The sequence below is a fragment of the Ruegeria sp. YTSC004 genome (assembly GCF_059609805.1).
The window spans coordinates 230686-285853 of sequence record NZ_JBXWMJ010000006.1; the positions used below are offsets into that span (position 1 = coordinate 230686).

Below are 55168 nucleotides of genomic sequence, written 5' to 3' on the forward strand. Positions count from 1 at the left end.
CCGTGCGTGGTATTGCCACCCCGCATGTCCCGTTTCGCGACGGTCAGAACTGGCAGGAGTGGGCCGCATGAACGTACAGATCGCAGACCGCGTCCAGCGCAGTTTCAGTCGCAGTTTCCGCAGCTACCACAGATCAGCGAGCCAGCAGGCCAAAATCGCGGATCGGCTGGTCCATGAGATGCGGGCCGGCGGCGGGCCGGACCGTTTCCCGGCCGGTTTGGAATTTGGGTGTGGTACCGGCCACCTCACGCATCGGGTGTGTAGCGCATTCGACATTGGTCAGTTGACGGTCAATGACCTGTCGCCCGAAGCGGCTGAGACCGCAACAGCGGTCGGCGCGGACTTTTTGTGTGGTGATGCCAAAACTGTTGAATGGCCATCTCAACCCAATTTGGTCATTTCCGCATCCATGATCCAATGGCTGTTTGATCCCGCAGCCTTCTTGCAAAAGGCGGCCAACGCATTGGCTCCTGGAGGGTGGTTGGCGGTTTCAGGCTTTGGACCAGAACAGTACCGGGAGCTGGTGAAAGTCGGCTCCACAGCCAAAGCGCCGGGCCTGTGCCGATCTGAAGATTTGGCCGCGGCGGTCGAAGGCCAGTTAGAGATTATCAGTTGCGGCGAAATTCTCTCTGCATTGCGCTTTGATACGCCCCGAGACGTTCTCAATCACCTTCGAAGAACTGGGGTCAACGGGCGCGCGCAGAAGGTCTGGACCAAAACCAGTCTTGCCCAATTCTCGGAACAATATATCCGACACTTTGGCGATGATGATGGCGTGCCCCTGACCTATAACCCAACTTGGATCGTGGCCCGCAAACATAGCTGAGTGCTGTTACCAATCAATGCGCTCATAGGCTTCGGTCTGGATACACGAGATCTCAGAGCCCGGGTTGGTCACTACCGCTTCGGCCATAACATCGCCGCCGGTTTCCGCGTCACTTTGCGCAAAATCCAAGTGCCACGGCGCGGGCGGTTCAACCAGTGTTGTTGCAGCAAGCGTTTCGGACAGATCAGGGGCAAGGTCTTTTGCGATTTCATCTGTTTGCCCGACGTCCAGAGCAAAGGAAGTCACTGAAGTCAATTGCGCCCCGTTAAATCCGGTGTCCGTCACCAAGATTTCCCCTTCGATTGCGCCTTGAAATCCTGGGGGCGGGGAAATCTCAAGAAAGTCGAGATCCCAGCCAGATAGATCCGCAGAGCCGCCATCTGTCATCAGTGAATCCTCACCGCTGATCAGCAAAGTATTTGGTGGCAGCCCTTCTAAAGATACAGCAGCCTGATCACTTGCTTGGTCCATCTCGATTGCGACTTCGATCGTCCCGTTTTCGCTGACATATGGGTCTGGGTCAGCTTGCAAAAGCTCGCGCCCCGTTGTGTCCGGCCCGTCCCATTCCAATTTCAATCCTGCACGACCGTAATTCTCAAAATACCGAACTTCGATATCATAAGTGCCGGGTTCCAGGTCGATTTTTCCGGACCGCGTTCGGAACCCATGCAGACCATCATTGTCCACGATCCTAACGCCGTTGACGAAGAGTGCTACGCCATCGTCCGCACCGGCAAAAAAAGTGTAGGAGCCGCCTTCTTCTATTGTGATTTTACCTTCGAGTTTTGCCCCAAACGTATCCCTTGAACCGCCTTCCCAGAATGAGTTGCGACTGTTATCAAAATTGATTTCAGGCACAAATTCCTGTTGCGTCGGGTCAGCGGACCAGTCGATGTCGTCCAGCTTTGACAACCTGTTGTCCATGTCAAAATAACTTGCGCGGAACCCGCCCACAATTTTGGCATCTGGTGAGGGCAGGTCAGCCTGAGTTACTTCGAAAGTCAGGTATTGTACGCCGTCGTGACTGCTGTTTTCACTGGTCGGCGTAGAATGATGCAGGGCTGCTTCGACTGTTCCCGCAAATTCTGGCGGCGGTGTTATGGTGATCATCTCACCTTGCCAGCCTTCCATCTCTGCGATCCCGTCCACATTTGCCGCGAATGCGATTCCGCCAGCCTCGACAATTGTTCCAGTCGGCAGACCTGTCAGTTCGAACGTGGTTTCATCGGTCACGCTGAGCGTTCCCATATCCACACCAATGGCAAGTGGCACGCCCGAAACGGTTTGGGCCGCGGACACGTCTGGGGCTGTAACCACCTCACGTTCGTCAAGACCTGGGCCCTCCCATTCAAGCTTCAGTCCAGCCCGGCCGCAATTTTCGAAGTATCGGATTTCGATCGAATGTGTTCCCGGTTCAAGCTCAATTTCACCTGTTCGAGTTCGAAACCCGTGCAGCCCGTCATTTTCAACGACCTGTTGGCCGTTGATTACCAACATCGCCCCATCATCGGCGCCCAGAAAGAAAGTGAATGTTCCGCCTTGCTCAACTTCGATGCTGCCATTGATCTGGACGCCGAACGTGTCTTTCGCGCCTCCATCCCAAAATGTGTCGTGACCGTTAGCGTAGTTGATTTCGGACGTAACCTCTTCATGGGTCGGTTCTGCGGTCCAGTTGATGTCTTCCAGTTTGGAAAGACGATGATCAACGTCGAAATATTTGGCGTGAAACCCTGACGAAAACGTCATCTCGTCCGTATCCGCCACATTGACAGTAAAGCTTTCGGAGTGACGCAACCCGCCTGCGTCGATCACCGTGACATCAACGGTGACCGAGGATGCCTCTTCATAGTCCAACGCAACACCGGGTTTCAGACGCAGTTGACCACCGATGACTTCGAACCGGTCATCCGAGATTTCGAACCTATGGGTGTCGTCCTGATCCGGATCCTCAAAACTGAGCTGCCCGACAACGGCCCCATCAACATTTTCGGCTACGGTCAGCTCTGCGGCGGTCAGTGTGATGTTATCAACCAAGGCACCGTAGGTATCATTCTGTCCCTCAGGTTCGCGCAGTTCCAGCGTGTCTTGTCCGGTCCCAACGACCTGCAGCTGGAACGTTTCCCAATCTGCGGATTGCGGGTCCAGCTCCGCCACCAGATTGCCGTTCCAATAGACCTCGACCGTATCGGTTCCACCTGCTAGACGCTCACGCAGGTCAACGCCCAGATCATAGAGTTGACCATCCTCTGTCTGGACGACCTGGGAAATACTGTCGATGCCCCGACCATGATCCATCTCGAGCAGCTGATCGCCATCGGATGCACTCGTACCGCCTAAATGATCCCAGATTTCCATCCCATGCGCGTCTTGCCAGGACCCGCTTTCATCCGAGCCAAAGCCTTTCCACCTGCCTTTATCCAAGTCAAATTCTTCGAAACTGCCATTCTGAATGAGGTTTTCATAGGTATTGTCCAGCACAAGACGTATCGGACCCTCGTTCACATCCTGAACGTCTACTGTGAAACGCTCGGTCAGGGTGGACCCGCCAGCATCCGTGACGATGACGTCGACCTCTATCTGCGCCGCTTCTTCATGATCCAGCGCAATGCCGGGCTTTAGCTGTAACTTGCCGTCAACGATGTCAAAACGGTCGTCTGAGATGTCAATGCTGTGCGTGTCCGACGCATCCAGGTCCACAATGGAGATGTTCCCGATCACTGCGCCACTGGCGTTCTCGGCGACAGAAGTGTTATCCAGCACAAGGCTTGTCGGACCCTCGTTCACATCCTGAACGTCCACGATGAAACGCTCGGTCAGGTTGGCCCCGCCAGAGTCTGTGACTGTGACGTCGACCTCAATCTGTGCCGCTTCCTCATGGTCCAGAACAATGCCAGGCTTTAGCTGCAACTTGCCGTCAACGATGTCCAAACGGTCGTCTGAGATGTCAATGTTGTGCGTGTCCGATGCATCCGGGTCCACGATGGAAATGTTTCCGATCACCGCGCCATTGGCGTTCTCCGCAACAGATGTGTTCTCCAGAGTGGCCTCTTGTGGCGGGTTGTTTTCGGTCTGTGTGTCGGTTGAAACTGCCGGCGCTGCATCCAGATTGGGTACGCTTGGCGGCTCTGGACGAGAGGCCGGACCGCTTACATGGGTTTTTGCCACACCTTCGGTTGTTTGGGGCGTTGAAATTGCAGCACGGAATGTTTCCATTCCGGCGGCGCTTTCGTCAATTTCCGTCGCCTCTGCCTTGGGGTTCTGTGCAATTGACCCAGCCGACGAGCTCGTTGAATGCAAAGTGTGGGCGACAGGATCAGCGTTTGTGACGTTGCCGGATTGTTGTGCATGCACGGTGCGTGGGTTCAACTCTTCCGGGGCACCTTCGCTCCGAGTGCTAGGTTCCATTGTCCCAGAGAACTGTTGGCCTGTGTGTAACGAACTGCGCGTCGGATCTTCGCTTGGCCCGACAACATTGCGGGAAAGATGAGAGGCGATCTCGTGTTGTTCGTCCATATCCGCCTGTGCGGACCTTGTGTGAAAATTCAGGTCGTTCTCTTGTTTACCCATCGCACAATTCCCCAAACAACAACTGATTCACCGAATTTGGTAACACGTGTCCGTCGATATTTGGTAACTAAGCGTTTAAATTTAAAGGTAAATCCTAGGCAAGATGCGCCGGGGAATTTACGGGTCTTAAACGGAAACCGACCACTCCTGCTGAAATGACCAAGGGGGTGGAAAGCATCATGGAACCGCGTGGATTTGTTGGTCGCATTTCGGCTCCTCACTTTGATATCCCGCTTTGGGTTGCCTCTCTGACTATGAATGTTCTGTCGCTTTTGACGCCGATTTCCATCTTGCTGATATTCGATCGGGTTATCCCATTTCAGTCTACAGACACGCTGCGCGTATTGACGGTGGCACTGGTGATCGGTGCCGGTATGGAGCTGATGCTGAGACAGTGCCGTGCCGTCCTTTTGACAACCACGGCTGAGGGGGCAGCGGTCTGGAATTACCGCCGCTTTATGACCAAAGTTCTGAACGCGAATTCTTTGGCTTTCTCGCGCGAACCCGCCAGTAATTATGTGGAACGCTACGCAGCTATCGGCCAGTTGCGGGACTACCATTCGGGGCAAGGGCAAACACTCTCGATTGATCTGCCCTTTACGGTCTTGTTTGCGATTTTGATCGGATTGATCGGGGGGTGGCTGATTTTGGTGCCATTGGGCGCGGCCTGCGTTGTGATCATCTTCGCAGCGGTCATGAAGCGGGGGCAGTGGGCTCTGTTCAAGCACCGCAAGTCCTTAGACACACACCGATACGCGTTCTTGTCCGAGATTTTGTCGAACATGCCCACGGTCAAGGCAAACCGGATGGAGCCACAAATGGCCCGCCGCTTTGAATTGCTTGAAGATCAGACCGTCGATATCAGCAAAAAGCTGATCCATTTCTCGAGCTTCGCACAAAGCTTTGGAGCCATTTTCTCGCAGATGACTGTTGCCGCGATGGGGCTGCTGGGGGCCTACTTGGTGATCATCAACCTGATCGGTATCGCCGAATTGGCTGCCTGCATGCTGTTGAATGGCCGAATTATCCAGCCTTTGACCAAACTCATGGCGATGTGGGTTCAGTCGGAAAACTCTGCCATTTCACAAGCACGATTGAACGAAATGGAACAGCTTGAAATCGGGCAAAGTGCAGGGCTTTCCTGCGATCACTTGGGTCAGATCAAGGTGTCCGGTTTGTCCATGCGCCGTTTAAAAGGAAAGGGGAGAGCTTTCTTGCCCCTCAACTTTCAGGTGGAGCAAGGGCATGGCGTTTTGATTGAGCCCGAAGAAAGCTGGATGGTCGCAGCTTTGTTTGACGCAATGACGGGGCAGCGAGAGCCAGATAAGGGTAGATTGTTCATTGGCGGCTTGCGGGCATCACAGTTGATCGGGTGGCGCGGGCAGGACGCGCTGGTTGCGCTCGAAGCCGAGCCCGCGATCCTGTCGGGAACACTGCTTGAAAACATCAGCGCTTTTGGTGACGCAGAGACCGTTGATCGCGCCAAGCAAGTTGCCCTCGCCCTTGGGCTAGAGAAACGCATTCACCGTTTGCCCATGGGTTATGCAACCCAGCTTAACACCGGAACCGGGTTTGAGGCCGACCCGGTGAACCGGCATCTCATTGCATTGACACGGGCCTTGGCGCTGCGGCCGCGGGTGCTTTTGATGAATGAACCAACAGCGGTTCTAGATACAACGGAACGCCAAGCTTTGGCGGATTACCTCCAATCCGTGTCACCGCGGCCCACGATATTTGTTGCAAGCCCGGACCCTCGGATGAGGAAGATAACGGACAAGTGCGTTCGCTTAAGTTCTTCAAACGCCCTAGATCTGGCGGCATGGGCGGTGGACGCAGATCTTGAACGCACTGCCGCGGAAGCCTGGAAAAAGGGTGCTGCATGACCGTAATGAACACTCAGATTGCAAGCGGGATGCTATTTAGACTGCTTTCGGCGGGTGGGTGGCGCAATAGTGAAGACCGGCTGCTTGAGGCGTTTCCGCACGTGCTGGATCGGCTCCACCCGGTTGACATTTTCGAGACGTTGGAAAACCTCCATATCCCCTACACGCAGATCAGATGTCGTGAACGTGAGATCACGGATCACGAATGCCCGGCATTGATAATACCGGACAATGGTGCCTGCTACCTTGCGTTGGATCGGATAGGTGGCACGCTGCAAATCAGCGAAGATCTGAACCCAGATCTGAACCACCTCAAGCCCGGCCGCCGATGGTGCACCGTCATCCGGATCGACCGCTTCACGCATCACCAGACAGACAGGCGGTTCACATCTGTCCGCTCGGCATTCGCAGAATTAGGCCCGATGTTGCCCTGGCTGCTGATCGCCTCGTTGTTGTCCAACGTTCTGGGGCTTATGGCGCCATTGCTGATCATGGGCATCTATGAGCGGGTCATCCCGTCGGGTTCTGTTAGTTTGCTGGTTTCGCTGATGATCGGTGTGGTGATTGTGGGTGCGTCAGACCTGTGCTTCCGCCATGCGCGCACGCGGGCGTTGGCATATGTTGGCTGGCGTGGAGAGCGTCAGTTGATGATTGCGCTGTTTCGCAAACTGATGTCACTGCCGCTGAGCCAGCTCGGGAAAACGGATGTAAACCAACAGCTATCGCGTTTTCGCCAATTCGAATCGTTGCGCGATGCATTTACCGGGCAGGTCATGACGACCCTTCTGGATCTGCCATTCGTGGTGATTTCCTTTGCGGTCCTTGCATATCTCGCACCGCAGGTCGCGCTGCTGACGCTCGGCTTGGCGGTCTTTCTTGTCTTGCTTGGCGCAATCATCATCCCACATCAAAAACGGTTGGATCAAAAAACGACAGAGGCCGCCGCCGCTAGCCAGTCGGGCGTTCAGGACGCTATTCTTCACCAGCGGGCCATTGCAAATCTGGGGATGCAAAACCAATGGTTGGACCGCTGCATGCCGCTTGCAGAGCGCGCAGAAGCGGCCGCGCGCCGCAGCCGTCAGTTTCAGGCGCTTGCGCAATCATTGGTTCAATCCGTTACGGCACTTGCGACGATGGGGGCCATCATCTTGTGTGCGCATGGCGCGTTGCGCGGTGATATCAGCTTTGGCGCGTTGATCGCCTCGATTGCGTTGGTGTCCAAAATTCTGGCGCCGATTCAGTCTCTGTATTCCAGCTTCCCCCAGATCCTTTCCTTCCGAAGCAGTCGAAATCAGGCGGATCGTGTCCTTAGTCTTGGCGTGGAGATCGAGGTGGGGCTGGAACAAACGCATCAAAAAACATTAAGCGGCGCGATTGCGTTTTCTTCGGTCACGTACCGGCCGGACCCTTTGAACGCGCCTGTCCTTTCGCAAGCCAGTTTCAACTGTGATCCGGGCGAAGTGGTGCTGGTCATGGGCAGCGATGCGGCCGGTCGCACAGCGGTGCTGGATCTGATCGACGGCCTTTACGCGCCTCTGGCAGGTACGATTGAACATGACGGCATCGACATTCGTCAAATTGCTAGGGACGAATTGCGTAAATCCATAACCTACGCCACTTACGACATGTCGATGTTCTACGGCACCGTCGCCCAGAATTTTCGATTGGCCTCGCCGTCTCTCAATGATGACAATATTATAGCTGCTTTGACTGATATGGATTTGCTGGATGACCAAGGTCTTCTGCCAGACGGCATCGACACTCGTTTGACCGACAGTGACCTGGCGCAGATGCCATCGGCAACCTTAAAGTCGCTGGTTCTTGCACGCAGCATGGCGCGCCCTTCTTCGGTCTATCTGTTTTCCGAGCCAACCAACGGCCTGTCTGATCATCGACGGATGTGTTTCAGAAACTGGATTCGCGCGCAGCAAGGGCGCAGGACTGTGATAATCGCAACGGCGGATCGCTCATTCATGCAGATCGCCGACCGTTTCATCTTTCTGAATGGCGACAAGGTTGTCGTGAACAGCGCTGGTGATGCGGGGCGCAAGAGACTTCAGGCCGTATTGAAAACGCTTGGGAGGGCACAGTGAAATCAGGTCCAAAGAAACGTGACACGTCCGGTCCAATGCAACGTGCAAATTGGAGGCGCCGAATGCGGCGGCCTAGATTTGCGGCCTTCCTCTCGCTTGCGGTTTCGGCCATGGTTGGATGCTTGGTGGTTCTGGCAGGGCAAACTACTGTTCCCCAGGTAACCCGCGCCCCAGGGACGATCCTGCCAGTTGGCGCGTATCCACAAATCGAAACGATGCCTGGCGGCATTGTCCGGGCTGTTCATGTCCGCGATGGCCAGTTGGTTGAGGCGGGGGATTTACTGGTTGAACTGCATCACCCGGATCTGACGCGGGAAAGAGACGTCACGTCGGGCCAGCTTGCTGCGGTTCAGCGAGACTTGGCCACAGCGTCCGCTGTACTGGCGGTATTGGATCGCGAAGCTGTGCCTGACAAGGCGGAAATTGATGCGCTCAAAGGCAAGGGCCTGATTTCTGCAGCGGCAAGGTTGGACCTTTATGCTGAAGGCCAACGCATTCAGCTGGCCACGATCAAGCAGCAAGAGGGGACATTGGATATCCTGACACGGGCCACGCAGTTCGCTCAGGCCCGCGTTCGAAAGAAAGAGGAGATTCTGGAGAGATATGCGCAGCTGCGGACGCAGGGTCTAAAATCCCTGAGCGATTTCCTTGAGGAAGAGGATGAAGTGGACGCGGTTCGCGCGGCTGCATCGGACGCCCGGGTGCGCCTTGCCGAAGCCCAGAGCGCATTGATGCTGGCCCGTGCAGCCAAAGTTGAAGAAACCCTGGCGTTGCGAGATGAGGTGCTAACTCGATGGGCCGAACTTGAGCAAAAGCGCGTGGAGTTGGAGATATCGCTGGACGTCGTAAACTCAAAATTGTCGGCACTGCGTATTTCTGCCCCAGCACGTGGAATTATTCAGGCGATAACATATCCTAACCCAGGGGAAGTCATCGCGCCGGGCGAAGTGATTTTTGAGATTTTGCCGACCCGTCGCGCTTTGGTCGTAGAAGCACGTATCGCAAATTCCGAGGTCGGCCATGTTGAGTTGGAACAGCCGGTTTCAGTAAGCGTAGACACATTCGATGCCCGACGTTTCGGTAAGGTCGAAGGACGCCTGCAATCCATCTATCCTGTGCCTCTGACGGATGAACAAACCGGTGAAACCTATTTCAGGGCCTCGTTTAAACTGACCGAAGCCAAGGTTGGCACGGGCCCGTGGGAGCGTCCGCTTCAAGCTGGGATGACCGTTGTTGCGGAAATGACGACCGGCGAACAGACCCTGCTTTCCTACCTGTTAAAGCCGGTGCAGATGACGATGGAACGCGCATTCAGAGAGCGTTAGCTTGCAGATGTAAGACCTTGTAATCATGTAGTAATTCCTGTTTATCGAAACGATCAGTACAGCAAATTGAGCATAAGGAGTGACACAACAAGAAACAGTATGGTCATGACCCCACCTGAGCGTACAAAGTCCATAACTTTGTACCCTGCAGGACCCATGATCAGGGCGTTTACCTGATGGGTTGGGATTATGAAGCTGTTCGATGTTGATATGGCAACTGTCAGGGCAAATACAGCCGGATTTCCGCCTGCTGCCACTGCAATTGAAACGGCCAATGGCACTAGCAGAACGGTGGCGCCGACATTGGACATCACCAACGAAAACGCCGTAGCCAGAACCGCAACGCCTGCCTGAAGGGACCAGGTCGGCCATCCATCCAGAATGATCATGATTTGCTGCGCGATCCACGCTGCCGTGCCGGTATTCTGAACGGCCTGACCTAATGGAATAAGACATGCGAGCAGAAAGACTGTATTCCACCCAACGGCCCGGTAGGCTTCGTCAACGCTCAGCACTCGAGACAACATCATTCCCGCGGCTCCCGTCAAAAGGCAGAGAGAGAGCCGAATGTCGGTGAACAGGATCATCGACAGGGAAATGGCAAAAAACGCCAGCGCCCAACCGACCTTTTGCGGGCGAAGCTCGTCTTGGGGGAAGTCGGTGGTCACCACCACAAAATCGGGGTCGCGCTTGATCCGCATCAGGTTGTCCCAGCGGGTATGGGCGACCAACATGTCGCCTGCGTGAAACTCCTCAAGTCCGATTTGAGTAGACTCGTGCGTTTCGGATTCAACATGGCTGAGCGTTTCCTCGCCGCGATGGATGGCAAGCAACGACATGCCGTATGTCTTGCGGAACAATAGCTCGCGTGGGCATTTCCCGATCAGCTTGCTGTCGGGTGTTATGACAACTTCAGCGATGCCTGCGTTGGTTGGTGCGAATTCTTCGACAAAGATGTCCAACGTCGGCAGGACGGTCAGCCCGTACTTCTGCGCGAACTCCTCTACGACCCAGCGCCTGCCGATGATCGCCAATCGGCAAGGCGCGGCAATTTCGGCCGTCAGGACCTGAACCATTGAGGTTTTTCCACGATAGAATGTCGAAATGATGTACAGGTGATTTTCGTGGTTTATGTCGGCCAAAATCTGCCCGACCAAAGGGCTTTCGGCTGGAACGATTACTTCGAAAACATCGGCTTTCAGGCCGTAGACACGTTGCAGATACTCTTGCGTTCCCTGTCCGGTCCCGGTGTTTTCCGATCCCTCATCACCCGGCAAAACCCACCGACCCAGCAGCAGAAAGTAGGCGATGCCGGTCAGGATCAGAACAATCCCTATCGGCGTCACAGAGAAAAGGCCGAACTGCTCCATTTTCTGACCTTCGGGCAGGCCGTTGTTGGCCGACTGGATCAGGTCGTTCAGCAGGATAAGAGGCGAAGATCCGACCATCGTCATTGTGCCACCAAGGATGGCGCAGAACCCCATGGGCATCAGCAAGCGCGACAATGGGATGCCTGATCGGGAAGATATTCGGCTGACGACCGGAAGAAACAGCGCGGCGGCTCCAACGTTCTGCATGAACGAGGAAATGACCCCTACGGTGCCCGAAATAATCGGCAGCACGCGTTTCTCGGACGTTCCGCCATATTTCAGAATAACAGCGGCGACTTTGTTCATTATGCCGGTCTTGTCGAGCCCCGCGCCAACGATCATGACTGCTATAATGGAAATCACCGCATTGGATGCAAATCCATCAAACAGGTGCGGCACGTCAGCTAGTTTTTCGAGCCCGGGCGCGTAACTGAGGAGGCCGATAATGACCAGAACAAGTATGGCAGAAAGGTCAATCCTGACGATTTCGGATACAAAGAGAAATACGGTGAAGGCAAGAAGGGCGCAAACGACACCCATCTCAAAATTGAAGGCCACCTGTTCCACAATCGTCACCAGGAATTTGTTCTTACATTAAAAAAACATCTAACCCATCAATGTTGGATTGTCATGATGTTTCAAAACCGCAAGCTTGAGCGAAACAAAATTACTACCACTGCCAAAACGTCATGTTTCGAACCGGCGCGTGGGGGCCCTTTGATTGCTTGTCAGGCTGGGGCCTTCACGCCTCTCAAATCATCGGGGTCAGCCACGCCCGCGGTAAGGCGGAACACCCTGATCCGGGATCCAGACGCCTTCGGGCATTGGGCCAGTTTGCCAGAACACGTCGATCGGAATGCCCCCGCGCGGATACCAATAGCCTCCGATACGCAGCCACCTTGGCTCCAGAAACTCTTGCAGCCGGCGGGCAATCGAGATGGTGCAATCTTCGTGAAAGGCGCCATGATTGCGGAACGAGCCCAGAAACAACTTGAGCGCTTTGCTTTCCACCAACCATTGATCGGGTACGTAATCTATCACCAGATGGGCAAAATCCGGCTGGCCTGTCATCGGGCAAAGCGAGGTGAACTCGGGCGCGGTAAAGCGCACGTTGTAATCCACATCAGCCTGTGGGTTCTGCACGCGTTCCAGAACCGCCTCTTCCGGGCTGGCTGGCATTTTGGTGTCTCCGCCCAACTGGGTGAGGTTGCTGTAGATACTATCGGTCATGTTATCTCTCCTGCGGTCAGACGCCGCGTTTGTTGCCCCAGATCAGCACGTGTAGCTGGGGCAGAATGCGAGGCGCGAACCAACCGGCATTCAAAGTCTTGTCGATCAGCCATTCCATACGGCTGGTGGCATTGGTCAGATTAACCGGGCTGGCCGGATCGGTTTCCGGGTTGCCGGGTTGAAGATAAAGTGGAAGGTCCGGATACCGGTCGGCAACGCTGCGCGCCCAGTTAAAATCCGTGTCGTCAAAGATCACGATCTTGAGGACAGCTTGCGCAGGGCGCACGTTGAGGCAGGCGTCAAACGCCGTCCAATCCATATCCTCGCCACTGCTGGGCGGTTTCGGGCTGAGAACCAGCATAGCGAGGTCGGCAAACCACGGCTTTGCGATTGACCCTTGGGTTTCGCACGCAAAGGTATAGCCTTCCGCTTTGCCTTGCTGGATCAAAGGGCCAAAATCCTGAATGGCAGGATTGCCGCCAGACAGGGAAACAGTCAGAGGCCGCCCGCCTGACAAACGCTGAACTTCGGACCAGACGGCCAGCGTGTCCATTACCGCCCAATCGTGGCGATAGGCGCTGTCGACGGCGTGCAGACTGTCGCACCAACTGCACCGGAAATCGCATCCGCCCGAGCGTACAAATACCGTCGGCTGACCGATCAGCGCGCCTTCGCCCTGTACCGTGGGGCCGAATATTTCAGATATTCTAAGGGTCATGGGCGATACTCGGCCCATGTCTTGGGCGTTTCGGACACTTTCACCGCAGCGGTTTCGGGCCAGCGGGCCGCGCACCAGTCAAAGAAATGGCGCGCAAGGTTTTCAGCGGTCGACACGACGTTCAGCACATTGTTCAGGTGCCGGTGGTCGAATTCATCGTCGATATAGGTCTTGAGCGGTTTCAGCTCGTGGTAATCCCGCACGAACCCATCAGTATTCAAATCGCGCCCGGCCAATTCGACCACGACAATATAGTTATGGCCGTGCATCCGGGCACATTGGTGATCATCGGGCAAGTGGGTCAGCTGATGTGAGGCGGAAAAGTGGAACTCCTTAGTAATCCGGTACATCAGACACTTGCTCCTGCGATGGAAGATTTCCAGAACTCGGCGTCGTCGTACTTGGTTGGGTCCGGCACTCCGGCCAGCTCGAACGCCTCGCGCCGTGCAACGCATGTTCCGCATCGGCCACAATGTAAGTCGCCGCCCTTGTAGCAGGACCACGTCTGATCGAACGGGGTGTCCACGCGCGCGCCCTCGCGGACAATATCGGCTTTGCTGCGGTGCACGAATGGCACATGCAGCACTACATCCGCGTAGCCGTCCAACGCGGCGCGCTGCATGGTGTCAAACGCATCTGTGAATGCCGGGCGGCAATCGGGATAGATGAAATGGTCGCCGCCATGCACAGCAGCAGCCACCGCATCATCCCCCTGCGCTGCTGCAACACCATAAGCGATGGTCAGCATGATCGCATTGCGGTTGGGGACAACCGTGACCTTCATCGTCTCTTCTGCGTAATGCCCGTCGGGCACGTCCACGTCGTCGGTTAAGGCCGAGCCCGTCAGCGACGCCCCGACAGAACGCAGGTCAATAACGTGATGGGGCACGTCCAGCCTCTGCGCGCAGAGGGCAGCGAAGGTCAGTTCTTTGGTGTGGCGTTGGCCATAGTCGAAAGACACAAGCCGCGAGAGGTTTCCCTCCGCGGCCAGCACATGGGCAAGCGACACGGAATCCAGTCCGCCGGAGCAGACCAATGTAGTTTTCATTTTTTCAGTCCTTGTTTTGATAACCGGGTAGGCTGCGACCGGCGGGCGGGACGCTTACGGTCTTTTTCCGGTAAGCGCAATGCACGAATTGGTGGGCAAAAGAGACCTTAGGCCTGACTGCCGCGCCCTTTAGGGATTGGGAAAGCGCGGCGGCACAAGTCCAGCTTGAAACCAACTGACCAATGTCACAATGGAGAAGACGGGCAAACCGGTAGCGCGCTGAATATCTGCCGCGTATGGGCACATATTCGTGCATTCCAGCACAATCGCGCCGAGGTCAGGGTTTTCGGATTGCAAGGCAAGGGCGGCTTCAATGTTATCGGCACGGGCCTTATCGACATCCAGGCTAAGTTCGTTCCCCAGTATCGCACGGGTAAACTCGCGCCCACCTTCGGTGGAACCGATGGGTGTGTCATCTGGTACCTGAGCACAGCGCAGATGATCACGGGTCAAAGTGGAGGCGGAAATGGTCAGAACTCCCGTGCGTTTTCCGGCCGGAAGGATACCGTTCACCATCTGCACCTGCATCAAAGATGAGGTCACAACCGGAACCGGCACAGCCTCGGATAGCTCTTTCTGAAACAGGGACAGAAACCCGCAATTGGTGGTAATGCCATCCGCGCCGTCCTTGACCAGTTCTCGCGCGGCATCAATGAATGCGCCCAACATGCCATCAGCCCGGTGTCGAACGACTAGGTCCGGCGAGGCATCCCGAACAATGCGATAGAGCACCGGAAAAGGCCATGTCAGCGCATTTCCCATATCACCGGGGATGCGTGGGAATTGGGCGTCCAGCATCAGTATGCCCACCGACGCTCCGTAAATGGATTTACCACCTTGGGCGATCATCCGTGCGCCTCCTCGATAATGCGGGCCGAGATGTCTTCGAACCCTTCCATGTAGATGCTGGATATCCCGTGGCGCACGGCGTCCTGCACCTGATCCATTCGCTTAGAAATATGGGTACCCAACACACGCGCGGCCTCATCCGCGTCGCGATCCAGCAAGGCCTGCATGACCTGTTTATGTTCGTCTTTCGAGCGTTGAACCCGATCCAAGCTCATGGAAACCCAGCGGATGTATCGGATGCGTTCGTTGATCCGGGTCAGGGTTTGCACCAGTTCGTTGTTGCCAGACAGTTTGGCGATGCCCAGATGAAAGGCCTCGTCCCTGCTGACGGCTTCTTCGACGGTCAGGCCGGTGATGTCGATGCCGGTCGCGTAAAGCTCATTGCGAAGTGATTGAAGGTCTGCGTCTGACGCTTTTTCGCAGGCACTGCGCGCTGCGGCGGATTCGATGATTTGGCGTAGTTCGAACAGGTCGAACACACTTTGCGCATCCAGCGGGCGACAGAAAAACCCCTGACCGGGGCGAAAATCAAACAGGCGTTCCGCCACTAGCCTATTCAGCGCTTCGCGCAGGGGGGTTCGGCTGACACCCAATTCTTTCGATAGTGCCACTTCATTCAATCGATCACCCGGCCGCAGGCGAAACGAGACGGCCATCGCCTTTACCTGTTCATAGATGTCGTCAACGCGTGGACCCGCCATAAGTACTGCCTTTTTCGTTTTCCAAGGCGTGCCACAGGTCGTTCTTGAAATCAATATACAAAACTGTATACAGTTCTGTGTGCAGTTCAGAATCAAGGGAACCGAGCCATGACAGGGACGAACTATCTGACGGGAGCCGAAGCAATGGTGCGCATGCTGGAAGCACACGGCGTGAAACACATGTTCGGCCTGTGTGGTGATACAACGCTGCCTTTCTATGATGCATTGGCGCGTATGGATCATGGTATTCAGCACATTCTGACCCGGGATGAGCGTCACGCGGCCTATATGGCGGATGGATACGCTCGCGTCACTGGCAAGCCGGGCGTCTGCGAAGGCCCGTCCGGAGGCGGGGCGACCTACATACTGCCGGGGGTGATCGAGGCCAGCGAAAGCTCGGTTCCCATTCTGGCGATCACCTCTGACGTGGCGACGACCAGCCGCGGAAAATACCCGTTGACTGAGTTAGATCAGGCTGCGCTGTTCAAGCCGTTGGCAAAGTGGAATGCGTCTCTGGACGACGCCTCGCGTTTACCTGCGATGGTGCGGGCTGCGTTTCGGGCCATGACGACCGGAACGCCGGGCGCCACACATCTGGCGCTGCCCTTTGATACTCAGAAAGGTCCGGTGGACGAAGCTGAGGTTTGGGCAGATGCACGCCACCGCAGCTATCCCGCTGAACGGGCTGGACCGGATCTGGATGCCATTGAAGCGGCCGCGGATATCCTGGCCAAAGCCAAATCAGCAGTTATCGTTTGCGGCGGCGGGCCGGTTCTGTCCGGGGCCGAAGAGGCATTGCACCGTGTTGCCAACCTGTTGGATATCCCAGTTGCCACAACAGTTTCCGGTCAGGGCTCCATTGCCGAAACGGACCCGCTGGCCTTGGGAGTCGTTGGGTCAAACGGTGGTGTTCCGGCCACGCGCGCCGTTGTGGATCAGGCAGATGTCGTTGTGTTTGTCGGATGCCGCGCGGGATCTGTCACGACCGAACGCTGGCGCAGCCCCGGGCGGGATGCCACCATCATCCATATAGACAGCGACCCGATGGTGATCGGCGCAAATTATCAGACCGAAGTCGCCATTTGTGCCGATGCCCGTTTGGCGCTTGAGGCCTTGGCGCGATCGCTTGAGACGCGGCACGATCTGCCAGGTTTTGGTGGAGCGGCCCAAGCCCGTGCCGCCTGGGAGGCCAAGTTGCAAGCGTTCGCTCCGCTCGCGGCAAGTCGCGAAACTCCGATCCGGCCCGAAGCCGTTATGGCGGCTCTTGCAGACATTCTGGACGATGATGCGATTGTCGTCGCCGATCCGGGCACCCCATGCCCCTACTTCAGCGCCCATTACCGCTGGCGCAAACCGGGGCGGCACTTCATCACCAACCGGGCGCATGGCGCGCTAGGGTATTCATTGGGTGCCGCCATGGGGGCGCATGTGGGTAGGCCATCGGTCAAGACACTGTCCGTTATGGGGGATGGGTCGTTTGGATTCACTTGCGGTGAGTTTGAAACGATGGTGCGGCACAAGATGCCGATTACCTCGATCGTATTCTCGAACTCGGTATTTGGCTGGATCAAAGCGGGTCAGGATGCAGGCTTTGGGCAGCGTTACTACAACGTCGACTTCAATCGGACCGATCACGCCGCTGTTGCTTCGGCGTTTGGGGTCAAATCGTGGACGGTGAAGGACCCGGACGATTTGCGCAAAGTGTTGAAGCAGGCTGTCGAGCATGATGGCCCAACGCTGGTCGACATTCACTCACAACAGCTTCACGAAGCTGCTGCACCGGTGTCGGAATGGGTGGCATAGGACGCGATGGACGGGGTCAGTTGGGCCAGAAACTCTTGCGCAATCATCGATAAAGGGCGTCCTTTGGCGGTGATTATTGCAAGATCCAGCGTGACTGCTGGTGTGAAAGGGCGGGTTTGATATCCGCCCTCTTCATCGAAGGTCACTGTGAACGGATCAATCATCGCGACGCCCATACCCTGTTTGACAAAGCTCAGCAGGTTTTCCGACAAATGCGTGTGTATTCGCGTCTGCCAGGTACGCTCTGCAGTCTTAAAAATGTCACGGGTTCTGCGATGGGTTTGGTGTTCGGGGCCCATGACGATGAACGGCTCATTCTCCAACAGCTCTGGTGTCAGAACGTCATGGGTCGCCAAATGGCTACCCTCGGGGAACGTGGCCATCGTTTCAAATTGGAAGACCTGAAAGTTCAGCGTGTCATGGAGTATTGGCATCTCGACGATGCCGATCTCGAACAAGCCCGAGGTTACCCACTCCTGTATTTTCGAAGAATACTGGGATTGGAAGCTGACGGATAGATTGGGGCGTGACCTGGCAAAGCGTGCTATCTCTCGCGGCATGAAACCGAACGACAGCAAATGGGGTGCCGCGACCTGCAACTGCCCGGGATGCTTGTTCTGCAGGTCCGATACGGCCTGCGCGACATGGTCCAGCCCGCGGACCACGGTATCGACCTCTCGATACAAAAGCTCTGCCTCTGGCGTCGGCAAAAGACGTCCTTTGTTGCGTTCGAACAAGGGCAATCGAGCCTCACGTTCCAACTGAGCCAATAGATTGCTGATACCCGGTTGCGAGATTCCCAGAACCGACGCGGCCCCAGTTACGGTACCCGTTTCCATAATGGCGTGGAACGCCTGCAACTGACGAAAGCGCAGAGACATAGCCTACCCTATCATTTCTTATGATGGACTTATGAAAACATAGTATTTGAAATGATATGCCGGTCAAGGCAGGCTTCCGCCTATCGCTGGGGAGGACGAATGGGCGATCTGACACAACAAATCATAGGTTTCGACCTGTGGCATCTTGAACTGCCCGTCACATCTCGCCGGGACCACGGTATCGGATCTGTCGAAGGTGTGTGCGAGGTCGTTGTCCTGCGCCTGACGTCCGAGGATGGCAGCCAGGGATATGGCGAAGCCTCACCCTGGTCAGTGTTCACGGGAACGCCCGAGGCGACCTATGCCGCCCTGAATCGCTACCTCCGCCCGTTGGTGGTGGGGGCCAGAGTTGCTGACAGAGCGGCGATCATGGCGCGTGCTGCATATGCGGTTGCGCATTGCACCGAGGCTAAAGCGGCACTGGAAGCTGCTCTACTTGATTTGACGGGCAGGATCAGCGCCGTTCCTGTCTGGGCCCTGTTGGGAGGGAAATGCCGCGACGCGATCCCGCTCAGCTGCTCTATCGCCAATCCCGATTTTGCGCAGGATATCGAATTGCTGGGCCGTTTGCAGGACGACGGCGTGAGGATCGTGAAGTTCAAGACTGGGTTCAAGGATCATGCTTTTGATATCATGCGCCTTGAGTATTTGGCGAAGCATTACCCACAGTTCTCAGTGCGTGTTGATTACAATCAAGGCCTGTCAATCGAGGACGCTCCGGCGCAGGTGCGGGATGTGGCATCGTTCAATCCCGATTTCATCGAACAACCGGTACGCGCACATCACTACGGCATGATGGCGAAGCTGCGGCAAATGACGGATGTGCCGCTACTCGCTGATGAAAGCGTCTTTGGCCCCGAGGACATGGAACGAGCTGCAAGCGAAGGGATCTGCGACGGTGTCTCGGTCAAAATCATGAAATCCGGAGGATTGACGCGCGGGCAAACGGTCGCTCGCATGGCCGCCGCACACGGCCTGAGTGCTTATGGCGGAGATATGTTCGAGGCTGGTCTGGCACATCTGGCAGGCACTCACATGATCGCCGCCACACCGGAAGTTACGCTGGGCTGCGAGTTTTATCAGGCCTCTTACTTCTTGGCAGAAGACATTCTTGAGGAGCCTTTCGAAGTGAAAAGGGGCCAGGTCATAGTTCCCGACACACCGGGTCTTGGAGGAAACCCGGACGAGGCAAAACTGAACCACTATGCTGTTTCCAAAGCGGTGGCGGCATGAGCGAGAAAAAGACAATTGCCATTATAGGTGCCGGTATCGTTGGTGTCTCAACCGCCGTCTGGCTGCAACGTGACGGACATGATGTCATCCTGATCGACAAGGCCGGCCCCGGAGAGGGCACCTCGCATGGCAATGGTGGTGTGCTGGCCTCTTGCTCGATTATTCCGGTCACGGTGCCGGGGCTTTTGAAAAAAGCGCCCAGGATGCTGTTTGACCCGTCGCAGCCTTTGTTCATGAAATGGGGCTATGTACCCAAGCTCTTGCCGTGGTTGACACGCTATCTGAAACACGCAAACGCAGGCGACGTTAAACGTATAGCAGCCGCGCTAACCCCCATTGTCGGAGACAGCCTAAACGATCATCAGGCCCTGGCTCAGGGTACGGGGGCCGAGAAATGGATTGTGCCATCCGACTACCTGTTCCTCTACGAAAACCGCCAGCATTTCGAAGGCGATGCCTTTGGTTGGGGTGTTCGGCGCAAGCTCGGTTTCAAATGGGAAGAACTAGAGGGGGCCGCATTCCACGCCTACGACCCGATCTACAGCAAAGATATCGGGTTTGCTGCCAAACTTTCTGATCACGGACACATTACCGATCCTGGGCGGTACGTGAAAGACCTCGCCGCACATGTTGAGGCCAACGGCGGCAGGGTCATCCGTGCTGCTGTTGAAGATGTCGTACACGATAACGGCAAGGTCACCGGCGTGCGCACCGCTGGTGAGACAATTGCTTGTGACACTGCCATTGTCACTGCGGGCGTCTGGTCCGGGCCTTTGGCCAGCAAATTGGGCGTTTCTGTTCCTCTGGAGACAGAACGTGGTTATCATCTTGAATTGGTGGAACCTTCCGCGATGCCAAAAAGTCCGGTTATGGTTGCTTCGGGCAAGTTCGTCGCCACGCCGATGGATGGCCGCATTCGGCTGGCCGGGATTGTCGAATTCGGCGGGCTGGACGCGCCGCCTTCGAGGGCGCCGTTCGAACTGATGCGCAAGAATGCCCGGGCGGCCTTTCCGGGCGTGACATGGAAGGACGAAGTAGAATGGATGGGGCACCGACCCGCACCGGCAGACTCGATCCCGATCATCGGCGAAGTGCCGGGAATTGACGGAGCATTTATGGGGTTTGGCCACCATCATATCGGTCTGACAGGCGGGCCAAAAACAGGACGTCTGCTGGCGCAGATGATCGCGGGCAGGACCCCAAACGCAGACATGAGCGTCTATGCGCCGTCTCGCTACGCGACTTAAGAAATGTCCGGTAACACAAGCCGGCAAAACAAAATTAAACAGGGAGAAAAAGATGAAGAAATTGACAAGCCTTCTGGCGGCAACCGCTTTGACAGCCGCAGCAACCGCACCGGCGATGGCCGAGAAATGGGATATGCCGATGGCGTATTCGGCATCGAACTTCCACTCGGCCACGGGTGCCGAATTTGCCAAATGCGTGACCACAGGCACCGGGGGCGAGGTTGAAATCGTCACGCATCCGTCCGGGTCGCTGTTCAAAGGCGCCGACATCAAACGTGCCATTCAGACCGGTCAAGCACCGATTGGCGAGCGTCTGTTGTCCGGTCACCAGAATGAAAACGCGCTGTTTGGGTTCGACTCAATCCCATTCCTGGCAACGTCATTCGATGACAGCGCCAAGCTTTGGGAGGCCGCAAGACCTTCGATTGAAAGTCTGCTGGCCGAACAGAACCTGACGTTGCTTTACGCCGTGCCATGGCCGCCGCAAGGACTGTACTTTAAAGACGAGGTGAACTCGGTCGCCGACATGGAAGGCATCAAGTTCCGGTCTTACAACAATGCCACGTCGCGTTTGGCGGAACTGACCGGCATGCTGCCTGTGACAATCGAAGCCGCTGAAATCAGCCAGGCTTTTGCCACTGGTGTCGCGGACTCGATGGTGTCGTCGGGTTCGACCGGGTATGACCGCAAAGTATGGGAAAGCCTGAATTATTTCTACGAAGTGGACGCGTGGCTGCCACGCAACTACGTCATGGTCAACTCAGACATCTGGGCTGGTGTTTCTGATGCCAACAAGAACGTCATCAAGGGCTGTGCAGAGCTTGCTGAATATGCCGGCAATTGGCGCGCCAAGGAATACACCGGATTTACCCTGCAAGGCCTACGTGACGGCGGCATGACAGTCGGTCCGGCGTCCGAGCAGATGACCAACGAGTTGAAAGAGATCGGTGTCACTATGACCAATGAGTGGCTTGAAGCCGCAGGCGACGAAGGCAAGGCCATCGTCGATGCGTTCAATTCGTCTCAGTAATTGGCCAAAGATGGGCGGCGGATCAACCTGCCGCCCGTTTCCATAGAATAACTAATAGTGGGGACAGCATGGCGGCACTACGAGGGCTCAGGTCCGTATTGGATTTCATTTATCAGGCAGCAGGGGTTCTGGCAGCACTTAGCCTGATTGCTATTTTGGTGCTGATCGTTGTGCAAATGCTGGCCCGCTGGACCGGAGAGGTTTTCCCGGGCGCGCCCGACTATGCGGGCTATGCCATGGCTGCCGCGTCCTTTCTGGCCTTTGCCAATGCGCTGAACCGAGGCAGCCACATTCGCGTGTCGATCCTGCTGAATGCGGTCCCCGACCGGGTGCGCCGCATCCTTGAAATATGGTGTTTTACAGTGGGCGCGGCGGTAATGTGGTACTTTTGCTGGTACGCCTACCGCTTTGTTTACTGGAGCTGGAAATTCAACGATGTTAGCCAGGGACAGGACAAAACCGCGCTTTGGATTCCGCAGTCAACAATGCTGATTGGCGCAGTCATCCTTGCAATCGCCCTGACCGATCATCTGATCCACGTCGTTTTTAAGGGCGATCACCGCATCGTCCGTGATCTGGCCGATCAGAGCCACGGGGAGTGAGAGCATGGAAAACGTATCAGTCATCATCCTCTTCCTCTTTGTTCTTTTCACTCTGCTTGGCACCGGTGTCTGGGTTGGCCTTGCCCTTATGGGCGTCGCGTGGGTCGGGATGGAGCTTTTCACGACACGCCCTGTCGGAGACGTGATGATCACGACCATCTGGTCGGCCTCATCGTCATGGACACTGACCGCGCTGCCGATGTTCATCTGGATGGGCGAAATCCTGTATCGAACGCGATTATCCGAGGATATGTTCAAGGGACTTTCGCCTTGGATGGCACCTTTGCCCGGTGGTTTGGTGCACACCAACATTGTCGGCTGCACGGTGTTTGCCGCTGTTTCTGGGTCGTCAGCCGCCACCCTGACGACTGTGGGTAAAATGTCGATCCCGGAACTGAGGAAACGCAACTACCCCGAACGGATGATAATTGGTACGCTGACCGGCGCTGCGACACTGGGCCTGATGATCCCGCCCTCTTTGACGTTGATCGTCTATGGTGTGACTATCAATGAATCGATCACCAAGCTGTTCTTTGCAGGCATTCTGCCCGGATTGGTGCTTGCGACGATGTTCATGGGATACGTCGCAATTTATTCGAAATTCGGGAAAGACTGGAACCCAAACAGCGAAAATAAGCTGAGCTTTTCTGAAAAACTCAAGAACTCACGCTTTTTGCTGCCGGTAATCCTGCTGATCATGGTGGTGATCGGGTCAATGTATCTGGGCTATGCCACTGCAACCGAAGCCGCCGCCTTTGGCGTGATCGGTGGTCTGTTGCTGGCCGCAGGGCAGGGGTCCCTGACTTGGAAAACATTCACTGAAAGCCTGATGGGTGCCACCCGGACCAGTGCGATGATCGCTCTGATCTTGGCAGGGGCTGCGTTCCTATCGCTGTCCATGGGTTTCACGGGTCTGCCGCGCGGCCTGGCTGATCTAATCGCCGGGTGGGAGCTGACGCGGTTTGAGTTGCTGATGGTTCTGCTGGTCTTCTACATCATTCTGGGCTGTTTTCTTGACGGCATTTCCTCGGTTGTATTGACCATGGCCGTGGTGGAACCGATGATCCGGGACGCGGGTATCGATTTGATCTGGTTCGGTATCTTTATCGTGGTTGTCGTTGAAATGGCGCAGATCACACCACCAATCGGCTTCAACCTGTTCGTGATGCAAGGCATGACGAACCATGAGATGAGCTATATCGCCCGCGCGGCAATCCCTATGTTCCTGATCATGGTGGTGATGGTCTTCGTCTTGATCTGGTTTCCGGATCTGGCCACCTGGCTGCCGGAAAACCTAAGGCAAAGCCCGGGCGGGTAGGGGGCTTTGAACCCACTTCATCTGGCGGCGCGTAACGGTCCTTATGTTTTGGTCGCAGGGCTGGCCGCCGGATTGCTGCTGCCCGCGCTGGCCGAGCCGATGCGGGCAGTATTGCCGCCGCTTGTCGCACTACTGCTGTTTCTGACGGTCCTTAGAATTGAGCCTGCTTTGTTGTTGGGTTCCTTGGTCGATTTACGCCAGGTGGCAAACACAGTGATCGCATTCCAGCTGGTTTTACCGCTACTAGTTGTGACTATTGGCATAATCGGTGGGTGGACCGGTACGCCGGTCTTTTTGTCTCTGCTGATCATGGCCGCGGCTCCGTCCATCTCGGGAAGTGCCAACATGTGCCTGATGATGGGACATCCGGCGGAGCACGCTATGCGCCTGATGGTGATAGGGACCGCCGTATTGCCGCTGACGGTGTTTCCCATCTTCGTTCTGATGCCCGAGTTGGGAGACTTTCAATCCGTTCTGATCACCGTCTTGCGCCTGTTTTTGACAATTGCGGGGGCGACTGTTGCAGCCGTGTTGTTGCGCCTCGCGTTTCTGAGAAACCCGTCACAAACTACCCTCAAAAATCTTGAAGGGTTGGCAACGATCACCCTCGCTGTCTTTGTGATCGGCTTGATGCCGTCGGTGACCGCGACTGCGCTTGTTGATCCCGGGCTTGCGGCCTTTTGGGTGGGGTTCGCATGTCTGGCCAATTTCGGCGCGCAACTGGTGATGTATTTTCTGACACGCAACCGAGTGGCTGCCGACAAAGCCACCGCTTTGTCCATTGTCGCCGGAAACCGGAATGTCGCGATTTTCCTGATTGCGTTGCCACCCGAGGTAACGGCGCCACTTTTGGTGTTCATCGGGGCCTATCAGATCCCGATGTACCTGACCCCCATTGTAATGCGCCGTTTTTACCAAGCGTCGGGCAGTTTGGGGTAAAGCGGGCGCGGCAACATTCGCCGAGCCCGCTATTGTATTAGAAATGCACCGAGCGGGCAGTACCGGGAACTTCCATCGGTGGTGCAAACTTGGTCAGGTCGATGCCTTCGACCGCGACCTTATATTCCTCCAGCGTCGGCGTACGACCCAGAATGGCTGACAGAACAACAACCGGGGTTGAACCCAGAAGGGATTCACCCTTCTTTGTCTCACTGTCCGCTACAACACGGCCTTGGAACAGACGGGTGGACGTTGCCAGAACGGTGTCGCCTTTGGCTGCTTTTTCCTGGTTGCCCATGCAAAGGTTACAGCCCGGGCGCTCAAGATAGAGGATATTCTCGTACTCGGTCCGAGCAGTTTGCTTGGGGAACAGGTCATCGAATTCAAAGCCCGAATACTTCTGCAGAATTGCCCAATCACCTTCTTCCTTCAGCTCATCAACGATGTTGTACGTCGGTGCAGCAACAACAAGCGGGGCCTTGAATTCGACTTTGCCATACTCGTCTTCGAGATTACGCAACATCTGGGCCACGATCTTGATGTCGCCCTTGTGCACCATGCAGGAGCCCACAAAGCCCAGATCAACCTTCTTTTCAGCAGCGTAGTACGAGATCGGGCGGATCGTATCGTGGGTATAACGCTTGGACACATCGGCATTATTCACATCCGGGTCGGCGATCATCGGTTCGACGATCTGATCCAGATCCACGACGACTTCGGCAAAGTACTTGGCGTTGTCGTCTGGACGCAGAGCCGGTTTTTCGCCCGAGCGAATTTCGGCGATACGTTTGTCCGCGATGTCGATCAGGCCCTGCAGCATCTGAACATCGTTATCCATGCCCTTCTCGATCATGATCTTGATCCGCGACTTGGCGATTTCCAGCGATTCAATCAGCGTATCGTCGTTCGAGATACAGATCGACGCTTTGGCCTTCATCTCGGCCGTCCAGTCGGTGAAGGTAAAGGCCTGATCCGCCAGCAGCGTACCTATATGAACTTCGATGATCCGGCCCTGGAAAACATTGTCGCCGTGCTGCGCCAGCATCTGAGCTTGCGTCGCGTGCACCACGTCACGGAAATCCATGTGCGGTGCCATTTCGCCCTTGAACGTCACCTTGACGGATTCCGGGATAGGCATTGTCGCCTCACCCGTGGCCAGCGCCAGTGCAACCGTGCCCGAGTCCGCACCAAAGGCCACGCCTTTGGACATCCGCGTATGGCTGTCGCCGCCGATGATGATGGCCCAGTCATCCACGGTGATGTCGTTGAGCACCTTGTGAATGACGTCTGTCATCGCGTGGTACACGTCCTTGGGATCACGCGCAGTAATCAGGCCGAATTTGTGCATGAACGCCATCAGGCGCGGGGTGTTGGCCTGCGCCTTGAGGTCCCAGACCGAAGCTGTGTGACAGCCGGACTGATAGGCACCATCGACACTGGGTGACAGGACGGTGGCAGCCATAGCCTCAAGCTCCTGACTGGTCATCAGACCGGTGGTGTCCTGAGAGCCCACGATATTGACTTTGGCGCGCACGTCAGAGCCGGCATGTAACACTTTGCCCGGGGTCGCACCGCGCGCATTGGCATTAAAGATCTTTTCGACGGCCGTCAGTCCCTGACCTTCATGGCTGACTTCCTTCGCCGGGGCGAAGGCCGATTTCAGCTCGATGCCCAGTGTCTCACATGCAAATGTCTGCAGTTTTTTGCCAAAAACGATGGCATAAGAGCCGCCGGCTTTCATGAACTCCATCTTTTGCGGGGTGAATGAGCCGGCCATGTCGACCAATTCTTCACTGCCATCCGCGCTATAGAGCTTTTTCTTTTTCGTGTTGATGGTCAGCACGGTGCCGGTCTCAACCGAATAGCGCTGTTCCAGAATCGGGTTGCCATCGTTGTTGAGGATCGCCTTGCCATCCTCGTCCACTTTCTTGACCCAGTTCTTCAGGTCGACACCAATACCACCGGTAACGCCCACGGTTGTCAAAAAGATGGGCGAAATGCCGTTTGTGCCGGCCACGACCGGTGCAAAATTGACGAAAGGTACGTACGGGCTGGCTTGCTTGCCGGTCCAAAGCGCCACGTTGTTGACACCCGACATCCGCGACGAACCAACACCCATAGTGCCTTTTTCCGCAACCAGCATCACGCGCTTGTCGGGGTGCTGCAGCTTCAGCGCTTCAATCTCTTTTTGTGCGGCCTCGGAAATCAGGCATTTGCCATGCAACTCGCGGTCGGAACGCGAATGCGCCTGATTACCCGGCGACAGAAGGTCAGTGGAGATGTCACCCTCGGCTGCAATATATGTGACAACTTGGATTTCCTCGTCCACATCAGGCAGCTTGGTGAAAAATTCAGCCTTGGAGTAGCTCTCAAGGAGATCCGCAGCGATCTTGTTGCCCGCCTCATAGGCAGCTTTCAGACGGTCCGTGTCCGCCTCATACAGAAAGACCTGAGTTTTCAGAACCTCGCCCGCCTGAACCGCTATGTCTTGCTTGTCGCCCAGTGCAACATCCAGAAGCACGTCAACCGAAGGTCCGCCCTTCATGTGGGACAGCAGTTCGAACGCGAATTCGGGCGAGATTTCCTCAACAGTTACCTCGCCGACGATGACGGACTTCAGGAACGTTGCCTTCGCACCCGCAGCACTGGTTGTGCCAGGCAACGTGTTGTAAATCAGGTAGTGCAACGAATCTGCACGATGCGGATGACCGGTATCCTTGATTTGTTCGATGATTTCCTCGACCAGCGCACCATCGTCGATGGGTTTTGGGCTAAGCCCTTGTTCTTTGCGCGTTTCAATTTCATCCAAGTAATCTGAATACTGGCTCATGGCTGTTTCCGCTTTGTGTGAATCTGCTGCTGTTGAGAGGCGTGGGGCAACTCGCTCGATCGTATTTGTATGCACCGGTATACATTTGTTGCGGAGGTTTCAAGGTGCCACCGTGGAAATTTGCAGGTACTGTATACTTCTATGCTTGGTTCCAACCTTGACCAACGGTCGCAAATACAAACCTAACCTTTTCCTAAACTCGCTGGAACCTAAGGGCCGGGGCTTGGTGCTTTCAATTGTGCCGTTTGATAGAGCGCCTGCGGGCCACCAAAATTTCATTCGCGACGACGGCATGGATCACACGTTGATCCCTGCAAAATCTCGACGTTTTGGTCGAAAGCTCGCGGTTTGAAGAACGGATGGGTGGAGCCACGCGGCTGTATGTGATCCTTCGATGCACCTTCCTACGAACGGGCAAAGGCTTCCGTAAAGCCGCCGAAGCGATCCGTATCCTGCATCGGAATAACATGTACCTCAACACGAACGTTCACGTTGTTCATCAGTAGTTCGGCTGTTTCCATTAACTCAACTTTGATGGTGTGGTTAGCGTGGCATAAGCGTTGGCATCAGGTTCGTCGTAGTCGGTGCGCGGGTCAGCATTTTGGCGATGCTCGGAACCGCGTTATTGACTGCATGCAACGGTGCGTACAGTCACGCCAGTCGCAACTAGCGGCAAACTCTCGTACGGTCGATCATTGAGCCTTCACAAAGCGATTACGTTCGACTTCACCAATAAATGTCGTTCTTACAGTGCACAGCATTGGTCGAAATGGGCTCTCCATACAGCTTCGCCGCTCGACGCACGAATGCGTACTGTCTGAGTCCGCGCCTTCCACGTTACCGACCGGGAACTGAAAAAGGGGGGGGTGAACTTCAGCTGGCTCTATATTTTTACGGCGATCAACCAAATTGGAGTGGAGAGAGAAACCGCAATTGATGGCGGGCTGCAAGAGGTCAAAACAACGCCTGACACTACACCAGAACCATATTTTTGCCATGAATGTTCAATCTTTTGGCGAGTATTGAATTTGTTGGGAAATACTATTGTGAACGCGATTCATTCGGAGCTGGTGCCAGCACCAAGCAATTCGTCAATACTGACCCTTGAAACCGAACTGACGAGCGAAGTTCGTTCTGAGCGGTGTCGGCTAGATGCGCGAAGAGGGTTCAAGCAGTTTCTTCTATTGGCAATAGCGGTGGGATGTCTGGCAGTAATATTTCTAGCCGAGCTTCTGGGGGGCTTTGTCGCGACCTGGAATTCCGGGCTTGACCTGAGCACCGCTGGAGCCAAACTCTGGGCTCCAATCCCGCTCGGTCTATTTTGTTTTTTTCTCGCGCGGTCACACGCATTGAGTGCTGGAAGTCTATGGGCGGTTTGGAGGGGCCGCGCGACTGTAATTCTCAGGGCGGCTGAACTCCATGGTGGCAAAACGCAGTACACTGTCAAGAAAGACTACGTCGAAGCATTTGAAGCCCACCAGACAGAGGCTTGGCATTTTTCACATGTATCAAAACCAATTCACGTTGGGCGGTTTGTGATCTGGAAAAGAGCAAGCTACGGATTGTTTTTTCTTCCAATGCCTTCGGATGAAGACGCCAGAGAGCTCGTGAAGAAGGTGAAAGAGGAAAGCAGGGCGAAGAATTCCAGCGGTTTTGACCCAAAAAACGCTCCGATAGAAGCCAAACACCAGTATATATCCGCGACCGCAGCCTTTCATGCCTTGGAAGGGCTATCCAAAAAACTGGGGACACCCTGTCCCGCCTGGTTGGACTCAGTCTTCAACTATTTGGCGTATGCATGGATTTCGGGTCTCTCTATTTTTCTCTTTATTGTTTTGTTGACCGGGAAGTCATTGGATGCGGGTTTTCCGTTGTTTAATCAAATCGGTGTCATATTGCTGTTTGTCGCGATGACCACAGCAGCGGTAAATGATTGGCCCTATCTGCCAAAACTGCGCCATCTTCACTATTACCGTCACGGGCTTTTACGAGGCTTCGATTGGGGGCCGACGGCAGTGAGTTGCGACAAGGCGGCCATTGAAATCTGGCGCGAAGGTAAACGATTGCGCCTCGATTGGTCTGCGGTTCGTGCCGTTCATATTGAAAATGACCTGACCATTGTCGAAACGAAGGATGATCAGTTGCATGTTGTTCCAGAAATACCCGCCGCGGTAAATCTTCTTTCCGCCTACAGAGTGTCTCAGGGGCTGGGTCCATGGTCAGACAACAAACGAACGGCTGCGCCGAAAGTTGAGAAAAAGAAGTGGTGGCAATCCACATTCGCCAACATTGCAATTTGGGTCATCGTCTTTCTTGTCATACTGGGCTTGTTTAATTTGGCTGGAGCCAAACCTGCATCAGCAGAATTGCTACGCGACAAAAACCTACCTGAGTGGCACGAGGAGGTTTCGCAGCGGGATCGAGAAGCGGCATTGCATGCTGATACATCTGTAAGTCTCCCTATTCACGACGAAAAAATCCGGGTCGAAGACAACGGATATCAGAGGGTCAGGCAGAGCTTCTTTGCCGTGCATGATCGTTCAACTCTGGAACTTTATGGCGAGGTCCAATTGCTGGTGGACCCGAATTTTGAGCGTGCCACTCTTCATCGATTGCAGATCCACCGAGATGGTTTAGTGATAGATCAACTCGACTTGCCGTTCGAAGAACTCCGGCGCGAACCAGAGCTCAGCTCAGGTGTGATGCTGGGCGACATCGAGTATTTCGGTCAGATCGCGGATCTTCGTGTTGGTGACACCGTCGAAATGATCTGGTCGATCACTGCCACCACACCCGTTTTCCCAAACCAGTTTCACTATCGATCAGACGGGCTCAGAGACTGGGGTTGGGAAAAGAGGCGCACGTCCATTGACTTGCCCGCTGCAACGCGTTTCGAGCTGAACCATACGGATGAGTTCGATGTTCAGCGCGAAGAGGCTGCCGGCAGGACGATCTTGAGTTGGTCCTTGGAAAAGGCTGAAGAAGATGACAGAAACACACGCTCTGCGGATGATTGGGATGTCTCCAACGATGGGTTGCAGCTCTCGACCTTTCAGGATTGGTTTCAGATCGTTCAGGGACTAACCGGCGACTACAAACCCAGACCGGACTTATTGCCCGGTGACCTGATCAAACTGCTTGATGAAATGCTGGAGCAGTCCGAAGATCCGCAATGGCGCGCGACGCAAGCTTTGCGTTTGGTACAGGACCGGGTCCGGTATTTCAGCGTTTCAATTGGTGAAGGCGGCTGGATACCTCGAACCCCCGACGAAGTCTGGCTGAGCGCATATGGCGATTGCAAAGACAAGGCGCTTCTTCTGATTTCCATGCTGGCCTATTTGCAGATTGAGGCCGATGTCGTTCTCGTCGACCACGACATCGGGCCTGCTTTGCCGCGCATGTTACCTTCACCGTTTATCTTTGATCACACCATAGTACGTGTTCGCGATCCGCAAGGTGACTGGTTTGTTGATGCAACCGATCTACTGCAAGGCGGCGTAGGTCGGGCGATCCCATTGAAGGATTTTGCCTGGGGCCTGCCACTGGCAGAGGACAGCACCGGACTTGTTGAAGTCGTAACGAAACTTTCTGATGAACCGACCCGAGAGACTGTACAGGAATATGTGTTCTTGGATGAAGGCCCGATTGCCGCCGTACTCAATGTTACAGACACATGGCGGGGTGTCGAAGCGGACAACATGCGCTGGCGCTATGACGGCGAGGACATGGAAGACCGGCGCAAGCAATATGAAAAGTGGTACGCCAAACGGTTTCCCGGAGCCACGCACTCAGAGGTAATGATCATTGAGGATGATCTGGACGCCAATGTTTTTCAGCTCCTCCAACGCTACACGTTGCCGCGCGAGGGGTTTGAAGAAAAGGAACTTTGGAACAAACTGAACCATTATGGCTACGCTATTTCGGACGAGCTTTATGAATTTGATGACGATGAGGTGCTTGAAGGGCAATCTCGCGTAAACGCTCCGATGCACAACGTCCATAAGATTGTGATGCGCAATGTTCCCGCCCCAATCAAAAAGCCCAGTTCGCTTGAGTTCGAAAATGACTTTATTAAATTCGAGACCGGCGGCGAGTGGGATGAGGCGGGGGCAACCTGGACATACCAGTGGAATCTCAAAACAAAACAAACAACGCTTAAGCCAGGTGACGAAGAGGCATGGCGAGAAGCCGAAGATTACGTGGACAATAACGATGGGTACTACGTCTACTTGCATCGTCGGCTATTTGAAGTCGTGGAAGAAAAACCGATTTATTTGGGGCTGAATGCGACGCAGTTGATGATTTTCCCAGTCTTCTTGATAGTTGCAATGCTCATGCTGTTTTTCTTTCGACAAGGAATACGAGCGGAGGTGCTTGCCGCGAAAGCCAAGCAAGAAGAGCGTGAGGGTTGCGCACCCTGACGCCGCTACTGTTGGGCTAAAAACTGATGAACCCACCGCGTCGTTTTTCACTCTACTTGTGAATATTGCTTAGCAATTTGCCCCCGATTTCGAGGGGCAGATTTCTGACGCCTGCGATATTCCTCAGTAGTTGGACCGTTTTGCAGGCGGCTCAGGTTTCAGCACCTGTAGCTTTTGTTTGGGCACCAAAGATGCAGGCAAGCAAGTTACTGAAACGTATATGGGCTACGAATGCTTCAGGTCGGGCTGCCCATCAATTCACTTTGATATCCGAAGAGTGCAGGCAGCCCGCCTGTGTGCAGCAGAATGACTTTCTCCGCCGACTTGATCTTTCCGCTTTCTACGAGGTCCAGCAAGCCAGCGAATGTCTTTGCAGAATAAACGGGGTCAAGGAAAACCCCCTCGACCCGGGCCATCTTTTTCAATGCAGCGCGCGTGGTTGCATTTACTTTGCCGTAGCCTGGCGGCAAGGCCTCATCAAAAACATCGATCTTGTCCTGTAGAAGTCCTGCGTCGATATCCAGCAAGTCCGCAAGTTTTTGCAGAACGACCTTCATTCGGGCCTGCTGCTTTTCACGATCTCTGCGCACACAAATCCCATACACCGAGGCAGTGCTTTCTTCTAACACCAGACCGGTCAGCAGTCCGCCATGCGTGGCACCGCTACCTGAGGGGACGACGACCGCGTCGAAATCCGGCATCTGCTGATACAATTCCTGTCCGGCCACGACGTAGCCCAAGGCACCCAAGGGCGGATGGCCCAGCCCCAGATGAATAACGTACGGTTTGTGACCTTTGGCTTTTAATTCAACAGCGCGCGCATGCAGCGCTGTGTCGGCTCCCGCTTCGTCCTCTCCTTCAGGGTAACTCATATGCTCGGCACCCAGGATTTGCGCCAGCAGCACGTTCCCGGACGAATAGTACTCCGCCCCCATGTCAGGGACACGCTCTTCCAACTGAAGCACGGATTGCATGCCCAGTTTGGCTGCGGCAGCGGCCGCAGACCGAACGAAATTGGATTGGACGGCACCGGTAATCAGAATGGTATCAGCACCTTGTTGAAGCGCATCTCCGAGATAAAATTCAAGTTGCCGTGTTTTGTTGCCACCAAAACTAAGCCCCGTCAGATCATCACGTTTCAGCCAGAGATCGATGCCCAGTTCTGTCGATAAGTTGTCCAGACGCTCCAAAGGAGTTGGGCCGGACATGAGTTGGGCGCGTGGAAATTTGTGCAGATAATCGTTTTGTGTCATCGTGTAACCTTCAAGACCAAGCTATTAAATGCGCGCGATAGAACAAAACTAAGCAGGCAATCAGGGATACCACGCGGATTACTGTTATGACCACCGACTGTGGTAAGTAGGGGCCTACCACACGACCAAGTAGGCTGCCGATCAGAGTTATCGCAACAAACCCCAGTATTTGCGGTTCATATGAGATTGCCTGCGCGTTGGACAATCTGTGCAACAAAAAGGCGATGCCGTATGCCACCAGCGCTATGGGTTGAACCAACTTTGCCACCTCTTTGGCGGAACGACCCTTTGCTATCAAACCGAACACCATTAGAGGGCCCGGTGTCGCCGCCCAAACAGTCGCAAGCCCAGACAGTCCTGTAACGACTGAAAACCCTGCGTTGCCAATGGATCCCCGCAAGGGAAGCAAGGTCGTAATCAACCCGATCAGCAGTAGACACGCCGTCAGGGCAAGAACAAATGCTTCGCTCAAAAAGGGATACACAACAAGGCCACCGGCCACCCCGATACAGCATCCAATGACCGCGGTGCGGATTAGTTGACGGTTGTTTTTTAGAATATGCCGGTCTGTCGCTACCAATGAAACAAACGTGTTCAACAAGAGCAAGACTGGAACTGCCGTCGACGTGCCAAGCAAAATCATCATGGGCGGTCCCGCGATGATGCTGAACCCGATACCAACTCCGACTTGCAGCATTGCGCCAAGGCAGATGGCAATCATTAGGAATGACAGGTCGACGGACACTCAAAACTCCTATGGATCAAGGCAATGTCGCAAGGCCTCAGATATTCCGAGGTCCCCGCCAGCGTCCATTCTTTTTCTCTTTCAGTGACCGCTTTGGTACGGTCAGCGCTGCCACGGCATCAGTCCCGAGTATGGCACCCGGGTCGTCACAGCGTGCGCCATTTGCGCCAGTGTGGTCAGGTCAAAGACAGGAAGCTGCAGTTCTTCCTGAAGCCGCGATGCGTAAGGCGGCAAGTCCGTGCATTCCAAAACCAACGACCGAATGTCCGGAGCTTCAAGAACCAGATTACGGGCCGCATCCAAGACCTCGGTCTCGATCAGGTCCGTGTCCATCCGGGTCCGTGTGTTCCGCAAGATCACTTCGGCGAATTCTGTGGTATCTTCCAATCCCTTCACGGCCACAGGAACTCCTGATGCACCGACACCTTCGAAATGCCGGGGCGTCAATGCGGATGCATCTGCGGTTAGCACGCCCACTGGCGCGTTGGTCCCGGTCATGTGAAAGGCCAGCGGCACCTGGATCAGGCTGGAGGCAAAGACAGGCACTGAAACCGCAGCTGCCAATTCTTTTTGAAACAAGGCTAGAAAGCCGCAACTGCCTGTGATGGCTCGCACGCCTTCAGCCTCAAGCCGCTTGGCGCCTTCGATGAACGGTGCCAGTAACTCGGGCGAAGGGTTGTTCAGCAAGGTCGGGACCGTCACACCGTCGATCATCTCATACAGAACCGGAAATGGCAGACTGGAAGGGTTCTTGATGTGACCCGGCGGTTTTGGAAAATAGCTTTCAAGGCACAGAACACCAATTGACGCCCCGCAAATGTTCTGGCCACCTTGGTAGATTGGCATTGTCATCTGATCCTTTTGATTTGAAGGTTCAAAACCGGGCCAGCGAAAACGGGGCCAGATCGATATTTTGGCTGCGACCGGACACAAGATCGGCCACAAGCTCGCCGGTTTTCGGCGCCATCATCAGCCCATAGTGAGAATGCCCGAACGCGGTATAGAGCCCTTCCCGCCCGTTAACTGGTCCGATCGCGGGTAAACTGTCCGGAAAGGACGGACGTCGACCCATCCAAAACTGCGCCTCGCTTGCATCGAGGCCCGGCATCATGGCCTTGGCTTGTTCGGTCAGGATTTTTTTCTTGCGTGGATCAGCGGGCGCGTCGACGCTACCAAATTCGGCCGTGCCAGCGACTCTCAGACCGTCCTGCATCGAACTTGCGACCACCTTTGCGTCTACATCCATGACCGAATTGTTCAATTGGGCCGAGGGCTTAGGGAATTCGACATGGTAGCCCCGTTCGGCCACAAGCGGCACAGGCATCCCCAATGGTTTCAGCAGGTCGGCGGACCACACACCGGCCGCGAGGATGATGCTGGCAGCACGCATCGTGCCCTGCGAGGTTGTAATCTGCCAACCATCATCTTCAGCCGGTGTCAGTTTGGTGACTTCGGTTTGTACTATTTCGGCGCCTTGCGCGCGCGCTTTTTCAGCCAGAACTGCCCCCACACGTCCTGGTGAGGTTACGCGTGCCTGACCTTTGATCACGATCGCGGCTTTGAATTCCTCTGACAGTGCGGGTTCCAGGCGGCGCAACTCGGCACCATCGATCAGCTCCAGATCGCCTCCTTTCTCCTGGCGGATCAGATATCCAAGCCCATTCAGATCAGCCTGCTTCCGATGGCGAAATGCGTGAATATAGTAGCTGTCGGTGATCAGATTTTCGTGCCCGGTGCCTTGAAGATGACGACGATAAAGGTCGATGGAAGGGCGGCACAAAAGCTCCATCGCGTCCGAGATTTCACGCACTGACCTTTCGCCGGAGTTTCCCAAAAACCGCAGGCCCCAGGGGATCATTTTTGGCCAGTAACTGGTTCTGACCGAAAGCGCGCTTTTAGGGTCCAGTAGCATCTGGGGCAGAGATTTCCAAATGCCTGGCATCGCTTGCGGAATGATTGACCACGGCGACACTACACCTGCATTCCCGAAAGAGGTTTCCTGCCCCGGTAGACCGCGGTCAATCAGCCGAACAGAAATTCCGCGCTCTTGTAGCGACAAAGCGCAACAAATGCCGACGATCCCTGCGCCGATGATGGTCACTTGATCTGTCATGGTTTCACGCCGGAGAGTGACTGCGGTTGCGGGCAATAAGTTGGGTGACGATGACAGGTGATGCCACGGCCAGCGCGATAAGATCAGCAGTCAGGCTGGGCGCGACAAAGATTATCCCAGCGATGGCCATCAGAATGCGTGATGCGATATTCAGCGGGCTCAACCAATACCCGACCACGGCTGCTGACAGGGCAATAACCCCGGCGATGCAACTGGTCGCAGTATAGGTGAACTCCCACAGGTCAAACCCGGTTGAAGACACGAATAGCAGCACCGGCGCATAGACAAAGGCCATGGGCGCGATCACTTTGCCCAATCCAAGGGTGAAAGCAGAAAGACCAGTTCGGAACGGGTTTGAGTTCGCAATGGCAGCCGCGGCATAGGCTGAAGTACAGACCGGTGGTGTAATCTCGGACACCACACCGTAGTAGAGCACGAAAAGGTGGCTGGCGATGGGTGGAACACCCAGTTGCGCCAGCGCAGGCTGCGCCACTGACACCAGCATGATATACAGCGCGGTGGTCGGAATGCCCGCGCCCATCAGGATACAGACGACGGCGATGAACACCAATGAGATGAACAATTGTAAGTCTTCCATCGCAAAGAACTGGAAGCTGCCGAACGAGATCATGTTGTACAGATCCGATGCCAGGTTGCCTGCGCCCTGTGTAACCATGAAACCGATGCGGAACCCGATGCCAGTGGTGTTGATCACGCCTACCACGATACCGACCGCAGCAGCGGCGGCGCCCACGGCCAGCGAGTATTTCACACCCAATTCTACCGCCTGTAGCATCTCGGGCACTTCGATGCGTTTCTGAGGGTTCATAGTTGCGACCACCGTCAATCCGCACAGGATTGTTGTCATGGTCAGGTCAAAGCCGCCGTCTGAGAACTTCCACAGTACAAAACTGAGGAACGCTGCCGCATAGATCAGCGTCGGAGGCTGCCTCAAGCGCGACATGCCAGCGATTACCGCAAGTGATATGCCGCAGAAGGCCGACATGAAGGGCGTGTAACCCGTGAACAGAACCACTAGCAGGCCGATCAGGGGCACTATGTTGGCCCAGCCTTCCGCCCAGACGGCTTTGAGCTGCGGCAGTTGCTCTTTGGTCAGACCTTTGAGATTTAGCTTGCGTGCCATCAGGTGCACGACAGCAAAGACGCCAACATAGTGCAGGAATGCTGGGAAGATCGCAGCAATAACGATGGTGGTGTAGGGAACCTCAAGAAACTCTGCCATGATAAAGGCAGCGGCACCCATGATCGGCGGAGTGATCTGACCACCCGCCGAGGAAGCAGCCTCGACCCCACCCGCAAAATGGCCGGGGTATCCAAGGCGCTTCATGTTGGGAATTGTCAGCGCGCCGGTTGATACGGTGTTGGCCACCGAAGAACCCGAGATCGTGCCGAAGAAGGCCGAGGATACCACCGACACTTTTGCCGGACCGCCAGTATAGCGGCCCGCCAAAATGGTGGCGTTATCGATGAAAAGTTGCCCCAACCCGGTGCGTTGCGCGATCACGCCAAACAGCACAAAGTGGAAAACGATTGTCGAGACGACCCACAACGTGACGCCGTAGATGCCCTCCTGCGGGAAGTACATCGACGAAACGAAGGTTTTGAAGTTCACGCCAGGATGCTGCAACAATCCGGGGAAATACGGCCCAAGCAAAGCGTATGAGATAAATACGCAGATGATCAGCGGCAGAACCCAACCAAGCGTGCGGCGTGCGATGTCCAGCACCAGCAGGATGATGATCACACCCAAAATCACGTCATAACTGTTGGGGTTACCCATACGGAAGGTCTGTTCCTCAATCCCAAGAAACGGAATGCCACGCCAGGCGACGCCCACATACAGCGCCGCAATGATCCCAAGGGCCATGAAGACCAGATCGTAAAGAGGGATGTTGCCAATCCGGAACCTACTGACCTTTAGCGCGTAAAGGCTTTTGGCCCCGATAATCGGGATCGTCGCGTAGACTAGAATGAACAGCAGTGCCAGATAGATGCCCATGTGCCAGTGATCTGCCGGCAGGCCAAAACCGGCCGTGAAGAATTCGTAAAACGCAAAAATCAGGGCCACAACACGCAGGACCTTGCCAGTTGTCGGCGTAACCTGCCGGACGGCGGCACCCTCGTCGAACTGTTCTTCGATAGCCGCTAGTTCTTCGGCTGTGAGTTCGTGGTCATCAAGATTTTTAGTCGTGGACATGATGGCCCCCTGATTTCGCGTATTTCGAGTGTGCGGTGCCCCGACTAAGGGCACCGGACGATGAGTTAAGTTGAGATCAGGTTACTGAAGAAGCCCGGCTTCTTTGTAGAACTTCTCAGCACCCGGATGCAGCGGAACGCCCAGTGCTTCGACACCATCCAGAGCGGTATCAGGGGTGATCTGCTTGCCCTTGGCATGACCGTTATCCAGCAGCTTGCGGGTGTTGTCGTTCCACATCGCCTTGGTCAGCTCATAGACCAGGTCGTCAGACAGGTCCGACGACACAACCAGCATCGCGCTGACCGCAGGGGTCTTGGTTTCGCCGTCGATGCCTTCATAAACGCCACCTGGAATGGCAGAAGGGATATAGGCTGGAATGATCTCGTTGATCTTGCCCAGATCTTCGTCGGAGAAAGAGTGCAGGTTCATACCTTTGGTCGAAGATAGCTGCACCATCGCAGCAACCGGCCAGCCTGCGGCATAGAAATAGGCGTCAAGCTGACCATCGGCCAGACGTTCGGCACTCTGACTGTTGTTCAGCTCGGCCTCATCCATGTTGTCACGGTTGACACCCCAAGCATCCAGCATCTGCAAAACGGCTACCTGCGTGCCGGAACCAGCCTGAGCAATACCAACACGCTTGCCTTCCAGGTCACTCAGATCGTTAATCGTCGAGCCGGCCGGAAGCACCAGATGCAGGTCTTCTGGGAACAGATTGGCTACGATGCGCAGTTTGGGATGGGGTTTGCCTTCGAACTTACCTTCACCCAAATACATCGAACGGGTGACGTCGGCTGCAGCCAGCCCGGCCTCAAGTTCTCCGTTCTGCACAGCGGCATTGTTGAAGACCGAAGCGGTGGTGGATTGCGCGATCGCGATCAGGCCCGGAACACCGCACTGACCGCCTTCTTCACACGGGCGCGATCCCGGAGGGGCGGAGATTCCGTTTGCGATGGTGCCACCGATGGGGAAATAGGTTCCGCCAGCGCCACCAGTGCCAATACGGAAGAACGTTGGGTCCTGCGCCAGCGCGGGTGCTGCCAGCGCGCCCGCCAATGCAAGACCAGTCAAGCATTTCACAAATTTCATTATCATCTCCCTTGTTGGAATTTCGGTTTTGGTTTTCCCAAACTTCGATCCTGCAAGCGTAGAGGCAAACTGCATAAATACAAATTTGTTATATTTAACTAAACTAAAGTTTTGCTTATATATAAGAATATGAACCTAACTCAGCTAACCGTATTTCGTGAGGTGATGGAGACCGGATCCATCTCTCAAACCGCCAAGAAACTAAATCGCACGCAGCCTGCGATTAGCCTAGCGTTGAAAAACCTTGAAAAGACATTGGGCCTGACGTTGTTCGAACGTAAGGGAAGAAGATTGGTGCCAGTCCCCGAGGCGCACTATCTCTTAGCCGAAACTACGGGTATTTTGGACCGCTTGGCGACAATCTCCAGCACGATGGAAGGACTTATCAAAGGGCATGCCGGAAGCTTGAATATTGCAACGATGCCGGGTCCATCTGCCTTTTTGTTCCCACGTTTCATAAGCCAATCAGTTGGTGAAAACCCCGATATTCGCATCACGCTTTCGACACGCAGTTCACCGCAGATTATGGAGCTTGCGGGGACGCAAAATATCGACTTCGGCTTTGCTGACTTCGAGCATTCAGCCGGCAAAGAACCCCAGTATTCCGCTGAACTTATCCGGGCTGATTGCTTCTGTGCTATTGACTGTGAACATCCTCTTGCGTCGCGCAAGATCCTGAAACTATCGGATCTTGACGGAACGCCAATGGGCGGCCTGCATCCTTCACACCCGTTCCAACGGAAAGTCCGGCAGGAGTTTGAGGACGTTGCCGCCGAGTACAATCAGACTGTTACCTGCCAGTATTTTCTACCTCTTATCCCCTTTGTCAGTTCGGGGCAGTGTTGCAGCATCGTTGACCCGCTAACTGTTGCGACCGAAAAAGAGCTTAATCTATCCAATGGAAAGCTTGTGTTTTTACCTTTCGAGAAACCATTAAGATATGAATACGCTCTCCTCGAACCCGACCACAGGCCACCGTCCCAATTGGCAATACAGATCAAAGCAGGTTGGAAAGCCGAAGTGTTGAGGAAGTTGGAAGCGGTGATGGCAAACCCTCGCGCCACATCGATTGAAGGCACGCGAGGCGAGCAAAGTTGAAGTTTTTTAGCTGGCGTACCCTAAATTCAGCGAGATCGACGGGCGGCTTTGACCAATATGCAGTAACGCGACGAATGGTGGCTCTGGGCCGCGAATTACTCGGGCACGCGATCGCGCGCGAGTGTTTTGGCCCAATGCGGGAAAGTTCCAGTCGCAAGTTCGTTGCATTTTTTGTCGTATAATGCTGACCTTACCGGACAGATGCGTGCAACCTGTGCATGCCGATCCGAAAGGGCATCCAATGGCCGATACTGATCCTGCAAATTTGCACTATGTGACAAACCCGCTGCTGAACAAAGGTACTGCCTTTTCTCTACACGAACGAGAAAAACTTGGATTGCTGGGTCTTCTTCCGCCACACATCGAAACGCTCGAAACCCAGGTTGACCGTGTCTATGCCGCCTTTGAACGTGAGGAGACGCCGCTGGATAAGCATGTTTATCTGCGCGGCCTACAGGATGACAACGAGGTTCTGTTTTACGCTCTATTGGTGCGGCATCTAACCGAGATGATGCCGATAATTTACACACCCGTTGTGGGTGACGCCTGCAAGAGGTTCAGTGAGATCTACGATCACCCACGCGGATTGATCATTTCGTACCCCGAGCGTGACCGGATTGATGACATACTTGAGAACGCCGTCCTGCCCTCTGTCGAGGCCATAGTCGTCACCGATGGAGAGCGGATTTTGGGTTTGGGCGATCAAGGCGCGGGCGGCATGGGAATTCCGATCGGAAAGCTCTCACTTTATACCGCTGCGGGCGGAATAAGCCCGTCTGTAACGCTTCCGGTGGTACTGGACGTCGGCACCAACAATCAGGAACGGCTGGAAGATCCCCTCTATATCGGCTGGCGGCATGAGCGCGTCAGCGGGGATGAATACTTCGAATTCGTCGATCTTTTTGTGCAGGCGGTAAAGCGCAAGTGGCCGAATGTGTTGCTGCAGTTCGAGGATTTCGCGCAGCAACACGCGGCACCTCTGCTTGCGCGGTATCGTGATCAACTCTGTACATTCAATGATGATATTCAAGGCACCGCTGCGGTGACGGCGGGCACTTTGCTTGCTGCCTCAGATGTCACCGGTATTCCGCTAAAGGACGCTACCATCGCGTTTCTTGGAGCGGGATCAGCAGGAGTGGGTATCGCCGAGCAACTGGTTCAACTCATGATCCGCCAAGGATTACCCGAGAGCGAGGCACGCGCGCGCATCTACATGGTGGACCGGAATGGGTTGTTAACCGATGCGATGACGGACCTTCTGCCGTTCCAAACGCAAATTGTCCAACCTCTCACCAAAGTGGGGAGCTGGTCCGATGGTGAAATTTCACTGCTGGATGTGATTAACAACGCCGAACCCAACATATTGGTGGGTGTCAGCGGTCAGGCAGGCTTGTTCTCTGAAGAGATCATTCGGGCGATGGCAGCTCACACTGATCATCCTGTTGTATTGCCGCTGTCAAACCCGACATCGCGAATTGAGGCTGTGCCTGCGGATATTATCCGCTGGTCAAATGGTCATGCCCTGGTCGCCACCGGAAGCCCATTTGATCCTGTTGTCTACAACGGTAAGACGCACCATGTGGCGCAATGCAATAACTCCTACATTTTCCCCGGCATGGGGTTGGGCGTGCTGGCGGCAGGAGCGCGTCGCGTCACCGACGGAATGTTCATGGCCGCCGCCGAGGCGCTCGCCACGCTGTCACCTGCGAAGTCCGATCGCGCAGCCAGCTTGCTGCCCGATATGGGGGACATTCGCGAGGTCAGCAAAGCAATCGCATTTGCCGTTGGGCAACAGGCGCAGTTGGATGGGGTTGCGCCTAAATCCACAGGGGACGATTTGAAAGCGGCGATAGATGCGAAGTTCTGGACTCCGCACTATGAGGAGATTGCCTAAAGCAGACCAGGCTGGAGTGACCGGAAGGTTTCTCATTGCGCATCCAGAGCCCACGGCGTCCAAGTAGGGAATGAACCAGCATGGTTCTGAATACGGCGGCTACGCCGCCTCCCGCCTGAGTGGCTTTTGCATCGCAGCACAAAGGGCACCCATCAGCAGGACCGCAGAGGCCACGACAAGGCTATCTCCAATTTCTCCGGTCAAGTCGCCAATGATACCAGCCCCGATAGGTCCCAGCGTCTGTGAAATGGCGAAAACGACTGTGAAAAAGCTAACGGTTGCGCCCCAATCCTGCTGATCCACATTCTGACGGACAAAGCTGGTGACAGCAGTGGGTGGCATAAAGACCGACAGTCCGAACACGAGTGCCGACAAAATCAATCCATATCCGGATGGAACCAGGATTGGCAGGGCTGATCCAAATGCAACCCCGGTAAGGATCAGCGCCAACGGCGTTCCGGATGAAAAGCGGGCCAAGACCCCGCGCCAAACAAAAGGAGACGCCATAATACTGACCCCAAGAACCATCCATGTTGCCGTAGTCAACAGGACACTGGAATGCTGCTCTTTCATCCAGACAGAGATGAAAGTGACGTAGACAATGTAACCCAATCCGAACAGCGCATACCCCCCGAGTTGGCCAAGCATTTTGCGCACCGGTGGGATGGAAGGAAGCGCGGTGTCGTGTTCGGTTTCGTTCAATTTTGTGGAAGCCCAAACCGAAAATGGGCAAATGACTAGGGCCACCAACCCGACCCCGATCCACGCCCAGTCCCAATTTTGTGGTCCGAATACGTCCAACATACTCGGAAGGGTCGCGCCGCATAACGCGATACCAAATCCGCCGCCACCGCCAAAGTATAAGGCGATGGCCAGCGCATTCTTTCGGGCGCTGCTCTGGAACAGCGATGCTGCCAGCACGCCGCCTGACACAAAGGAAAGAGCGCCAAACAGTCCCACCAAAGTACGACAGGCAGTTTGAAACACGAGGCTTTCATCAAACCCGGTCGTCAAAAGGCATAGTGCGGTCGCCACAGTTCCACTTGCAAACAACCGCGACGGAGAAAAATGCCGGATCAGCAAAAGCGTTAAAATCGAACCCACTATGTAGCCAATCGAATTGGCCGTATTGAGCCAACCGGATTGAGTGAGGCTCCAGCCAAGGCTACTTTTCATGGATGGCAGGATTAGTCCGTATGCAAAGCGACCAAATGCGTTGGATATGCTGACCCCAAGCGCAAGGCCCAGCAATATGAGCCACGGGTTGGTAGGTTTTGCGGTGGCCATGAACATTCTTCCAAGTTGAACGGTCACCGTGCCCCAATGCGCTTGGACGTGCAATCCCAGCTAATCGGCCCCAGCGCATTGCAGCTCTGCTTGGACAATTTGAGATTGTACTATTTTGATGTGAGTTGAAGGGTTGCTTCCGGTCGATCTGTCTGCAGTCTTTGCTTACGTCATATGAACAAGCCGTCCGCCAATGCGATCCAACCGCCAAAGGCTTCAGAGCACGTGCGCGGCACCGCTTTCTTTCGCTGCCATCCGTTTCAACGCCATTCGGTCCAGCTTGCCACCCATGGTCAACGGCAATGCATTAACTATCCGAACCACATCCGGCGCCTTGTATCCGATCTGTTTCCGCGCGAAGTCGATAATATCTCCGGGGCGTACCGGTTTCGCCCCTTCGACCAAGCTCACAAATCCCCATACATCTTCACCGTGCATCTCGTCTCGCACCCCAACCACAACCGCCGCTGCAATGGCGGGGTGCGCTGTCAGGACATCTTCCACCTCTGCCGGGCTGATGTTCGAGCCGTCATGCACGATGATCTGTTTTTGCCGCCCCCGGAACCAGAAATAGTCATCCTCATCCCGTCGCATCAAATCGCCTGTATCGAGCCAGCCATCCCGAAACGCTGCCGCTGTCGCACCCGGGTCGTCCCAATACCCCGTCATCATAGTCAGGCTCTTGACCCAGTGCCTGCCGTCCACTCCCACTGGCACCTCCACCCCAGCCTCATCACGAAGCGCCGAAACATACCCTGGATTGTTCAATCCAATGGAACCGACTTTCTCAACTCCTCCATGGGTGTTCGAATGTGACGTCCCCATTTCCGTCATCCCATAAAACGCCCCGATCGGCACACCCGCCAACGCGCCAAAGGCGTCGACCAGTGTCTGCGAGGGTTTGTCGCCACCTGCCATCATCGTTCTTAATGAACCAAAGTCTTCGCGCACTGCACCGTGCCCCGTTACCAATGCAGCCAAAGGCGCGGGCAATATCTGCGCCACTGTCGGCTTTGTCTGTCGCAGGAGCCCCAGGAGTTCGTCGGGCGAAAACTGCCGCACTACGTTCGTTCTGGCACCGGCCCAAAGCCCTGCGAACGTCAGCCGCAACCCGGCAGTATGGGAAATCCACGACGCCGGAAGCACCACATCCCCGGGTCCCAGCCCCAATCCTTGAGCATTGCTTGCCACCATAGCCCCCATGCTGGCATGGCTATGCGTCACGCCCTTCGGCTTGCCCGTGGTCCCGGAAGTAAAAAATATAAACGCTGGCGCGTCCGCCCCAATCGTCGGCAGTGTCCCCTCAGCCTTACCATCCATCAGGTCCTTCAAGGCGAGTGCCCCGTCCACTTCGCCTGCACAGGATATCAACCTCAAAGGAAGTCGCCCTATGCCTGGTACTGCGGCTACATCCTTGGCGCGTTCGCCATGCACCAACAGCGCCGCCGGCGTCGCCAACCCCAGCGCATGGTCGATATCCGCGGCCGTGTAGCGATAGTTCAGCGGCATCGCCACCAAACCGGCCCGCATGCAGGCCAGATAATGGATCACCAACACCGCCCGGTTCGGCATAATCGAAGCTATTCGGTCCCCCGGATTAAGCCCCAGGCTCAGATACCGAAGCGCCAGCCGCGTACAGGCGGTATCCAGCTCCTGCCAGGTCAAAGCCCCGTCCAAAGCGTAAAGCGCAATCGCCTTGGGGTCCGCCGACAATCCCCGGCGAAAAAGGTTCGTCAAATCCGCAGGAGCGGCCAGCGGCGGCCCGGTTACCGGCATGCTTTTCTCTCCAAATCAACCCGCTTCCGAAGGGCCTTCAACTTTCCTCAGTGGACACCCAACGAGCGGAAACCAACCACTCAATCGGTTGGTCGGTGGATCGAGCATACTGCATTGTTATCCACTTCCAATAGGGAGCGGCAGGAACGCCTGCAGAACGCGAATTTGCCCAATCCGTGGTTCGAGTTGCCACCAAAGCCCCCTCAGGTTCAGATTCCTTTCCGTTGATTTGATCGCGCAATGTCATTGGCCAGGTTGGCCGCGCAGACCGATAGTAGAGCTTTTGCGCAAACAGCAGCCACTAATCTAATACAGATTTCCGATTCCAACACCTCTGTGACAGAGCCAATCGCAACTCTCTTGGTTTTGCGAATCCGGCTTTCGTGAATAGGATGTGCCCAGTTCTTTTTGATAAATTGTATTGGAGTAAGGGCATGGCAACAGAGCGCTGGACTGTCGGATCATATCTGGCAAGGAGATTGCAAGAGGCTGGAATTGCGGATTATTTTGTGGTTCCCGGCGATTACAATTTGGTGCTGCTGGATGAGCTGCTTGGCAATCGGGATCTGCGAATGATCAGTTGCTGTAACGAGCTCAACGCAGGCTACGCCGCGGACGGGTATGCCCGCGCAACCGGGGGGCCGTCAGCGGCCGTCGTCACTTATTCGGTCGGAGGGTTGAGCCTTTTGAATGCCGTCGCAGGCGCCTATGCCGAAGATCTTCCATTGATCGCGATTTCCGGTGGGCCTAACACAAATTCAGAAGCCGAGTGGGAATACCTGCACCACACGCTTGGCGAAGTTGATTACGATTACCAGCGCGAGATGTTCGCCCGCGTCACCGCGGAGGCTGTCACGATTCATCATCCGTCCCTTGCGCCTGTAGCGATCGACAGGGCGATAGACACCGCAATGCTTCGACGCAAACCGGTCTATATCGAAATCGCCTCGAACATTGCGGGTGCACCTACGTCCGCGCCCGTTCCGCGTAGTTTCGCCAGGCAGTCCAGCAGTGATCCGAACACATTAGCGACTGCGGTCGCACAAGTTTCTGAATTCCTGAATGCGGCAGAGCGGCCAGTACTTGTCGCCGGAAGCAAAGTGCGCGCGGGTCAGGCCGAACGCCCCTTGCGAAGCCTTGCCGTGGCCTGCGAATACGCCCAGGCATCAATGCCCAACGCCAAGAGTTTTCTGTCTGAGACAAACGAAAGTTTCATGGGGATTTATTGGGGGCCAGTCAGCACACCGGGCTGTGGGGAAATTGTCGATGCCGCGGACGGGCTGCTGTTTGTTGGGCCTGTTTTCACGGATTACACCACTACGGGTCATCAGCTTGGTTTTAATCCCGGCAAAGCGGTTATGGTGCATCCGACGTCCATACAGCTGGGTGACACACATTTCAGCAATGTCCGCATGGATGAGTTTCTGGATGCGTTGACTGACAAACTTACGCCGAACAGCGGTGCTGTCGCGGCCTTCGAACGTGTCAGAACCGAACAAATCCCGCCCGAGCCTGGTGATGCCGAAACACCGGTGATGGTTCGCCAACTATTCGCCCGTGTGCAGAAGATGCTGGATGAGGACAGCACGTTACTCGTGGAGACGGGTGATTCATGGTTCAACGGCATTGAGACCAAACTGCCCGAAGGCACGCGGTTCGAGATACAAATGCAGTATGGATCCATTGGCTGGTCTGTCGGTGCGTCGCTGGGATACGCGTTAGGCAACAGGAAGCGCCGGTTGATCTCGTGCATTGGCGACGGTTCGTTCCAACTGACCGCCCAAGAGATTTCGACCATGATCCGGTATGACGCAAAGCCGATTATTTTCCTCATCAACAACGGCGGCTACACGATCGAAGTTGAAATCCACGATGGCCCTTATAACACCATCAAGAATTGGGACTACGCCAGTTTGATTGACGTGTTTGGCGCCGGAGAGGGTAACGCCTGGGGATGCAAGGTGAAAACAGAAGGCGAGTTGGACCTGGCCATCAAAACAGCATTGGACCATGATGGTCTTTGCCTGATCGAGGTTCTGATTGATCGGGACGATTGCAACGTCAACCTGTTGCGGTGGGGCAATCAGGTCGCGCGAAACAACGGCCGACCCAATCGATGCAAATAGAGAGTTACTCGGGACAAACCGGGCTGTCGGTTGATTGACAAAGTCTGGCGGGCGCAATCTAATCCACAGCGATTATTCCGCCGAACATAGGGGATTAGTTTGCTGAATGGGGCGATGCTCGTCTGGTTTCTTGTAACTAGCGTCAGCGTGGGTTCTGTCATTTGGGATTCGATCAGCAACGGCGTAACAAGTTGGGTACAGCGAACAGCATGGATACTCGTAGCGTTATACACCGGTCTGGTCGGCTTGTTTTTCGACTTGCATGTCGTCGTTCATTCCCGGCAGGTCACGACCAGTAGCCGATGACGGGTCTAACGGCCTGGAACGCCGGGTTGCTCTGAGCCGAGAACCGATCAGCTGCCGGGAACGAGAGTGATGGTACGGCCGATAACGAACCGTCTTTTCCCGAATTGCCGCCAACTTGGGTTTTCTGATCGGAAAAGCTGTTGGAGATAGCCATGATCTTTCCCAAGCTCGATAACGAGAGGTGCACTCCTGAGACTGGTCTGCGGATTGCCATTCAGGTGCCGAATACCCACGTGCAAAAAATCGTGGACGCGGTTCTGGTCGGAAACGCTCTCAGCTACGGTGACTAGAATGGCGTCACCTTCCGGACCCCGATGGTGTCTAACAATTCAGGTCATTGGGATGAGGTCACAACGCAGCAACTGCAGGATGCAGTCGAAGTGCCTTGCGCCAGAGGAGCATCGACAAACCAAACATCCGTTTGCCTTTGCGAAGCGCTATTTCGGGCTGACCACACTTTGGATGCCGAACGGCGTCTAAAGTAATTGCTGGGAATTGTTCCGCTTGTCGATCCGGTTCGCTAAGATGGTGCCCGAGGCAACAAGCAGGAAAACCCGATGCGTAACACAATCTTCTTCCCCTTGGCGGCATTTGTTCTAGGGGTTTTTATGACCACTGAGACTGCAACAGCGGCCTCACTTGGACGATACGAGGTTTTTGCGGTCGAAGAGGGTGACATGCTGAAAATGCGTGCTGGGCCAGGGACAGGCTATATTGTTATCGTTGGGCTTCCAAATGGAACCGCTCTGCGGGTTCACAGTTGCGAACAAACTGGTGGCACTCGTTGGTGCCGAGTGTCGCTTGATCGCGCACGTCAGCTTAAGGGATATGTGTCTTGGGCCTATTTGCGAAAATTGTGATGTGACGATTCCAAGGGCCGCAGTTTATTTAGCGTTATGAAAGGTCGGAAAAAACTATCTTTGCTTTTTGGCTATCCGGCGACTGTTTTTCCTGGCCGCCGTAAGTAACTCAGTTGCTAGATCAGTCGCGACCCTGCCGAAAATATCTGCCTAAAAGGAATTATTGAGTACGACGCGTATAAACCTGTTTACCAGAGCCGCTTTGAAGACTCCGATTTGGTCCGCTGAACGTGAGTTTGCCAGTTTAAGATTTTCCATGCGTCGCGAATGGCCGGATTGGTCGGCCCCACAGCAGCAATTGTCAGGTAGTCGAAGATCCGGGCAGAGCCGATTTTTCAGAACGAGAGCTGGAACTTGCAAAAAAATCAGACCACCAGAGGTAACTTTAGTTGGCGAAACGGTAAGTTAACTGGTCAAAAGGCCAATTATCCCTGCATTTGACGCCTTGTTTATTGGTCGGAGTGAGAGGATTCGAACCTCCGACCCCTGCCTCCCGAAGGCGAGTTCCCGGGGTGGAAATAAACAAAATAAGGGCCTTGAATGCCAACCATTGCACTTCAGTGGCAGATAGCGCTGCGATAACGTTGCGGTTTCATTGCGAGCAAACCCGGCCTCTGTCGTATGTTGGCAAGCTCTTGTTTTTCAGTAGGTCATCCAGCACCTTATGCTCAGTGCTAGTTTGGTCTCTGCATTATTGCCCAACTCCAATCCACTTATACACGGTGAAGAGTTTTGCCATGGGTCAGGCCATTCACTTTCTCCAGGATAGCGTCTGCGTCAATGCAGTGGTGGCGATATAGATCGCCGATTGTTCCGGTCTGACCAAAATGCTCGACACCCATTGGGATAGTCTGATGTCCAAGCACTGCCCCGAGCCAGGATAAAGTTGCAGGATGACCATCGATTACGGTGACCAGCTTGCAGTGCGGCGGGAGGTCGGACATCAGGGTTTCAATGTGGGAGCGTGCCGCTTGGTTACCGCGAGAACGCGCTCGTTGAGCGGCGGTCCATCCAGCATTCAGGCGATCTGCGGATGTCACGGCCAATACACCTATGTCGCGACGGCCTTCACCAATGATACCGGCGGCCTTGATTGCCTCCGGCGCGACTGCTCCTTGATAGGCTATTACAACTTCGCAATTGGGCCCCGGTTTTCGTAGCCAATAGGCCCCATCGATGGCACCTTGGCGGAACTCGTCGTCGACACGCTTTCCAGGCTGTTCAATCGGGTTGGTGGTCAGACGCAGATAGACGGATCCCCCGGTTTCATCGCGAAGCCAGGTGCGCTCGTCCAGCTGCCCTTCACCATCGCGCTGCATGTAGTCAAAGGCCCATTCCATGATCACTGCCAACTCATCAGCAAAGGCGGGTTCAAATGCTGCCAGCCCGTCTTGGCTCATCCCGATCAGCGGTGTTCCAACGGATTGGTGTGCTCCACCTTCGGGTGCGAGTGTGACGCCCGATGGTGTGCCAACCAGCATGAAGCGCGCGTCCTGATAGCAGGCGTAATTCAGCGCATCGAGGCCGCGGCTGACAAACGGATCATAGACGGTGCCAATTGGGATCAGCCGCTTACCGAACAGGGAATGCGACAAACCCGCCGCTCCCAGAAGCAACATGAGGTTCATTTCGGCGATACCAAGCTCGATATGCTGCCCTTCTGGCGTGAATTCCCATTTCGCCGTCGAAGGGATCCGGTGTTCTATGAAGGCGTCGGCTTGCTCGGATCGGGCGAACAGTTTGCGCCTGTTCACCCAAGGACCAAGGCTTGTTGTGCCTGTCACATCTGGGGAGGTCGTCACTATGCGTTCGGCCAATGGGCTGTCGCCTTTTGAAAGATCGTCGAGGATCTTGCCAAACGCCAGCTGGGTCGAGATTTCGCGACTGGTGTCGATCTCGATGGTCGGCACATCCAGCTTGTCATCAAAATAGCGGCGCGGACCTTTGGCAAAGAACGGGGTGCTGGCCAGAAAAGCCTTGATCGCGTCACGGTCTTGCACCGTCGCAAGCGGCTCCCACTCTTCGCCTTCTGGCACGCCCATATGCGACTTCCACGTGGCAAACTGACTATTGTTCATCAGCCCGCCGTGATTGTCCTTGTGGCCTGCAATGGGGGTGCCCCATCCTTTGACTGTGTAGGCCAGGAAACATGTTGGACGATCATGATCGATTTCGGCAAATGTTTGGGCCATGGTCTCGACGCAGTTGCCACCGAGGTTCTCCATAAGTGCTGCGAGCTCTGCATCCGTGCGCCGTTCGATCAGAGCAGTCACATCCCCCTGATCCCCCAGATCGTCCATGAGACGCTGTCGCCAATTCGCACCACCCATGAAAGTCAAAGCGGAGTAATCCTGGTTGGGGCAAGCATCAATCCAGTCGCGCAGTCGGTCGCCGCCGGGCTCGTCGAAGGCAGCGCGTTGCAAGACACCATATTTCACGCGAACGACATCCCAGCTGAAAGCATCGAAGATTTTCTCGATCCGTTCAAAAAGACCTTCCCGGACAATACCGTCCAGCGACTGTCGGTTGTAATCGATGATCCACCACGTGTTTCGTAGGTCGTTTTTCCAGCCTTCTTGTAATGCCTCATAGACGTTGCCTTCATCCAGTTCGGCGTCGCCTACCAGGGCTACCATACGTCCCATTGGCGCGTCTGAGCCCCAGCTTTTGGCCTTGATGTAGTCTTGAATGATCGAGGCAAACGAGGTGATCGCGACACCTAAACCCACAGACCCGGTCGAGAAATCAACATCATCAATATCCTTTGTCCGGCTGGGATAACTTTGCACACCCCCAAATCCGCGGAAATTCTCCATCTTCTCGCGGGTCTGATTACCCATGAGATACTGCATCGCATGAAACACCGGCGACGCATGCGGTTTTACTGCAACCCGGTCCTCAGGGCGTAAGGCTGAGAAGTAGAGCGCAGTCATGATCGATACCATCGAAGCAGACGAAGCCTGATGGCCACCAATCTTGATCCCATCCACCTTTGGTCGGACATGGTTGGCATGGTGGATCATCCAATGAGACAACCACAGCAGGCGCTGTTCGACGATCTTCAGTTGGGTGGGATCAATGTGCATGGCGATCTCCGGTTTTAGGCGGCGCTGCGGGCTGGGTAAGGCAAAGCTTGCTCCAGGTCTGCAAGGATATCTTCGACATCCTCCAGCCCGACGGACAGGCGGATCAGGCCATCGCTGATCCCATGCTCGGCCCGCTCTTCCGGCGCATACGTCGAATGAGTCATGGAGGCTGGGTGCTGGATCAGTGTTTCTGCGTCGCCCAAGGACACCGCACGCTGGATCAAGTCCAGGCGGTTCATGAACTCGATCCCACCGGACAGACCGGACTTGATTTCAAATGCTATCATAGCGCCGGGTTGGGACATCTGGCGCTGTGCGACGTCGTGCTGGGCGAAACTTTCAAGACCAGGGAAGTAAACCTCGCCGACGGCGGGGTGCGCTTCTAGGAAGTCCGCGACGACCTTAGCGGACGCACAGTGACGATCCAGACGCAGGTTCAGTGTTTTCAGACCACGCAGGATCAGCATCGCGTTGAAAGGGGCCATTACCGCGCCGGTCATGTCTTTCATCCCAACAAGGCGGATCTCAGCGATCTGTTCGGCGGTTCCTACAACCAGGCCGGCGACCACATCGCCATGCCCGCCGAGGTATTTGGTAGCAGAGTGCAGTACGATATCTGCCCCGTGCTCGATGGGGCGGGTCAGATACGGGCTGGCATAGGTGTTGTCGACGACAACCGTTGCGCCAACTGAATGCGCAATTGCGGCGCTGGCGGCGATGTCCACCAAGCGCATGTTCGGATTGGCCGGGGTTTCGAAATAAACCACGCGGGTTTTGTCAGAAACGGCCGCTTTCAGGTTCTCGGGGTCTGTCATGTCGACATGTGTGATGGTGACCCCCCATTTCGCCAAACCATGACGCATAAAGGCGAAGGTGCAGCCATAGAGCGTTTTGTCCACGATGACTTCGTCACCTGGTGACAGCAGGGTCCAGAGCACTGCCGTGATCGCCCCCATGCCGCTTGAGAGAGCTAACCCGGCCTCGGCCCCCTCAAGCACGGCAATGCGTTGTTCAAGAAGGTCGCATGTGGGGTTTGAAATACGGCTGTAGATATGACCTTCACGCTCTCCTGCGAACATCTCTCCTCCAGCTTCGGCGGTTTCAAAGGTAAACGTGGACGTTAGATGTAGCGGTGGCGTCAACGCACCGTCATTTTCCAGTGGATTATAAGCATGGTGAATGGCGCGGGTGGCAAATCCGGTTGAACGAGTCATTGCAAGCTCCTGATACATGTTAGAGCCAGTTTACGCCTTTACTTTGGGCTATTGGTTGCGAAATATACCATCATTAGTCATGATATTGGCATATTCTGCTAAGCAGAGGGTTAAATGGACACTAAGGATAGGCAGATCATTCGAGCGTTGCAGCGGGACGGGCGCATGACGAACCAGGATCTTGCCAACGAAGTAAACTTGTCTCCCTCACCGTGTTTGCGCCGGGTTAAAAACCTTGAAACCAACGGAGTGATAAAGGGATATAGCGCCGACGTTGACGCTGCCGCGTATGGGATGGCAATTACTGTCTTCGTGCGTATCCGGTTAGAGCGACACAATGAAACGGACGTTCAGAACTTCGAAAAGCGCATTCGGATGATCGATGAAGTTCTTGAATGCCACGTGCTGACCGGCGCAATGGACTACCAGTTGCGGGTTTTGGTATCGGATCTCGAGGCCTACGAGGAATTCATTCGCCACCGAATTCATCCGATCGGTGGGATAGCCTCAATCGATACCAGCTTTGTCTATGGAACGGTTAAAAAGACCGCTATTTTTCCGCCCGGATAGAAAGATCGACTCAGAATGAGTTGCTCCCAACTGGCTAAACTTTTTAGCTCGCTGATTTCTTCCCGCCGCAATTTCCCATTGTCAGCATCGCTATAGAGAAGACATGCAGCACGTGCTGCGTCACTTTTGAGAAGATTGCGATGACCAAAAAACCACACGAAAATACAAGGTTGGCAAAATACGTTGAGCGCCGGGTGCTGGAACTGAAACCGACCAAGAGCCAAGCCGAGATCGCGGTGCAGGTGGGATACGTAAGCCCGAACATGATCACGATGATCAAACAAGGTAGTTCCAAGGTAGCACTGGATCGAGTCCCGACTTTGGCGAAAGCTTTGGAATGCGACGGCGCCTACCTTATGCGCCTCGCAATAGAACAGTCGATCGGCCTCACTGCAGCCGAGGCAGTAGTCGAGGTGTTCGGAGAACCTGTCACGTCGAATGAACTTGGCTGGCTGAAAGCAATACGCAAGGCCTCCAACAACACCGATCCTCGGCTGACTAGCCGGTCAGAGACGGCGATCAAGACCATCTTCGGGAGGTAGGTGCCATGTATGACGTGAAAGACGACCTGACATTGAATGAGCGCGCCTGGTTGCGGTTCCTCCGTGACGCGAGCAACGGAAGTGATCCGGAGCCTACCTTACTTCGAGTGCAGCTATTGAGGCGCCTTTGTCGACCTCACAAAGAAAAATGGAATGGGTTTTCGAGATTACGGCGAGGAATGGCTGGTGAACCCTGCCTCGCCGGGTCCCTTGCTGATTGAACTGAGGTCGCACAAGGTTGACAAAGGTTTACATCTGCCATTCGCGGGATTGACGGATGTAAACCTTTCGACCACAAAAACACCCCAAAATCAGGCCAAAGGTTTACACTAAGTTTACATTTAGTTGACAGATTTCACCCGAAAACCAGTTTTTCAGACCAAAATGTAAACCTTTGAACCAGAGAAACCCAATAAAACATGGCTCTCTGAAAACAACACATCCGAACCAAGGCCAGAAAAGCGCGCACAGCGACGAAACACAGGCCAGCTAACACCTGACACACGTAAGAAAACGGACGTAACACAGGGCAGAGCACAGCGCTCCTGAGAGAGAACCAGATAGAGAGCGTAAGCACAGGTCGATGCCAGGCAGTGTATTGAGCTACTAGGGAGAGAAGAAACCGACGATTGCTTATAGACAGGAAATAGATGCACCTAGATTGCAATCACCATAGGGAGCACCAACACGCAACAGCGCCTTAGAGAGCGACAACCAAGTGTAATAGGTGCCGATGCGTAGAGAGGTATGTAGAAACCCGGAGTGCCTATAGAGAAGAGGTGATCGTAGGGAGGAGTGCTAAGGGGCGGCACCCGATTTGCGTTTACGTTTACCTGAACTTTTGTATGCTCCGTTAGTTCTGAGTGCTCATTGGGAAGCCGGTAATTTGCGGTCGAGCGAAAAGCAGGCTGCACTTTGATTGTATGTGCTGTTATTCCTTTGGAAGTTCGTATGACGACTTCAAGAGAGAAGCTTCATTGAACCCTTGAGACGTCTTTCCTGTCTGACGTCAGCACCAATGGGACAGTTTAAGTAGATTTGATAAGAGAGGGTTTCTGGCTCATCGTAACCGCCAAG

At 55.0% G+C, this 55168-nt stretch carries 41 protein-coding genes (1 of these 41 cut by a window edge); 20 read left to right on the forward strand and 21 right to left on the reverse strand.

Going from position 1 to position 55168, the window contains the following annotated elements; translation table 11 throughout:
- Both AC2FFP_RS13020 and AC2FFP_RS13025 read left to right on the forward strand, forming a co-directional pair.
- Positions 1-71: the 3' portion of a pimeloyl-ACP methyl esterase BioG family protein gene (locus tag AC2FFP_RS13020; protein ID WP_496766453.1), read on the forward strand. It extends 550 nt beyond the left edge of the window; 71 of the gene's 621 nt are visible here — the last part of the coding sequence; its start codon lies off the left edge, out of view; the stop codon is at positions 69-71.
- Positions 68-826 (forward strand): methyltransferase, encoded by a 759-nt coding sequence (locus tag AC2FFP_RS13025; RefSeq protein WP_496844357.1) that lies wholly within the window; start codon positions 68-70, stop codon positions 824-826. The genes AC2FFP_RS13020 and AC2FFP_RS13025 overlap by 4 nt, the downstream gene beginning before the upstream one ends.
- 6 nt (positions 827-832) lie before the next feature.
- Here AC2FFP_RS13025 and AC2FFP_RS13030 read toward each other — a convergent pair whose 3' ends face one another.
- Positions 833-4393: a PA14 domain-containing protein gene (locus AC2FFP_RS13030; RefSeq protein ID WP_496881129.1), complete on the reverse strand. Its 3561-nt coding sequence runs from the start codon at positions 4391-4393 to the stop codon at positions 833-835.
- A gap of 155 nt (positions 4394-4548) precedes the next feature.
- Here AC2FFP_RS13030 and AC2FFP_RS13035 point away from each other — a divergent pair, with 155 nt between their 5' ends.
- The 3 genes from AC2FFP_RS13035 (at position 4549) to AC2FFP_RS13045 (ending at position 9694) form a co-directional block, all read left to right on the forward strand.
- Positions 4549-6276, forward strand: a complete 1728-nt coding sequence (locus AC2FFP_RS13035) for an ABC transporter transmembrane domain-containing protein (RefSeq protein WP_496844359.1) — start codon at positions 4549-4551, stop codon at positions 6274-6276.
- Positions 6273-8369, forward strand: coding sequence for a peptidase domain-containing ABC transporter (locus tag AC2FFP_RS13040; RefSeq protein ID WP_496881130.1), 2097 nt, complete (start codon positions 6273-6275; stop codon positions 8367-8369). The genes AC2FFP_RS13035 and AC2FFP_RS13040 overlap by 4 nt, the downstream gene beginning before the upstream one ends.
- A 62-nt stretch (positions 8370-8431) precedes the next feature.
- Positions 8432-9694, forward strand: a complete 1263-nt coding sequence (locus AC2FFP_RS13045) for an HlyD family type I secretion periplasmic adaptor subunit (RefSeq protein WP_496766463.1) — start codon at positions 8432-8434, stop codon at positions 9692-9694.
- Between the two features lie 53 nt (positions 9695-9747).
- On the opposite strand, the gene AC2FFP_RS13050 is transcribed toward AC2FFP_RS13045, so the two are convergent.
- The 7 genes from AC2FFP_RS13050 to AC2FFP_RS13080 all read right to left on the reverse strand — a co-directional run bounded on the left by AC2FFP_RS13050 (position 9748) and on the right by AC2FFP_RS13080 (position 15610).
- Positions 9748-11604 carry an SLC13 family permease gene (locus tag AC2FFP_RS13050; RefSeq protein WP_496725210.1) on the reverse strand — a complete coding sequence of 619 codons (1857 nt, stop codon included), beginning with the start codon at positions 11602-11604 and terminating at the stop codon, positions 9748-9750.
- Between the two features lie 225 nt (positions 11605-11829).
- Positions 11830-12294, reverse strand: a complete 465-nt coding sequence (gene queF / locus AC2FFP_RS13055; RefSeq protein ID WP_496724662.1) for a preQ(1) synthase — start codon at positions 12292-12294, stop codon at positions 11830-11832.
- Between the two features lie 16 nt (positions 12295-12310).
- Entirely contained in the window at positions 12311-13012 is a 702-nt protein-coding gene (queE, locus tag AC2FFP_RS13060; protein ID WP_496881131.1) for a 7-carboxy-7-deazaguanine synthase QueE, read from the reverse strand.
- Positions 13009-13362, reverse strand: a complete 354-nt coding sequence (gene queD / locus AC2FFP_RS13065; RefSeq protein ID WP_496721555.1) for a 6-carboxytetrahydropterin synthase QueD — start codon at positions 13360-13362, stop codon at positions 13009-13011. Before queD ends, queE begins: the two co-directional genes overlap by 4 nt.
- Positions 13362-14060: a 7-cyano-7-deazaguanine synthase QueC gene (gene queC, locus AC2FFP_RS13070; RefSeq protein ID WP_496881132.1), complete on the reverse strand. Its 699-nt coding sequence runs from the start codon at positions 14058-14060 to the stop codon at positions 13362-13364. Before queC ends, queD begins: the two co-directional genes overlap by 1 nt.
- 129 nt (positions 14061-14189) lie before the next feature.
- Positions 14190-14909 carry an aspartate/glutamate racemase family protein gene (locus AC2FFP_RS13075; protein WP_496734661.1) on the reverse strand — a complete coding sequence of 240 codons (720 nt, stop codon included), beginning with the start codon at positions 14907-14909 and terminating at the stop codon, positions 14190-14192.
- The gene (locus AC2FFP_RS13080; protein ID WP_496734659.1) at positions 14906-15610 is read right to left on the reverse strand and encodes a GntR family transcriptional regulator; all 705 of its coding nucleotides are present in this window, start codon (positions 15608-15610) and stop codon (positions 14906-14908) included. The genes AC2FFP_RS13075 and AC2FFP_RS13080 overlap by 4 nt, the downstream gene beginning before the upstream one ends.
- Before the next feature lie 108 nt (positions 15611-15718).
- Here AC2FFP_RS13080 and AC2FFP_RS13085 point away from each other — a divergent pair, with 108 nt between their 5' ends.
- Positions 15719-17413, forward strand: coding sequence for a thiamine pyrophosphate-binding protein (locus AC2FFP_RS13085; protein WP_496881133.1), 1695 nt, complete (start codon positions 15719-15721; stop codon positions 17411-17413).
- Here AC2FFP_RS13085 and AC2FFP_RS13090 read toward each other — a convergent pair.
- Entirely contained in the window at positions 17374-18294 is a 921-nt protein-coding gene (locus tag AC2FFP_RS13090) for a LysR family transcriptional regulator (protein WP_496881134.1), read from the reverse strand. The genes AC2FFP_RS13085 and AC2FFP_RS13090 overlap by 40 nt on opposite strands.
- A 99-nt stretch (positions 18295-18393) precedes the next feature.
- On the opposite strand from AC2FFP_RS13090, the gene AC2FFP_RS13095 reads away from it, so the two are divergent.
- The 6 genes from AC2FFP_RS13095 to AC2FFP_RS13120 all read left to right on the forward strand — a co-directional run bounded on the left by AC2FFP_RS13095 (position 18394) and on the right by AC2FFP_RS13120 (position 24663).
- Positions 18394-19527 carry an enolase C-terminal domain-like protein gene (locus tag AC2FFP_RS13095; RefSeq protein ID WP_496881135.1) on the forward strand — a complete coding sequence of 378 codons (1134 nt, stop codon included), beginning with the start codon at positions 18394-18396 and terminating at the stop codon, positions 19525-19527.
- On the forward strand, positions 19524-20774 hold the full coding sequence (locus AC2FFP_RS13100; protein ID WP_496881136.1) for an NAD(P)/FAD-dependent oxidoreductase: 1251 nt from the start codon (positions 19524-19526) through the stop codon (positions 20772-20774). The genes AC2FFP_RS13095 and AC2FFP_RS13100 overlap by 4 nt, the downstream gene beginning before the upstream one ends.
- A gap of 52 nt (positions 20775-20826) precedes the next feature.
- A complete protein-coding gene (locus AC2FFP_RS13105) occupies positions 20827-21804 on the forward strand; it encodes a TRAP transporter substrate-binding protein (RefSeq protein WP_496766486.1) in 978 nt (325 codons plus the stop codon).
- 68 nt (positions 21805-21872) lie between these two features.
- Positions 21873-22406, forward strand: coding sequence for a TRAP transporter small permease (locus tag AC2FFP_RS13110; RefSeq protein ID WP_496734651.1), 534 nt, complete (start codon positions 21873-21875; stop codon positions 22404-22406).
- A gap of 4 nt (positions 22407-22410) precedes the next feature.
- Entirely contained in the window at positions 22411-23724 is a 1314-nt protein-coding gene (locus AC2FFP_RS13115) for a TRAP transporter large permease (RefSeq protein WP_496724643.1), read from the forward strand.
- A 6-nt stretch (positions 23725-23730) separates the two neighbouring features.
- Positions 23731-24663, forward strand: coding sequence for a hypothetical protein (locus AC2FFP_RS13120; RefSeq protein ID WP_496766488.1), 933 nt, complete (start codon positions 23731-23733; stop codon positions 24661-24663).
- A gap of 37 nt (positions 24664-24700) precedes the next feature.
- Here the strand turns inward: AC2FFP_RS13120 and AC2FFP_RS13125 are convergent, their stop codons facing one another.
- Complete coding sequence (locus AC2FFP_RS13125; protein ID WP_496881137.1) at positions 24701-27493, reverse strand: bifunctional aconitate hydratase 2/2-methylisocitrate dehydratase; 2793 nt, start codon at positions 27491-27493, stop codon at positions 24701-24703.
- Between the two features lie 866 nt (positions 27494-28359).
- Here AC2FFP_RS13125 and AC2FFP_RS13130 point away from each other — a divergent pair.
- The gene (locus AC2FFP_RS13130) at positions 28360-31914 is read left to right on the forward strand and encodes a DUF3857 domain-containing transglutaminase family protein (RefSeq protein WP_496881138.1); all 3555 of its coding nucleotides are present in this window, start codon (positions 28360-28362) and stop codon (positions 31912-31914) included.
- A gap of 236 nt (positions 31915-32150) precedes the next feature.
- Here AC2FFP_RS13130 and AC2FFP_RS13135 read toward each other — a convergent pair whose 3' ends face one another.
- The 6 genes from AC2FFP_RS13135 to AC2FFP_RS13160 all read right to left on the reverse strand — a co-directional run bounded on the left by AC2FFP_RS13135 (position 32151) and on the right by AC2FFP_RS13160 (position 39332).
- Positions 32151-33167, reverse strand: a complete 1017-nt coding sequence (locus AC2FFP_RS13135) for a D-cysteine desulfhydrase family protein (RefSeq protein WP_496881139.1) — start codon at positions 33165-33167, stop codon at positions 32151-32153.
- A 10-nt stretch (positions 33168-33177) separates the two neighbouring features.
- Positions 33178-33912, reverse strand: coding sequence for a TSUP family transporter (locus AC2FFP_RS13140; RefSeq protein WP_496766496.1), 735 nt, complete (start codon positions 33910-33912; stop codon positions 33178-33180).
- A gap of 102 nt (positions 33913-34014) precedes the next feature.
- Positions 34015-34758, reverse strand: coding sequence for an aspartate/glutamate racemase family protein (locus tag AC2FFP_RS13145; protein WP_496881140.1), 744 nt, complete (start codon positions 34756-34758; stop codon positions 34015-34017).
- Between the two features lie 28 nt (positions 34759-34786).
- Positions 34787-36025 carry an NAD(P)/FAD-dependent oxidoreductase gene (locus tag AC2FFP_RS13150; RefSeq protein WP_496766500.1) on the reverse strand — a complete coding sequence of 413 codons (1239 nt, stop codon included), beginning with the start codon at positions 36023-36025 and terminating at the stop codon, positions 34787-34789.
- 4 nt (positions 36026-36029) lie between these two features.
- Entirely contained in the window at positions 36030-38243 is a 2214-nt protein-coding gene (locus tag AC2FFP_RS13155; protein ID WP_496766501.1) for a TRAP transporter permease, read from the reverse strand.
- 81 nt (positions 38244-38324) lie between these two features.
- Positions 38325-39332: a TAXI family TRAP transporter solute-binding subunit gene (locus AC2FFP_RS13160; protein ID WP_113788396.1), complete on the reverse strand. Its 1008-nt coding sequence runs from the start codon at positions 39330-39332 to the stop codon at positions 38325-38327.
- Between the two features lie 129 nt (positions 39333-39461).
- Here AC2FFP_RS13160 and AC2FFP_RS13165 point away from each other — a divergent pair, with 129 nt between their 5' ends.
- Together AC2FFP_RS13165 and AC2FFP_RS13170 are read left to right on the forward strand one after the other, a co-directional pair.
- Complete coding sequence (locus tag AC2FFP_RS13165) at positions 39462-40430, forward strand: LysR family transcriptional regulator (RefSeq protein WP_496724624.1); 969 nt, start codon at positions 39462-39464, stop codon at positions 40428-40430.
- A gap of 241 nt (positions 40431-40671) precedes the next feature.
- The gene (locus AC2FFP_RS13170) at positions 40672-42324 is read left to right on the forward strand and encodes an NAD-dependent malic enzyme (protein ID WP_496766503.1); all 1653 of its coding nucleotides are present in this window, start codon (positions 40672-40674) and stop codon (positions 42322-42324) included.
- Positions 42325-42423: 99 nt separating this feature from the next.
- On the opposite strand, the gene AC2FFP_RS13175 is transcribed toward AC2FFP_RS13170, so the two are convergent.
- Both AC2FFP_RS13175 and AC2FFP_RS13180 read right to left on the reverse strand, forming a co-directional pair.
- Positions 42424-43611, reverse strand: coding sequence for a YbfB/YjiJ family MFS transporter (locus AC2FFP_RS13175; RefSeq protein WP_496766505.1), 1188 nt, complete (start codon positions 43609-43611; stop codon positions 42424-42426).
- A gap of 216 nt (positions 43612-43827) precedes the next feature.
- Positions 43828-45387 (reverse strand): class I adenylate-forming enzyme family protein, encoded by a 1560-nt coding sequence (locus AC2FFP_RS13180; RefSeq protein ID WP_496881141.1) that lies wholly within the window; start codon positions 45385-45387, stop codon positions 43828-43830.
- Positions 45388-45821: 434 nt separating this feature from the next.
- On the opposite strand from AC2FFP_RS13180, the gene AC2FFP_RS13185 reads away from it, so the two are divergent.
- Complete coding sequence (locus AC2FFP_RS13185) at positions 45822-47513, forward strand: thiamine pyrophosphate-binding protein (RefSeq protein WP_496881142.1); 1692 nt, start codon at positions 45822-45824, stop codon at positions 47511-47513.
- Positions 47514-47799: 286 nt separating this feature from the next.
- On the opposite strand, the gene AC2FFP_RS13190 is transcribed toward AC2FFP_RS13185, so the two are convergent.
- Positions 47800-47973, reverse strand: a complete 174-nt coding sequence (locus tag AC2FFP_RS13190; RefSeq protein WP_496766511.1) for a hypothetical protein — start codon at positions 47971-47973, stop codon at positions 47800-47802.
- On the opposite strand from AC2FFP_RS13190, the gene AC2FFP_RS13195 reads away from it, so the two are divergent.
- Positions 47972-48109: a hypothetical protein gene (locus AC2FFP_RS13195; RefSeq protein ID WP_496766515.1), complete on the forward strand. Its 138-nt coding sequence runs from the start codon at positions 47972-47974 to the stop codon at positions 48107-48109. The two genes, AC2FFP_RS13190 and AC2FFP_RS13195, sit on opposite strands and share 2 nt — an antisense overlap.
- A 318-nt stretch (positions 48110-48427) precedes the next feature.
- Positions 48428-48679, forward strand: a complete 252-nt coding sequence (locus AC2FFP_RS13200; RefSeq protein ID WP_496725206.1) for an SH3 domain-containing protein — start codon at positions 48428-48430, stop codon at positions 48677-48679.
- 713 nt (positions 48680-49392) lie between these two features.
- On the opposite strand, the gene AC2FFP_RS13205 is transcribed toward AC2FFP_RS13200, so the two are convergent.
- Both AC2FFP_RS13205 and AC2FFP_RS13210 read right to left on the reverse strand, forming a co-directional pair.
- Positions 49393-51765 carry a thiamine pyrophosphate-binding protein gene (locus AC2FFP_RS13205; protein ID WP_496766517.1) on the reverse strand — a complete coding sequence of 791 codons (2373 nt, stop codon included), beginning with the start codon at positions 51763-51765 and terminating at the stop codon, positions 49393-49395.
- 14 nt (positions 51766-51779) lie between these two features.
- Positions 51780-52979, reverse strand: a complete 1200-nt coding sequence (locus AC2FFP_RS13210) for a methionine gamma-lyase (RefSeq protein ID WP_496766519.1) — start codon at positions 52977-52979, stop codon at positions 51780-51782.
- 114 nt (positions 52980-53093) lie between these two features.
- On the opposite strand from AC2FFP_RS13210, the gene AC2FFP_RS13215 reads away from it, so the two are divergent.
- Entirely contained in the window at positions 53094-53549 is a 456-nt protein-coding gene (locus tag AC2FFP_RS13215; protein ID WP_496766521.1) for an Lrp/AsnC family transcriptional regulator, read from the forward strand.
- 140 nt (positions 53550-53689) lie between these two features.
- A complete protein-coding gene (locus tag AC2FFP_RS13220; protein WP_496766524.1) occupies positions 53690-54091 on the forward strand; it encodes an XRE family transcriptional regulator in 402 nt (133 codons plus the stop codon).
- Positions 54092-55168: the final 1077 nt, after the last annotated feature.

Excerpts from the sequence above, each read along its gene's own strand:
- AC2FFP_RS13025 (WP_496844357.1), top strand. The coding sequence starts at position 68 with ATGAACGTACAGATCGCAGACCGCGTCCAGCGCAGTTTCAGTCGCAGT.
- AC2FFP_RS13030 (WP_496881129.1), bottom strand. The coding sequence starts at position 4,393 with ATGGGTAAACAAGAGAACGACCTGAATTTTCACACAAGGTCCGCACAG.
- AC2FFP_RS13035 (WP_496844359.1), top strand. The coding sequence starts at position 4,549 with ATGACCAAGGGGGTGGAAAGCATCATGGAACCGCGTGGATTTGTTGGT.
- AC2FFP_RS13040 (WP_496881130.1), top strand. The coding sequence starts at position 6,273 with ATGACCGTAATGAACACTCAGATTGCAAGCGGGATGCTATTTAGACTG.
- AC2FFP_RS13045 (WP_496766463.1), top strand. The coding sequence starts at position 8,432 with ATGCGGCGGCCTAGATTTGCGGCCTTCCTCTCGCTTGCGGTTTCGGCC.
- AC2FFP_RS13050 (WP_496725210.1), bottom strand. The coding sequence starts at position 11,604 with ATGGGTGTCGTTTGCGCCCTTCTTGCCTTCACCGTATTTCTCTTTGTA.
- queF (WP_496724662.1), bottom strand. The coding sequence starts at position 12,294 with ATGACCGATAGTATCTACAGCAACCTCACCCAGTTGGGCGGAGACACC.
- queE (WP_496881131.1), bottom strand. The coding sequence starts at position 13,012 with ATGACCCTTAGAATATCTGAAATATTCGGCCCCACGGTACAGGGCGAA.
- queD (WP_496721555.1), bottom strand. The coding sequence starts at position 13,362 with ATGTACCGGATTACTAAGGAGTTCCACTTTTCCGCCTCACATCAGCTG.
- queC (WP_496881132.1), bottom strand. The coding sequence starts at position 14,060 with ATGAAAACTACATTGGTCTGCTCCGGCGGACTGGATTCCGTGTCGCTT.
- AC2FFP_RS13075 (WP_496734661.1), bottom strand. The coding sequence starts at position 14,909 with ATGATCGCCCAAGGTGGTAAATCCATTTACGGAGCGTCGGTGGGCATA.
- AC2FFP_RS13080 (WP_496734659.1), bottom strand. The coding sequence starts at position 15,610 with ATGGCGGGTCCACGCGTTGACGACATCTATGAACAGGTAAAGGCGATG.
- AC2FFP_RS13085 (WP_496881133.1), top strand. The coding sequence starts at position 15,719 with ATGACAGGGACGAACTATCTGACGGGAGCCGAAGCAATGGTGCGCATG.
- AC2FFP_RS13090 (WP_496881134.1), bottom strand. The coding sequence starts at position 18,294 with ATGTCTCTGCGCTTTCGTCAGTTGCAGGCGTTCCACGCCATTATGGAA.
- AC2FFP_RS13095 (WP_496881135.1), top strand. The coding sequence starts at position 18,394 with ATGGGCGATCTGACACAACAAATCATAGGTTTCGACCTGTGGCATCTT.
- AC2FFP_RS13100 (WP_496881136.1), top strand. The coding sequence starts at position 19,524 with ATGAGCGAGAAAAAGACAATTGCCATTATAGGTGCCGGTATCGTTGGT.
- AC2FFP_RS13105 (WP_496766486.1), top strand. The coding sequence starts at position 20,827 with ATGAAGAAATTGACAAGCCTTCTGGCGGCAACCGCTTTGACAGCCGCA.
- AC2FFP_RS13110 (WP_496734651.1), top strand. The coding sequence starts at position 21,873 with ATGGCGGCACTACGAGGGCTCAGGTCCGTATTGGATTTCATTTATCAG.
- AC2FFP_RS13115 (WP_496724643.1), top strand. The coding sequence starts at position 22,411 with ATGGAAAACGTATCAGTCATCATCCTCTTCCTCTTTGTTCTTTTCACT.
- AC2FFP_RS13125 (WP_496881137.1), bottom strand. The coding sequence starts at position 27,493 with ATGAGCCAGTATTCAGATTACTTGGATGAAATTGAAACGCGCAAAGAA.
- AC2FFP_RS13135 (WP_496881139.1), bottom strand. The coding sequence starts at position 33,167 with ATGACACAAAACGATTATCTGCACAAATTTCCACGCGCCCAACTCATG.
- AC2FFP_RS13145 (WP_496881140.1), bottom strand. The coding sequence starts at position 34,758 with ATGCCAATCTACCAAGGTGGCCAGAACATTTGCGGGGCGTCAATTGGT.
- AC2FFP_RS13150 (WP_496766500.1), bottom strand. The coding sequence starts at position 36,025 with ATGACAGATCAAGTGACCATCATCGGCGCAGGGATCGTCGGCATTTGT.
- AC2FFP_RS13155 (WP_496766501.1), bottom strand. The coding sequence starts at position 38,243 with ATGTCCACGACTAAAAATCTTGATGACCACGAACTCACAGCCGAAGAA.
- AC2FFP_RS13160 (WP_113788396.1), bottom strand. The coding sequence starts at position 39,332 with ATGAAATTTGTGAAATGCTTGACTGGTCTTGCATTGGCGGGCGCGCTG.
- AC2FFP_RS13165 (WP_496724624.1), top strand. The coding sequence starts at position 39,462 with ATGAACCTAACTCAGCTAACCGTATTTCGTGAGGTGATGGAGACCGGA.
- AC2FFP_RS13170 (WP_496766503.1), top strand. The coding sequence starts at position 40,672 with ATGGCCGATACTGATCCTGCAAATTTGCACTATGTGACAAACCCGCTG.
- AC2FFP_RS13175 (WP_496766505.1), bottom strand. The coding sequence starts at position 43,611 with ATGGCCACCGCAAAACCTACCAACCCGTGGCTCATATTGCTGGGCCTT.
- AC2FFP_RS13180 (WP_496881141.1), bottom strand. The coding sequence starts at position 45,387 with ATGCCGGTAACCGGGCCGCCGCTGGCCGCTCCTGCGGATTTGACGAAC.
- AC2FFP_RS13185 (WP_496881142.1), top strand. The coding sequence starts at position 45,822 with ATGGCAACAGAGCGCTGGACTGTCGGATCATATCTGGCAAGGAGATTG.
- AC2FFP_RS13195 (WP_496766515.1), top strand. The coding sequence starts at position 47,972 with ATGATCTTTCCCAAGCTCGATAACGAGAGGTGCACTCCTGAGACTGGT.
- AC2FFP_RS13190 (WP_496766511.1), bottom strand. The coding sequence starts at position 47,973 with ATGGCTATCTCCAACAGCTTTTCCGATCAGAAAACCCAAGTTGGCGGC.
- AC2FFP_RS13200 (WP_496725206.1), top strand. The coding sequence starts at position 48,428 with ATGACCACTGAGACTGCAACAGCGGCCTCACTTGGACGATACGAGGTT.
- AC2FFP_RS13205 (WP_496766517.1), bottom strand. The coding sequence starts at position 51,765 with ATGCACATTGATCCCACCCAACTGAAGATCGTCGAACAGCGCCTGCTG.
- AC2FFP_RS13210 (WP_496766519.1), bottom strand. The coding sequence starts at position 52,979 with ATGACTCGTTCAACCGGATTTGCCACCCGCGCCATTCACCATGCTTAT.
- AC2FFP_RS13215 (WP_496766521.1), top strand. The coding sequence starts at position 53,094 with ATGGACACTAAGGATAGGCAGATCATTCGAGCGTTGCAGCGGGACGGG.
- AC2FFP_RS13220 (WP_496766524.1), top strand. The coding sequence starts at position 53,690 with ATGACCAAAAAACCACACGAAAATACAAGGTTGGCAAAATACGTTGAG.